At 72.5% G+C, this 43313-nt stretch carries 38 protein-coding genes and 4 pseudogenes; 20 read left to right on the top strand and 22 right to left on the bottom strand.

The genetic code is table 11. The features are described from left to right. Positions 1-239: pseudogene (locus AB0L89_RS40155) on the top strand (hypothetical protein); the annotation flags it as partial. An 86-nt stretch (positions 240-325) separates the two neighbouring features. Here AB0L89_RS40155 and AB0L89_RS40150 read toward each other — a convergent pair. Both AB0L89_RS40150 and AB0L89_RS40145 read right to left on the bottom strand, forming a co-directional pair. Then, positions 326-904 carry a restriction endonuclease gene (locus AB0L89_RS40150; RefSeq protein WP_365152775.1) on the bottom strand — a complete coding sequence of 193 codons (579 nt, stop codon included), beginning with the start codon at positions 902-904 and terminating at the stop codon, positions 326-328. Between the two features lie 144 nt (positions 905-1048). Beyond that, positions 1049-2194, bottom strand: coding sequence for an NAD(P)/FAD-dependent oxidoreductase (locus AB0L89_RS40145; protein WP_365152773.1), 1146 nt, complete (start codon positions 2192-2194; stop codon positions 1049-1051). 489 nt (positions 2195-2683) lie between these two features. On the opposite strand from AB0L89_RS40145, the gene AB0L89_RS40140 reads away from it, so the two are divergent. From AB0L89_RS40140 to AB0L89_RS40130, 3 genes are all read left to right on the top strand, one after another. After that, positions 2684-2986: a DUF664 domain-containing protein gene (locus tag AB0L89_RS40140; RefSeq protein ID WP_365152771.1), complete on the top strand. Its 303-nt coding sequence runs from the start codon at positions 2684-2686 to the stop codon at positions 2984-2986. Positions 2987-3303: 317 nt separating this feature from the next. Then, the gene (locus tag AB0L89_RS40135; protein ID WP_055701530.1) at positions 3304-3819 is read left to right on the top strand and encodes a lytic polysaccharide monooxygenase auxiliary activity family 9 protein; all 516 of its coding nucleotides are present in this window, start codon (positions 3304-3306) and stop codon (positions 3817-3819) included. 300 nt (positions 3820-4119) lie between these two features. Then, positions 4120-6198, top strand: a complete 2079-nt coding sequence (locus tag AB0L89_RS40130) for a M6 family metalloprotease domain-containing protein (RefSeq protein WP_365152769.1) — start codon at positions 4120-4122, stop codon at positions 6196-6198. On the opposite strand, the gene AB0L89_RS40125 is transcribed toward AB0L89_RS40130, so the two are convergent. Together AB0L89_RS40125 and AB0L89_RS40120 are read right to left on the bottom strand one after the other, a co-directional pair. Continuing rightward, positions 6173-6736 carry a MarR family winged helix-turn-helix transcriptional regulator gene (locus AB0L89_RS40125; RefSeq protein WP_365152767.1) on the bottom strand — a complete coding sequence of 188 codons (564 nt, stop codon included), beginning with the start codon at positions 6734-6736 and terminating at the stop codon, positions 6173-6175. The two genes, AB0L89_RS40130 and AB0L89_RS40125, sit on opposite strands and share 26 nt — an antisense overlap. Positions 6737-6836: 100 nt before the next feature. Then, positions 6837-7436 (bottom strand): TetR/AcrR family transcriptional regulator, encoded by a 600-nt coding sequence (locus tag AB0L89_RS40120; protein ID WP_365152765.1) that lies wholly within the window; start codon positions 7434-7436, stop codon positions 6837-6839. 67 nt (positions 7437-7503) lie between these two features. Between AB0L89_RS40120 and AB0L89_RS40115 the strand changes: the two genes are divergently transcribed. From AB0L89_RS40115 to AB0L89_RS40105, 3 genes are all read left to right on the top strand, one after another. Further along, the gene (locus AB0L89_RS40115) at positions 7504-7965 is read left to right on the top strand and encodes a DUF6463 family protein (RefSeq protein ID WP_365152763.1); all 462 of its coding nucleotides are present in this window, start codon (positions 7504-7506) and stop codon (positions 7963-7965) included. Between the two features lie 162 nt (positions 7966-8127). Next, positions 8128-8493 (top strand): VOC family protein, encoded by a 366-nt coding sequence (locus AB0L89_RS40110; protein WP_365152761.1) that lies wholly within the window; start codon positions 8128-8130, stop codon positions 8491-8493. Between the two features lie 31 nt (positions 8494-8524). Beyond that, on the top strand, positions 8525-8794 hold the full coding sequence (locus AB0L89_RS40105) for a DUF1905 domain-containing protein (protein ID WP_365152759.1): 270 nt from the start codon (positions 8525-8527) through the stop codon (positions 8792-8794). 40 nt (positions 8795-8834) lie between these two features. Here AB0L89_RS40105 and AB0L89_RS40100 read toward each other — a convergent pair whose 3' ends face one another. Continuing rightward, on the bottom strand, positions 8835-9941 hold the full coding sequence (locus AB0L89_RS40100) for a hypothetical protein (protein WP_365152757.1): 1107 nt from the start codon (positions 9939-9941) through the stop codon (positions 8835-8837). A 141-nt stretch (positions 9942-10082) separates the two neighbouring features. Here AB0L89_RS40100 and AB0L89_RS40095 point away from each other — a divergent pair, with 141 nt between their 5' ends. Beyond that, positions 10083-11141 carry a hypothetical protein gene (locus tag AB0L89_RS40095; protein WP_365152755.1) on the top strand — a complete coding sequence of 353 codons (1059 nt, stop codon included), beginning with the start codon at positions 10083-10085 and terminating at the stop codon, positions 11139-11141. Between the two features lie 106 nt (positions 11142-11247). Here AB0L89_RS40095 and AB0L89_RS40090 read toward each other — a convergent pair whose 3' ends face one another. Beyond that, positions 11248-12171: an NmrA family NAD(P)-binding protein gene (locus AB0L89_RS40090; protein ID WP_365152753.1), complete on the bottom strand. Its 924-nt coding sequence runs from the start codon at positions 12169-12171 to the stop codon at positions 11248-11250. Positions 12172-12317: 146 nt separating this feature from the next. On the opposite strand from AB0L89_RS40090, the gene AB0L89_RS40085 reads away from it, so the two are divergent. Together AB0L89_RS40085 and AB0L89_RS40080 are read left to right on the top strand one after the other, a co-directional pair. Beyond that, entirely contained in the window at positions 12318-12884 is a 567-nt protein-coding gene (locus AB0L89_RS40085) for a helix-turn-helix domain-containing protein (protein WP_365152751.1), read from the top strand. A gap of 277 nt (positions 12885-13161) precedes the next feature. Beyond that, positions 13162-13746, top strand: a complete 585-nt coding sequence (locus tag AB0L89_RS40080; protein WP_365152749.1) for an isochorismatase family protein — start codon at positions 13162-13164, stop codon at positions 13744-13746. Between the two features lie 108 nt (positions 13747-13854). On the opposite strand, the gene AB0L89_RS40075 is transcribed toward AB0L89_RS40080, so the two are convergent. The 3 genes and pseudogenes from AB0L89_RS40075 to AB0L89_RS40065 form a co-directional block, all read right to left on the bottom strand. Further along, the gene (locus tag AB0L89_RS40075) at positions 13855-14421 is read right to left on the bottom strand and encodes a TetR/AcrR family transcriptional regulator (RefSeq protein WP_365152747.1); all 567 of its coding nucleotides are present in this window, start codon (positions 14419-14421) and stop codon (positions 13855-13857) included. Between the two features lie 128 nt (positions 14422-14549). Beyond that, entirely contained in the window at positions 14550-15950 is a 1401-nt protein-coding gene (locus AB0L89_RS40070) for an amidase (protein WP_365152745.1), read from the bottom strand. Positions 15951-16089: 139 nt separating this feature from the next. Further along, positions 16090-16275 (bottom strand): annotated as a pseudogene (locus AB0L89_RS40065) (hypothetical protein); the annotation flags it as partial. A 261-nt stretch (positions 16276-16536) separates the two neighbouring features. Here AB0L89_RS40065 and AB0L89_RS40060 point away from each other — a divergent pair. Continuing rightward, positions 16537-17424 carry an MBL fold metallo-hydrolase gene (locus tag AB0L89_RS40060; protein ID WP_365152743.1) on the top strand — a complete coding sequence of 296 codons (888 nt, stop codon included), beginning with the start codon at positions 16537-16539 and terminating at the stop codon, positions 17422-17424. A gap of 12 nt (positions 17425-17436) precedes the next feature. Here AB0L89_RS40060 and AB0L89_RS40055 read toward each other — a convergent pair whose 3' ends face one another. Then, complete coding sequence (locus AB0L89_RS40055) at positions 17437-20514, bottom strand: DUF4132 domain-containing protein (protein ID WP_365152741.1); 3078 nt, start codon at positions 20512-20514, stop codon at positions 17437-17439. A 185-nt stretch (positions 20515-20699) separates the two neighbouring features. After that, positions 20700-20816, bottom strand: a pseudogene (locus tag AB0L89_RS40050) (DUF664 domain-containing protein); the annotation flags it as partial. Between AB0L89_RS40050 and AB0L89_RS40045 the strand changes: the two are divergent. Further along, positions 20784-21587: a methyltransferase domain-containing protein gene (locus tag AB0L89_RS40045; RefSeq protein WP_365152739.1), complete on the top strand. Its 804-nt coding sequence runs from the start codon at positions 20784-20786 to the stop codon at positions 21585-21587. The pseudogene AB0L89_RS40050 and the gene AB0L89_RS40045 sit on opposite strands and share 33 nt — an antisense overlap. Positions 21588-21605: 18 nt before the next feature. Here AB0L89_RS40045 and AB0L89_RS40040 read toward each other — a convergent pair whose 3' ends face one another. Then, the gene (locus tag AB0L89_RS40040) at positions 21606-22013 is read right to left on the bottom strand and encodes a MerR family transcriptional regulator (RefSeq protein ID WP_365152737.1); all 408 of its coding nucleotides are present in this window, start codon (positions 22011-22013) and stop codon (positions 21606-21608) included. A gap of 49 nt (positions 22014-22062) precedes the next feature. On the opposite strand from AB0L89_RS40040, the gene AB0L89_RS40035 reads away from it, so the two are divergent. Next, positions 22063-22959 (top strand): NAD(P)-binding domain-containing protein, encoded by an 897-nt coding sequence (locus tag AB0L89_RS40035; protein WP_365152735.1) that lies wholly within the window; start codon positions 22063-22065, stop codon positions 22957-22959. Between the two features lie 58 nt (positions 22960-23017). On the opposite strand, the gene AB0L89_RS40030 is transcribed toward AB0L89_RS40035, so the two are convergent. Then, the gene (locus AB0L89_RS40030; RefSeq protein WP_365152733.1) at positions 23018-23755 is read right to left on the bottom strand and encodes an alpha/beta hydrolase; all 738 of its coding nucleotides are present in this window, start codon (positions 23753-23755) and stop codon (positions 23018-23020) included. A 208-nt stretch (positions 23756-23963) separates the two neighbouring features. Further along, positions 23964-25457, bottom strand: coding sequence for a helix-turn-helix transcriptional regulator (locus AB0L89_RS40025; RefSeq protein ID WP_365152731.1), 1494 nt, complete (start codon positions 25455-25457; stop codon positions 23964-23966). 319 nt (positions 25458-25776) lie between these two features. Here AB0L89_RS40025 and AB0L89_RS40020 point away from each other — a divergent pair, with 319 nt between their 5' ends. Next, complete coding sequence (locus AB0L89_RS40020; protein ID WP_365152729.1) at positions 25777-26403, top strand: hypothetical protein; 627 nt, start codon at positions 25777-25779, stop codon at positions 26401-26403. A 20-nt stretch (positions 26404-26423) separates the two neighbouring features. After that, positions 26424-27029 carry a hypothetical protein gene (locus AB0L89_RS40015; protein WP_365152727.1) on the top strand — a complete coding sequence of 202 codons (606 nt, stop codon included), beginning with the start codon at positions 26424-26426 and terminating at the stop codon, positions 27027-27029. 69 nt (positions 27030-27098) lie between these two features. Here the strand turns inward: AB0L89_RS40015 and AB0L89_RS40010 are convergent, their stop codons facing one another. Then, positions 27099-30989 carry an ATP-binding cassette domain-containing protein gene (locus tag AB0L89_RS40010; RefSeq protein ID WP_365152725.1) on the bottom strand — a complete coding sequence of 1297 codons (3891 nt, stop codon included), beginning with the start codon at positions 30987-30989 and terminating at the stop codon, positions 27099-27101. A 184-nt stretch (positions 30990-31173) separates the two neighbouring features. Here AB0L89_RS40010 and AB0L89_RS40005 point away from each other — a divergent pair, with 184 nt between their 5' ends. Continuing rightward, positions 31174-31929 carry a 2-phosphosulfolactate phosphatase gene (locus AB0L89_RS40005; protein ID WP_365152723.1) on the top strand — a complete coding sequence of 252 codons (756 nt, stop codon included), beginning with the start codon at positions 31174-31176 and terminating at the stop codon, positions 31927-31929. Positions 31930-31995: 66 nt separating this feature from the next. Here AB0L89_RS40005 and AB0L89_RS40000 read toward each other — a convergent pair whose 3' ends face one another. Then, positions 31996-32265 carry a WhiB family transcriptional regulator gene (locus tag AB0L89_RS40000; protein ID WP_365152721.1) on the bottom strand — a complete coding sequence of 90 codons (270 nt, stop codon included), beginning with the start codon at positions 32263-32265 and terminating at the stop codon, positions 31996-31998. A gap of 131 nt (positions 32266-32396) precedes the next feature. Continuing rightward, complete coding sequence (locus tag AB0L89_RS39995; protein ID WP_365152719.1) at positions 32397-33314, bottom strand: ANTAR domain-containing protein; 918 nt, start codon at positions 33312-33314, stop codon at positions 32397-32399. Positions 33315-33654: 340 nt separating this feature from the next. Here AB0L89_RS39995 and AB0L89_RS39990 point away from each other — a divergent pair, with 340 nt between their 5' ends. Then, complete coding sequence (locus AB0L89_RS39990) at positions 33655-34587, top strand: helix-turn-helix transcriptional regulator (RefSeq protein WP_365152717.1); 933 nt, start codon at positions 33655-33657, stop codon at positions 34585-34587. On the opposite strand, the gene AB0L89_RS39985 is transcribed toward AB0L89_RS39990, so the two are convergent. Beyond that, positions 34584-35528 (bottom strand): helix-turn-helix transcriptional regulator, encoded by a 945-nt coding sequence (locus tag AB0L89_RS39985; RefSeq protein ID WP_365152715.1) that lies wholly within the window; start codon positions 35526-35528, stop codon positions 34584-34586. The two genes, AB0L89_RS39990 and AB0L89_RS39985, sit on opposite strands and share 4 nt — an antisense overlap. Positions 35529-35684: 156 nt before the next feature. Here AB0L89_RS39985 and AB0L89_RS39980 point away from each other — a divergent pair, with 156 nt between their 5' ends. Beyond that, the gene (locus tag AB0L89_RS39980; protein ID WP_365152713.1) at positions 35685-36599 is read left to right on the top strand and encodes a methyltransferase domain-containing protein; all 915 of its coding nucleotides are present in this window, start codon (positions 35685-35687) and stop codon (positions 36597-36599) included. A 34-nt stretch (positions 36600-36633) separates the two neighbouring features. Here AB0L89_RS39980 and AB0L89_RS39975 read toward each other — a convergent pair whose 3' ends face one another. The 3 genes from AB0L89_RS39975 to AB0L89_RS39965 all read right to left on the bottom strand — a co-directional run bounded on the left by AB0L89_RS39975 (position 36634) and on the right by AB0L89_RS39965 (position 41286). Beyond that, positions 36634-37500 (bottom strand): GNAT family N-acetyltransferase, encoded by an 867-nt coding sequence (locus tag AB0L89_RS39975; protein ID WP_365152711.1) that lies wholly within the window; start codon positions 37498-37500, stop codon positions 36634-36636. A gap of 60 nt (positions 37501-37560) precedes the next feature. After that, positions 37561-39699 (bottom strand): NB-ARC domain-containing protein, encoded by a 2139-nt coding sequence (locus tag AB0L89_RS39970; protein ID WP_365152709.1) that lies wholly within the window; start codon positions 39697-39699, stop codon positions 37561-37563. Positions 39700-39834: 135 nt separating this feature from the next. Then, on the bottom strand, positions 39835-41286 hold the full coding sequence (locus AB0L89_RS39965; protein WP_365152707.1) for an amidase: 1452 nt from the start codon (positions 41284-41286) through the stop codon (positions 39835-39837). 127 nt (positions 41287-41413) lie between these two features. On the opposite strand from AB0L89_RS39965, the gene AB0L89_RS39960 reads away from it, so the two are divergent. Further along, positions 41414-42031: a helix-turn-helix domain-containing protein gene (locus AB0L89_RS39960; RefSeq protein WP_365152705.1), complete on the top strand. Its 618-nt coding sequence runs from the start codon at positions 41414-41416 to the stop codon at positions 42029-42031. Between the two features lie 67 nt (positions 42032-42098). Here AB0L89_RS39960 and AB0L89_RS39955 read toward each other — a convergent pair whose 3' ends face one another. Further along, entirely contained in the window at positions 42099-43010 is a 912-nt protein-coding gene (locus tag AB0L89_RS39955) for a universal stress protein (protein ID WP_365152703.1), read from the bottom strand. A gap of 234 nt (positions 43011-43244) precedes the next feature. On the opposite strand from AB0L89_RS39955, the pseudogene AB0L89_RS39950 reads away from it, so the two are divergent. After that, positions 43245-43313, top strand: a pseudogene (locus AB0L89_RS39950) (deaminase); the annotation flags it as partial.

Below are 43313 nucleotides of genomic sequence, written 5' to 3'. Positions count from 1 at the left end.
CCGCCGTGAAGTTCGTGGACGACGACGTGGAACTGCCGCTTCCCGGGCCCGAGTTCATCGCGCGGATCCGGGCTCTGACCGCTGCCGGCTCCCTGCACCCCAGTGTCTCGCCACCGCCGGCCCCTGACCCGGATCCCCTCCCCACGCGCCATCGCGACGGTTCCGCCATCAGCTCCGCCCATCGGCACTCCGCGCACCGGCGCATCGTCCTGGACCTGAGGTTCTGCGTGCCGTCGTGAGGGAGGGCCTGCTCCCCGCCGAGGCAGGGAGCAGGCCCCTTCCGCTTCTCCCTCCCCCTTCGCCGCCGACCACATGACCACCCCCGTCAGTCCCGATCAGGGTCCAGCCTCCGGTTGTTCCCGGAACTGCCGATGTCCAGGTCGAGGAACGAGGCGAGCGGCGTGCCGCTGTTCCAGAAGCCGAGCAGGTTGACGTCGATGAGGCACAGGTCCTGCCGGGCGGCGAACGCGCGGGCCGGCCCGGTGAAGACGCAGGACGCGACGAAGACGGGGACGTCGGCGCCGTGTTCGGCGCGGGCCGTGCCGTTGAACGTCTGGATGTCCCGGCTGCCGACGGCACGGTGCTTGGCGTAGCGCTTGCACTGGATGACGAGGCGGCGGCCGTCGGGCAGGCGGCCGGTCACGTCGGCGCCTAGGTCACCGGCGCCGCCCACGCGCCGGACGTCGGTGCAGCCGTCGCGGCGGCACAGTTCGGCGACGTACTCCTCGAATGCGCGGTCGCCCATCGCCCACACCGCCTCCAGCGACCGTCGCGCCTGTCGCCTCGCGTCCTCGGCGAGCCGGGCCTTCTCCGCGCGGGCCTCGCGCCGCCCGGCCCGCACCAGGGCCGTGGCGAGGACCACGGCCACGACGCCGACCAATGCCACCACCAGCACTGTTCCCATGTGCACACCCCCACCGGTTCGGCTCTCGTCGATGGTCCCGCCGAAGGCGGGCCGGTGCCAGACGTCATGAGGACGGGCCAGTGCCAGTGGTCACTGACGGCCGGGAACGCCCACACGCCCGGTGGCTCAGGCGCAGGCACGGGCTCACGAGGCCTGCGCGCCCTCGCCGAACATCGCGAGCACGTTCGCGAGCTTGTCGCTGTCGGAGAGCGCGTCCAGGAACTCCATGCCCTCGGCCGCGGCTTCGCCGCTGCGGGGGAACATGGCCTGCTCGTACTCGGTGAGAGCCGCCTCGACGTCATCGAGGTGCGCCGCGATCGCCTTGCCGAGATCGGCGCCGTCGAGCATGGCCAGGTTGGCGCCTTCGCCGTTCGGGACCGCGAGGTGGGCGGCGTCGCCGATCAGGGTCACGCCCGGCACCCGCTCCCACTCGTGCCCGACCGGCAGGGCGTAGTGGGAGCGGAGGACCGGCGGGGTGTCGCCGTCGGTGATCAGCGCGGTGAGCTCCGGCGCCCAGCCCTCGAACTCCTCCGCGATCCGCGCGGCGGCCGCGGCGGAGTCGGTGAAGTCGATGGCGTCGAACCACTCCTGCGGCCTGGTCAGCCCGATGTAGCCGTGGAGGGTGTCGCCCCTTTCCCGGTGAGCGAAGATCTCCTGGCCCCGCGAGGGCGCGAGGAGCGATCCGCCGCCGACGGCCTTCGCGGTCGCCGGGTGCCGGGTGTCCGCGTCGAACAGATACGTCTCGACGACCGCCGTGCCGCTGTACTCGGGAATGACGGCGGTCAGCAGGGGCCGGACCCGCGACCACGCGCCGTCCGCACCGACCAGCAGGTCCGTGACGACGGTCCGGCCGTCGGCGAAGGTCACCTCGTGACGGCCCCCGCCGAGGGAACGCGTGGTGCTGACCTTGTGGTCCCATCGGACGGTGCCGGCCGGGAGCGAGTCGAGCAGCATCTGCCGCAGATCGGCTCGCTGCACCTCGGGGCGCCCGCCCGTGCCGTCGTCGGCCTTGTCGAGCAGGACGGTGCCCTTCCGGTCGAGGATCCGCAGCGCCTCGCGGCCCTCCAGGACGAGCGCACGGAACTCGTCCTTCAGGCCCGCCGCGTCGACGGCGAGCTGCCCGTTGTAGTCGTGTATATCGAGCATCCCGCCCTGCGAGCGCGCCATCGGCGAGGCCTCCGCCTCGTAGACCGTGGCCGGGATGCCGTGGACGTGCAGGACGCGAGCCAGGGTCAGCCCTCCGAGCCCGGCGCCGATGATCGTGACGTGAGTATCAGTGGCAGTGCTCATGGTGATTCCTTACGTTGCGCGTGCCTGCCGGATGGGACACCCGGCGGGATCACCACGAATCTGTCGGACGCCGCCGACAGGGCACCGATAGCGGGACTACGGCCTCCGATAGGCCTCCGACAGGGCCGGTACCGGTACCTGGCGGGCACGGGCCGGTTCAGTGGGCGGTGAACGACGGGCCGCGGCCGCGGGCCCCGGGCCGCAAGCGGCGGAAGGGAGCGCTCTCGGTATTTGGCCGGGATCAGGCCAGGTGAACTGGCCCCACAACGCACGAGTCCCACCCCGCGAGAACGGGGTGGGACTCGTATGTGGAGCGCCGGGCAGGCCTTGCACCTGCATTTCCCCGCAGGAAGCGGGGCGTCTTTCCTTGGACCACCAACGCGTGCTCGGCCGCCGGAATTTCGGCGAGAAGCTCAAGATCACTGTACCGCACGACGGACCCACCGCACGAACCAAGCGACACGGCCGCCACCTTGAGCCGAACTGCACATGCGCGTCCAGCTCCGGAACACGCGCGAGGCAGTGCTCTGGAAGCTCGACGGGCTCGGCGAGTACGACGCCCGCCGTCCCCTGACCTCGACGGGCACCAACCTGCTCGGGCTGGTCAAGCACCTGTCGATCTGGGAGTCCCGGTACCTCGGCGAGGTCTTCGACCGGCCGTTCCCCGAAGCCCTGTCCCGATGGGACGACGACAGCACTCGCGGCACCGGCCTGTGGGCGACCGAGCGCGAAACGCGCGAGGAGATCGTAGGCCTCTACCGTCGCGTCTCGACCACCACCCCATCCACGTAGACCAGCACTGCGCCCCGCGTGCCGCCAGGGCGCGATCGCCAGGGGCGGGCCCCTCGCGGAGTCCGACACCAAGCCATCGACGCCGTCACCCCCGAGACCCCTGAGGGCGACGCGCAGCGGTATGCGCAGGGGGCTGTTGAGGTCTGGCGTGAAATCGGCCTTGACCGTGGCTCGCCAAAGTCTATGGTCCAGACTAATCGGCCGGAAGTCGTGGGCTTCCGGCCGGGCCGTCCTGTTCCACCGCCCACGAAACCCCGCCCCCACGAGAGCACTTCACGTCGCACACCCCCATGAAGCAACGCCGTGAAGGAGTACGCATGGACAAGAAGCGGAAGATAGCCGCAGCGATCGGCGCCGGTCTGGCTCCGGTCCTCGCCCTGACACTGCCGACGGGCTCGGCCAGCGCGCACGGCTACGTGAACGCTCCGGCCAGCCGACAGGCGCAGTGCGCCGCGGGCACGGTCGCGTGCGGCGAGATCAAGTACGAGCCACAGAGCGTGGAGGGCCCCAAGGGCCTGCGCAGCTGCAGCGGCGGCAATTCGAGGTTCGCCGAGCTCGACAACGACAGCAAGGGCTGGAAGGTCAGCGACGTCAGCAGGACGCAGACCTTCACCTGGACGTTCACCGCACGGCACCGGACGGCGAACTACGAGTACTTCGTCGACGGCACGAAGGTCGCCACCATCGACGGCAACAACCAGCAGCCGCCGGCCACCGTCTCGCACCAGGTCAATCTCGGCAGCGCCACCGGCCGCCACAAGGTTCTCGCGGTCTGGAACATCGGCGACACGGCCAATGCCTTCTATGCCTGCATCGACGTCAACATCCGCTGAATCGAATCAGTGAGCTATGGATCCGCACCCCAAGCTCCCTTCCGCGAGGAGGGGCAGGAGTTGACGAGTACTCCTGCCCCTCCTCGCCCGTCCCCCGTCACCCGTCACCCGTCACCCGTCACCCGTCACCCGTCACCCACACACGTAACCCCACCCCCTCCCCTGCGGAGTGAAGCCCCGCAGGCCGCCCACAGCACAAGCGTCCCAAAAGTGCATTGACACCCCACCGGCTTCGGCGGAGGGTACGGCTCGAACGGCTTGTCATGTTCTTGTCCACACCCTTCAGGCAAGAGGTGAGCCTTGTTCCTCCGCCGCACCCCGGCCCGCACCCGGACCCGCACCCGCACCCGCACCCGCACCCGCCAACTGGCCCTCACCGCCGCGCTCCTCGGCCTTCTGGCCGGCGCGTTCACCGCCGCGCCCGCCCGGGCGAAGCCGCAGGACCCGGACCGGCCGCCGCTCGTCCGGCCGATCGACCCGCAACGCTGGCAGAACCCCGACGACATGACGTGGGCGGACTACCGCTCCATCCCCGGCACCGACTGGGCCGACCCCGGCCTCGAACCCACCAAGCGCACCTTCAAGGGCGCCCTGGTGCTCCTCGACTATCCCGACGAGGAGTTCACGGTCAGCAAGCCCGCCGGGTCGACCCTCTTCGGCAATCCGCAGCCCATCGCCTCGGACATTCCGCGCGCGCAACTGCCCACTTTCTACCGGGACTTCCTCAACAAGCCAGGCCCGCTCAACCGTGGCCACACCATCAACGAGTACTGGATGGAGGACTCCGGCGGCCGCATCGGCGTCGACCTGACCTCCTTCGGCGTCTACCGCATGCCGTTCAAGTCGTTCCAGTACGGTATCGAGCCCGGCATGAACCCCGACTCCTGCCCGAGCGGCATCACCTGCGGCAAGGACATCCGGGCCGACGGCAAGGCCGCCTGGACGGCGGACGTGGGCAGCGGTGAGACCGGGAAGTACGACTTCGTCTTCTTCCTCACCGCCGGACAGGACGAGTCCTCCGTCTGGCAGGAGTTCGGCCAGATGAAGTTCCCGGGCACGCAGGGCGTGCCCACCGCGTGGGGGCCGCCCGCCGCCACCCCCTTCGGCGGCAACGCCGCCCGCACCCGGTACGTGCCGTGGACCTCCTGGGCGGCCGCCGCCCGCATCTGGCCCAACGCCTCGAACGGCTCGTCCACCCAGGCCGAGAGCTCCGGCATGGCCGTGTACGCCCATGAGCTGAGCCACATCCTGGGGATCGCCGACAACTACAACAACCCGTACGGCACCCCGCTGCGCCGCGCCTACACCGGCATCTGGAGCATGCTCTCGCGCGGCTCGTTCAACGGGCCCGGCGGTCCGCACACGCGCTGGCAGATACCCGCGACCAACGGTGCCTCGATGGGCGCGCAGCACGTACTGCGCGACAAGCTCAAGCTCGGGATCGTCGACGAGAAGAACGTGCTGCGGCTGGACCGCGGCGCCCTCAAGGACTCCGGGACGGTCGTCGCCCGGGTCACCGCGCGCTCCGCGCCTCCCGGCGACAAGGGGATCAGCGGCGTGAACATCGCCATGAGCCGCGACCTGTCACCGGCCTGCGACACGGCGTCCGATCCGCTGTGCGACGGCGGCGGTTACGACAACTACACCGTCGAGGTCGTCGACCGCATGGGCATGGACTCCTTCACCCCGGACAACGGCGTACTGCTCTCCAAGACCAAGAACCAGGACCGCGCCCCGTTCGCCTGGGTGATCGACGCGCACCCCGAGGACATCGACATGGTGGACTTCAAGCGCTCCGACGGCACGCTCCAGAAGATCACCATGGGCGACTACCGTCAGCTCAGCGACGCCCTGTTGCACGCCGGAGCCGATTCCGGCAGCGAGTACGAGTACGTCGACGAGGCCAACCGGCTGCACTTCTACGTCCTCGACCTCCAGCGCAGCCGCTCAGGACTCCTCTCGTACACCATCGCCGTGAAGTCGCTGGACGGAGCCGGACCGCAGCGCCGGGGCGTCGACCTCGACCGCGGCAAGGCCAAGGGCGAGGCCATGCGCCGGGCCTCGTGCACCTTCGACCTCACCAACACCGGGCGCGCCGAGCCGACCCATCCGGGCCACCCCGAGGAACTGGACCGCTATCTGACCTCCGACGTCTACCGGCTGTCGGCCAAGTCCTTCGGAGACGGCTGGTCCGCCTGGCTCCCCAACCGGCTCGCCACCGCCAAGGCCGGGCATTCGGTGGCGGTCGACGTCGCCGTGCGCGCGAAGCCGGGTGCCGACCGGCACAACAGGGTCGTACTCACGGCCCGCTCGGAGAGCGATCCGAGCAAGACCGCGACGGCGGTCTGCTCGCTCAAGCGCTCCGGGAAGCACCTGTAACCGGACTCCGCCGGCCGGCCGGCCCGCCCGCGTTGCGGATCAGCCGCTGGAGCACCTTCACCGTGGTCACGTAGTCCGCGTCGTCGATGCCTTCATGGAGGGCGGCGCGGATCGCGGGAGCGTTGCGCGCGAGGTCGACGCGGGCCTGCTCGCCCCGCTCGGTGAGCCACAGCCGGCCGTCGGCGTCCCGCGTCAGCCAGCCGCGCTCCACGAGCACGGCGGCCTCCGCCGCCAGGTCGTCCTCGGGCCGGATGTAGGCGGCCATGGCCTCCTGCAACTCAGGCACGCTCATCCCCTCGCCGTCCGGCGAGATGTCGTTCTTCGACAGGTTCCGCAGCAGCCAGTACTGGGGCTGGGTGTGGCCCTTCTCGGCCTGCTTGGCCCTGGTGTACGCGATGAGGGCCTCGTAGGCGAGACCGGTCAAGTATGCGGCGGGCTGACCCGCGAGTGCGGTGTCACTGTCGCTGTCGCTGTTTGATTCGGTGTCGATGTCGGTGTCGGTGTCGCCTTTGCCGGACAGCTGCTGTCGGGTCGTCATGGCTCGTCCCCTCCCGATGGTTCGGTGGTGCGGAACCTGCACGCCGTGCAGGTCATGAGAGGACGGTAGGACCTCAAGTGCGCTTGAGGGCAAGCGCCGTTCAGGGGCTCGGTGATGCCTGGGGCGCGGTGAGGGCCGCCGCGACGAGCGGGCCCAAGCGCTCGGGCAGGCCGTGCGGCGGCGTGCGCTGGAGGTAGAGGAAGGAGAAGACCGGGCCGGTCACCAGGGCGTGGACGGTGGAGGGGTCCGGGCGTGACGGCGGGGGCGGCAGCTCACCGCGTCCCACCGCCCGGTCGAGCAGCGCCTCGATGTCGGCGAGTTCGCGCGTCACGAACCGTTCCCGGAAACGGGCCCCCAGAGCGCTGTCCGGCCCCAGGTCGGCCAGGAGGCCGAGCACCGCGGCAGAGGCGGCCGGACCGGTCAGATGGTCCACGATCTCCTGGACGAGCGCGGTGAGGTCCCCGGCGAGGCTTCCGGTGTCGGGCCTGACCGGCAGTTCCGATTCATGGATCGCCGCGGCGAAGACCATCTCCTGCTTGGTGGCGTAGCGCCGGTAGATCGCGGCCTTGCCGATGCCGGCCTGCTCGGCCACCGCGTCCATCGTCAGCCTGGCGTACCCGTCCCTGGCGAGGAGCTCGCGCGTGGCGTCGAGGATCGCCGCGTCCACGCGTGCGTCCCGTGGTCGTCCCGTGGTTGCCATGGCCTTCATATTACGGTACCCCTAGTTCCGGAACTCATAGTCTCGTAAAGCTGTATGGGGGTCTTCGATGGGGAACACAGCGGTACGCAGGGGGAACACGGGGAGTGCTCGGAGCGCGGATTCGGGGAACCCGGGTACGAACACAGCGGTACGCGCGGGGCGCATCCTGGTCGCCCTGGGCGCCCTCCATCTCCTCGTCCTCGGCGCGCAGAACGCGGGGCACTTCGGCGCCTGGTTCAGCGGTGACCTGTGGGGGCTGCCGCGCGAGGAGTTCGTGGAACCGAGCGGCGCGGGCGGCGCGTTCTGGATCTCGCTGGGCAGCTTCGCGGTACCGCTCCTGCTGCTCGGTCTGCTCGTCGCGCACCTCGGCCGGCTGGGGGTGCGGGTGCCGTCGTCCGTGGGGTGGGGCCTTGCCGTGTGGAGCGCCGTGGGCGCCGTGGTGATCGAGCCGACGCCGATGCTGCTGGTCCTGATCCCCGCCGTACTGCTCATCCGGCAGAAGGCACCGGGCACGAACGGCGACGCGTAGGACGGACCGCACGCCAACCAGAACTCCAGGCCCGGGGCCTCGGGGACCGCCGCCGCGACGACGGCATCGCGGCGGTGTTCACCTCCGGCTTCGTGGCCGGCGATGAGTTTCCCCGCCCGCCTCCGTCTTACCTTGCGCATACCAAAGGAACGGAGGCATGGGATGAGCAGGACCACCCACATCACGCAGGTGGCCACGGTCGCGATGCGCGTCACCGACCAGCAGAAGGCGATCGCGTTCTACGTCGATGAGCTCGGCTTCGAAGTACGCCGGGACGTACCTTTCGGCGACGGGCGCTGGATCGAGGTGGCGCCGCCCGGGGCGACGACGACTGTCGCGCTCGTTCTCGAAGGGATCCCGGCCGGCATCCGTCTGACGACGCGGGACGCCGACGCCGACCACGCGGACCTGCGCGCACGCGGTGTCGACGCGGATGCGGAGGTCCTGCGGATGGGGCCCGCAGTGCCGCCCATGTTCACCGTGCGTGACCCGGACGGCAACAACCTCATCCTCGTCGAAGGCTCCTGAGTCGAAGGCTCCTGAAAGGGCGGTATCCGTGATGGACGAGCAGTTCACCGCAACTCTGCGGAAGAGCCCGAACAAGGGCGGCTGGACCTACGTCGTATGGCCCGAGTCGGCCGAGTTCTTCGGCACCCGCGGCCTGGTGAAGGTCCGGGGCACGATCGACGGTCATCCGTTCCAAAGTTCGTTCATGGCCCTGGGGGACGGGACGCACAAGCTGCCGGTGAAGGCGGAGGTGCGCAAGGCGATCGGCAAGGAGGAAGGGGACACCGTGACCGTCCGTCTGCAGGAACGAGTCACCACCTGACGTCAGGTGGTCGACACGGCGAACGTTCCCCGATGCGGCACTAGAAAGGGCCAGAGGGCGTGTACCGCGCGTGCTTGGCGAGGATCTCGCGCAGCCACGGGCTGCGAGCCGCGGGCAGTCGGACCAAGGTCCGCCGGAACGTTTCCAGGTCGGACCGGAACAGGAAGCCGGGGCGCGGCGGGGGCGGGTCGTCGCGCAGGATGCCGTCGGGCATGGCGCCCGACGCGGGAACCGGCAGGTGGGGCTGGGGAAAGGCGAGCCACAGCCACACTCCCCAGGGAAGCGGCACCGCGTATGCCGACGCCGTCGGGCCCGCGGCGGTCCAGGGCTGTCCCGTCCGCGGATGGACCGGCACGAGGAGGACGTCGGCACCGGACCGGGGCGCGGGTCGTCCCGGTCCGGCCAGGGCGGCGTGCCGCTGCGGTGGCCCGGCGGGGAGCAGGATGTCGAGGGCTCGTTGGAACACGTCCGTGGTCAGACCGCCCGGGACCTTCACCGGCTGCCCTTCGGAGGCGACCAGCAAGTGGGCGAGCGCCCGGCCGGCCGCGGCCTCCCACTGAGGGCTCCATGACCAGTAGTGCCCCGACCCGAGCCGTCCTCCCCATGTGGCGATCGGCTCGAACGGGGGCGTGCGCTTCCCCTGCTCCGCCAGTTCCTCCCAGGAGAGGGGTGCGAGGTCGGCACCGTCGACGCGGAGGCGCCGGACGGTGTGCGGGGCGAACCACACTGCCTGCCAGAGCGAGCAGTCGTCGATCCTGGTGGCCACCGGCGCTCCACACGCCTCACAGGCCAGGTTGGGGCCGTCCCTGCCGTCGAGACCGCAGCAGGAGCCGCCGCACTTCCCGGGAATCGGCCGGGTGCCACGGGCGTCTCCGGGTGCGATCACGATCGCGCCGGGCGTGCCGTAGGACAGGGCGTGGACCGGCGCGTGGATACCGCGTGCCTCCGCCTCCTCCGGATCGATCTCGTCCCACCGCCGCCAGGGCGGCCCCCAGGGGTCCGGGTCCACTGCGAAGGTCCCGGACTCCATGAGCACCGGCAACTGGATCCCGTTCCCGTAGGTCTGATGGGCGTGGGCCGGGAGGCAGACCTGGGACAGCGGGGTGGTCAGTTCGGCTCCACACCCCGCACAGACGAAAACGAACAAAGGCCCTCCGGAACGCAAAGAGACCCATCGTCGCAGCTCGCCGACGGTCGGCCAACGTGTTTTCGGCGGGGGTCACAAGGTCGAGCCGGAGTGTCAGTGGTGCTCCGTACCGTAGATCCGAGACCAACGAAAGGGCCGCCCGTGAGTGTGCGCTTGTACCGGAGCCAGTTGGAGCGGAAGAGGAAGGCACGCGTCGACGCCGAGAAGAAGGCGGGCGCGCTGCGGACCAAGGAATCCGACAGACGTTCCGATGCCGCGAAGGCCCGGGTGGCCGCCGGGAAGTCGAAGAACGCGAGCACGGTCAAGAGCAAGCAGACTGCCGCCGCCCGCTACGAGGGCCAGGCCAACGCCGCGGCCCGGGACGCCAGTTCGCTGGAGAGCAAGGCCGCCCGGTTCGGCAAGGAGGTCGCCGAGCTGGAGCGGAAGCTGGCCAGAGCGGAGGCGGCCGAGCGGGACGCGGCCGAGAAGGTGCGCCTGCGCAGGCAGCGGGATGCCGAACGCCGTGCTGCCGCCCAGCAGGCACAGTTCGAGGACCGTCTGTCGGTCGCAGAGGACCAGGTGGGCGTCGCACTGAGGCAACTGCCCGCGCCCCGGCCCGAGAAGCTGCGCGTGCTGCTGCTCGGAGCCGCGTCCGACGGCGGTCTCCGGGTCGGCCGGGAGCAGGAACGGATTCGTGCCGCGGTGCGGAGCGCGACGCACCGGGACCTCGTGGACCTCGACGTACACCCCGCCGCGACGACGGGTGTGCTCCTGGACGGGCTCACCCGGTTCCGGCCGCACGTGGTGCACTTCTCCGGTCACAGCACGAACGAGTTGATCACGTTCGAGCGGGACATCGACGACCACCACGAGGGCGCCATCGTGTCCGCCGGAGCGTTCGCCCGGGCCATCGCCGCACTGGACGAGAAGCCGCTGCTCGTTCTGCTGAACTCCTGTCACTCCGCCGCACAGATCGAGAACTTGGTGGACACCGTGCCGTTCGCCATCGGCATGTCCGGCTCGGTCCTCGATGGTGATGCGATCGCGTACGCCGCGCGGTTCTACGCCGTCGTCACGGAGGGGAACTCGATCCGGTCCGCACATCTCGTCAGCCGGAGCGAGATGGAGTTCAACGGCCTTCGCGACCACGAGCTGCCGAAGCTGACGCATGCCGCCGACGTCGATCCGGCGGCGACACGGCTCGTCACGCCGCCCGAGTAAGGCCGTTGACGGGCACCGTCCGCCCCCTGCGCGGCCGCGCCAGCAGGCATTGGGGCGCCGGCCGTGACAGGGGTGGGGCGGAGCGCGACGAGGGCCCGGGACCGCGTCAGCCCCTGCCTCGCAGATGCGTCCGTGCCCATTCCTCGAAGCTGGTGAGGGGGATGCCGAGGTCCCTCGCGTACTGCGGACGGGCCGGCTGGCCGGCCACGTTCAGCCACTCGTGAGAGGCCGCGTACGCCGGCATTCCGGCGGCCAGGGCCTCCTCCTCGGTCATGTCCGGTGCGGAAAGCCTCGTGCCCAGTGCGCGGGAGAGGACCTCCGCGATCCCGGTCATCGACAGGTAGTCGCTCGCCAGCTCCAGTTCGACGCCGTCGAACCGCTCCGGCTCGGCGAAGGCCGCGGCGGCCGCCCTGCCGATGTCGTCCACCGCCACCAGGGACATCCGGGTCTCCGGGTTCAGGACGCTCACCAGTCCGCCCTCGACACCGCGCGGGAACAGGAACGCCGTCGACGGGAGGAAGTTCTCCATGAAGGTGCCCGGCTTGAGGAGCGTCCAGTGCGGGAAGCCCGCCGCGCGGAGCCGGTCCTGGATCGCGCTCTTGGCGGTCATCGTGGGTTCCATCGAGGCCCAGCGGCCTTCGGCCCAGCCGGGAGTCTCGGTGTGCCGGCCCGCGCCGGAGACGGACGTGTGCACGAACTGCGGTACTCCGGCGGCCTTTGCTCCCTCGATGAGATTGACGCCCTGGGTCACCTCCCCTTCGAAATCGAAGCCGTCGGCGGTCATGGCGGGCATCTGCACGGAGAAGACGGCGCGGGCGCCCTTGGCCGCCCGGATGACGGAGTCGCGGTCGTGAAGATCGCCGGTGACCAGTTCGGCGCCGAGCGCCTTGACGGCCTGGGCTCGCTCGGTGGCCGGGTCGCGCACCAGGGCGCGGACGGGCACACCTGCCGTGCGCAGGGCACGAGCGGTGGCACCACCTTGCTTTCCCGTGGCGCCGGTGACCAGGACGGGCGCGGAGTCTGCGGGCATGACGCTCCTCGGGTAGGCGACCAATAAACGGCGGGGTCCGCCGTTTCTGCTCCGGTACGATATGGCGGGGCCCGCCACTTGACAAGCTCCGCTCAGCACACCGCCCCGCTCAGCACGCTCCACCCAGCGATCCCGGAGAGGACGCCATGCAGGACCGACAGCGCGCCGACGCCCGGCGCAACTACGCACGCATCCTTTCCGTGGCCGAGGAGGAGGTCGCCGCCCAGGGCGCCGCCGCCTCGCTGGAACAGATCGCCCGCACCGCGGGCGTCGGCTCGGCGACCGTGCGCCGCCACTTCCCCACCCGCTACGCCCTGTTGGAGGCGGTCTCCCGGAAGCGGATCGAGGCCCTGTGCGCCCGCGCCCACGACCTGACAGGCAAGGACGACAGCCGGGCCGCGCTCCTGGAGTGGCTGGGTGACGTCGTCGCCTACTGCGTGCAGGCCCGAGGGCTGGCGGCCGCGCTCACCTTCGACGGCGCGGGGGCCGATCCGGTGCACGAGAACGCGTGCTCGGCGGCTTTGGAGGAGGCGGCGGGCCCGCTGCTGCGCCGTGCCGAGCAGGACGGCGCGGTGGCGGCGGACGTCACTGCCACGGACCTGATCACCCTGGCCGTCGGCATCGCCCTGGCCACCGAACATCACCCGGAGTCCGCCGCCCGAGCGGACCGGCTGTTCCGGCTGACCGTGGCGGGCCTGAGCCCGCGGAACTGAACCGCCGCCCACTGCCGAGCGTGGCGTGGTTCGACGGGCTTCGGGACGAGCCCGGCGCGATCACCGGCGCGATCATGGGTACGTTCCATCCGTTCGCCCGCACGGTCATCTCGCTCAGCGGACGGTGCGCCGGTAGCAGATGAAGGCGCCGGCGGCACCGTCCTGGTGGCCCTTCGCCGGGTTCCGGCGTATTTTGCCTGGCACGTTCGTCGCGTACTGCGCACCAGAGCCCCACCGCTCGAAACCAGTCACCGTCAACGAACAAGGCAGGACGGCCATGTCCGTGCAGATGCTCTCGCCCGCCGAGACCGCCGTGCTCCTGATCGACCATCAGGACGGCACCATGAACTGGGTCGGGTCGGGCGACCGTGAAGTGGTGAAGGCCAACGCCCTCGCGCTCGCCAAGGCGGCCAAGGCCCTCGGCATGCCTCTCGTCCTGACCTCGTCCATGGAGGACCAGGCGCAGGGCCCGCTGGCCGTGGAGTTCGAGCGGATCGCCCCCAAGGAGTTCGCCGCGCGCATACGACGGTCCGGCGTCGTGAACGCCATGGACGACCCCGCCTTCGCCGAGGCGGTCGCCGCGACCGGACGGCACCACCTGCTCGTCGCCGGCGTCACCAACGACGTGTGCACCGTCTACCCCACGCTCACCGCGCTGGAGCGGGGCCACACGGTGTACGTCGTCGCCGACGCCGGCGGATCCACCAACCGGACCGCCGACGACGCGGCCCTGCGCCAGATGGAGCGGGCCGGCGCCGAGATCACCTCGACGAACATGGTCCTCACCGGCCTGGCACGGGACTGGTCGTCACCGGCCGGGCGGGCCCTGAGCCCGATCGTCGGCGAGCTCATCTCTTCGTGAGGCCCCGCCCCGCAGTCTCACCCTCACGTCGAGCCTGAGACTTCACTCGATGCGCCCACGAGAGACGGTACAGAGGTCCTGCGGAGACGCGGCAAGCATTCGTTCCGCTCAGTGCCCGTCGCCGTCCAGGATCTCCGCCACCAGCCGACGCGCGTACGGGGCGTCGAGTCCGGTCGGGCGGAAGAGGATGCGGTACATGATCGGGGCGACCACGGCGTCCATGACCGCCTCCCTCTCCGGCGCCCGCTCACCCCGCTCGGCGGCCCGGGCGAGGATGACGGCGACCTGGTCGGCGGCGTAGGTGGAGCACTGGCCGGCGTTGCTGCCGTCCGGGTCCCCCAGCAGCGCGTCACGGATGTACTCCCGGCCGGCGGGCGAGCCCATCTCGTCGAGGAACTGTTCCGACCAGGCGGCCATGTCCGCGGCCAGGGAGCCGTGATCGTCCGGCGGCGTCTCGGGGCGCAGGTGCTCCACCGCGACGTCGGAGAGGAGTTCTTGCAGGTCTCCCCACCGCCGGTAGATCGTCGACGGCGTGACCCCTGCACGCGCGGCGACCAGGGGCACGGTGAGCGATTCCCGGCCGTTCTCGGCCAGCAGCTCGCGCACGGCTCCGTGCACCGACTCCTGGACCCGCGCGCTGCGGCCACCTGGGCGCGCCATCGGTTTGCGACTCATTCCACCACCTTAAAGCGAACCATTTGCGTCAAGCAGTGTCAGGGGAGGCCTGAGTGGGTGACGGATGAAGTCCGAGAAGGTGGCGAGGGGGGTCCGAGACGGTGGCCGAAAGGAGCCCCCATCGTGCGTCACGACGTCGGCGCGGGGGTCCGGGCGGGCTGCGACTGCTCGTAGGCATGGCCGACGCGCAGCAGGACGGACTCCTCGAAGGGGCGGCCGAGCAGCTGCATGCCGATCGGCATGCCGTCCCCGTCCCGGCCCACCGGTAGCGACAGGGCGGGGACCCCGGTGACGTTGGCGGGGGCCGACAGACGTACGTAGGCCTCGGGGACGCTCTCGACGGTGCCGTCGGACCAGGCGACGGTCTCCTGCTTGGCCGGTACCGCCGTCATGGGGACCGTCGGCGCGGCGATCACGTCGACCTCCTTGAAGAGGCCGGACCACGCCTGCCGCATGAGGTTCCGGGCGCGTTGGGCGCGTACGTAGTCCCCTGCCGTCACCAGTTCACCGGCCTCCAGGAGGACGCGGACCTCCGCGCCGTAGAGGTCGGGCACGGTCCGCAGGTCTCGCTCGTGGTACGCGGTGGCCTCCGGCACCATCAGTCCCCAGTGGACGGGCTGGACGTAACGGGCCATGGGGATGTCGATGTCCACGAGCCGGGCACCGAGGTCGGCCAGCCGGGCGATGGCGGTGCGGACCGAGGTCTCGACGTCCGGGTCGACGTGGTCGAAGTAGTAGGTGCGCGGCACCCCGACCCGCAGTCCCGTCAGATCGCTGCCGCCGCCCGGCCGGTAGCGCCGGACGTGGTCGGCGGGGACGGGGACCGATGCCGGGTCCCGTGGGTCGTGACCGGCCAGTTCGGCAAGGACGAGCGCGGCGTCCTCGACGGTCCGGGTCAGGGGGCCGACGTGGTCCAGCGACCAGGCGAGCGCGGTCACGCCGTGCCGGGGCACGAGGCCGTAGGTGGGCTTGAGGCCCACGACGCCGTTGAGCGAGGCGGGCACGCGGATCGATCCGCCGGTGTCGGTACCCAGCGCGAAGGTGGCCGCGCCGGCCGCCACGGCCACCGCGGAGCCCCCGCTGGAACCGCCCGCGACGCGTCCCTGGTCCCAGGCGTTGCGCGTCTGCGGGGTCGTCAGACCGTAGGCGAACTCGTGGGTGTGGGTCTTGCCGAGCAGGACGGCGCCCGCCGCAGCGAGCCGGGCGGCCACGGTGCTGTCGGAGGCGGCGCGGTGTCCGGTGCGCACCTCCGAGCCGGCCAGCGTCGGCTCGCCCGCGACGTCGATGAGGTCCTTCAGCCCCATGGGGATGCCGTGCAGCGGGCCGCGGTGGCGCCCTTCGGCCAGCTCGCGTTCGGCGTCGAGGGCCGCGCGGCGCGCCTGTTCCGCCCGCACGGTCACGTACGCGACCAGGTGGGGTGCGGTTCGTGTGGCGCGGCCCAGGACCGCGTCGACGAGTTCGACCGGGGAGACGCGGCGTTCCCGTATGGCCTCGGAGGCCTGGGTGAGCGTGAGGTCAGCGAGTTCCATCGGTGGTCGCCTTTCGTACGTTCTCGCCCGACGTGGCCTCGGGGATGACGGCGGACAAGCCGTCGGACAGGACGCCGGGATCGCCGTCGGACCGGACGCCGGATGCGCCGTCGGGCATCGCGTCGGGCCACGCGATGTGCTCCGCCGCGCGGTAGGCGACGGCCGGCGGTGTGTCGCCGAAGTCCAGCTCCCTCAGGGTGGATACGACGGAGTGGATGTGGTCGGCGATGGCGGCCACGCCCGCGTGGCGGGCGTCGGCGAGCGGCAGACCCGCCCGGGCGGCCAGACGGGCCGCTTCCTCGGGCGTGAGGTCGGCAGTGGACATGGGGTCGGTTCCCTTCTTTGTCGGCGCGGGGCACGACGGTTCCCGGGTGAGGCTCGGGGGCAGGGAGCACGGCACCTTGGTCGACGAGCACGCAAAAGCTAAGCGTTTGCGTTAAGTGACGCTACGGCCTACTGTCCACTAAAGCAAACCCATTGCTTTTATGGGTGGGGACGGGTGTCGCGCCCCCCGTGGATGTACAGACCCGTTCGACTTCCCCACCGCGTCCCGCCCGACGGAATTCCGCCCGACAGACGAGGAACCATGACCGAGCACTCCGCCACCTGGACCGTCGGCGACATCACCGTCCACCGCATCGACGAAACCCCGCTCCCCGCGGAGACAGGCCCCTGGCTGCTGCCCGACGCCACGGCGGACGTGGTGGCCCAAGAGCCCTGGCTGCGCCCCGACTTCGCCGACCGGGACGGAACGCTGCGCCTGCACAGCCACAGCTTCGCCTTCGAGATCGACGGGACGCGGATCCTCGTCGACACCGGCATCGGCAACGGCAAGACACGGGCGAACCCGGCCTGGGACCGTCTCGCCACGCCCTACCCTGCCCACCTCGAAGCCGCCGGTTTCGCCCCGGACTCCGTCGACCTCGTCCTGCTCACGCACCTCCACACCGACCACGTCGGCTGGAACACGCACGAGGTGGACGGCGCCTGGGTGCCGACCTTCCGCGACGCCCGCTACCTCACCTCGCGCACCGAGCGGGACTTCTGGGCCGGTCAGGACATGGATCCGGCCCGTCGGCAGATGTTCGACGACTCCGTGGTCCCGGTCGAGCGGGCCGGGCTCCTGGACGCCCTCGACGTCCCCGCCGAAGGCCGGGAGATCGCCCCGGGCCTGCGCCTGCTGCCCACGCCCGGCCACACCCCCGGCCATCTCGCCGTCGAGCTGACCAGCCGGGGGCAGTCGGCACTGATCACCGGCGACTGCGTCCACCACCCCGTCCAGTTCGCCCACCCGGCCATCGGCTCGTGCGTGGACATCGATCCCGCGCAGTCCGCGGCCACCCGGCGCCGGCTGCTGGCCTCGCTCGCCGACACCGGCACCCTCGTCCTGGGCACACACTTCCCGCCACCCACCGCGGGCCGAGTGGTCTCGCACGCGGGCGGGCACCGGATGGTGCCCGTCGACGCGGCGTGACGTCACGTCACGTCAGGAGCGTACGAGGCCCCGGAGCGTCGTCTGCCAGCTCTCGCACCACAGCACGCCCTGCACCACGCCCACCGCCCGCGTCCGGCAGGCGTCGTCGGTGATCTCCGGCAGCGCCTCCCCGATGCCGGGCAGCAGGTCCCGTGCGACGTCGGTCTCCGGGCCGTACCCCAGGTACTGGCTCCTGCGTTGCGCCGGGGCCACCGCGTACATCTGCGCGTGGCGGTGCCGGGTGGGCGCGTCCGTCGACTCCAGCAGATCCCGCGCGTGGTCGACGGTCACCTGCCGCAGCCCGCACCCGGCCGTCCGGTCGCCGTCGTGCCCGAGCTCCAGGCAGCGGGCGCGCAGCGATTCCGCCAGCAGGGCGGCCGGGTCGACGTCCAGTGCCTGCTCGACGTACGCGTGGAAGGGCTTCGTCGCGCCCGCGACGACGAACGGCTCCACATGGAGCAGCAGGTCCTGGAGGGCGAACAGGCCTTCCGCGCCGCCCTCCCCGGCGCGCCGGGCGCGCTCGTCGAGGATGTCGGTCATCAGTTCCCGGAGCGGTCCCGGCGCGGCCACCGCCTTGGTGACCTTGGGGAACGGCGTCAGGCGGTGCCGCGTGACGGTGTATCCCAGCTTTCCTCGTACGGCGTCGGTCAGTTCGGGACGGACACGATCGCGGAACGCGGGGTCGGCGAGGACCGGCTCGACTCCGCTCACGCCTCGCCGCTGTATCCACTGCAGGGCGAAGACGCGCTCGTCGTCCGCCAGGTCACCGAGCGGCATGCCCACGCTCTTCATCAGGGCGAGCAGGGCGAGGTCGACGCCGACTCGCCAGAAGTCGCCGCCGAGCGTGTCGCTGCTCAGCCCGAGCAGGGGCTCACGGATCTCTCCCGCCTCGCGCAGGCGTGCCGCAACCGATGCCACCAGCGGCTCCAGGCCCACGACCGGCTGCCGCAGCCCGGCGTACCGCTTGAAGAACAGCGTCAGCCAGGCGTTCGCACTCCGCGCCGCAGCGGCGGGGTCCGGTTCCGCTCCGCCGATGAACCGGTCGAGGACGCCCACGCGTGCCGTCAGCGCGAGCCACGCCTCGGCGGCCCTGGTCCTCGCCGCGGCCGAGGATCCCGTGGGTTCCGGCAGATGGATCCTCAGGTGGGCGGCCGTGTCCGGGTGCTCCGCCAGGTCCCGCACCAGCGGCGCCTCCCATGCCTCCCACAGGGGCACGGGCGCCTTCTCCAACCCTCCGTTGCGCAGCAGCAGATGGAAGATCTCGGTGTGGGTGTCGTCGGCGGCCAGCGGGCCTTCGCTGCCCTCGGCCAGTTCCACGGCGAAGGACGCGGGGATCTCCCGACGCCGGAAGTGGGTGACCCCGTCCCGCACGGTGGAGGTGGGGATTCCGCTCTCCCTGCGGCACCAGTCGAGGACGAGCCGACGATACGTCTCGTACGCCTCGCTCTCCGACGAGCGCGCGGCGAGGCCGTCCCGGTACTGCCTGAGCAGCTTGTCGTCGACGACGCCGAGCACGCGGAACTCCCACACGAGGTCCCGCAGCGCGTCCTCGTCGATGCCGCCCAGACGCGCCTCGGCGGCCCGCGCCTCGGCGTAGAGCGGCCCGGCCATCGCGACGCTGCCCGCCGCGGCCACGATCCGCGCGCCCTCGTCCAGGGCGTACGGCAGGAGCTCGGGGTGCGGTGCCGTCAGTTTCTTCAGGCTCGTCAGAAGCTGAGTGGCGGCCCGGCCCGGCTTCGCGCCCGCCGTCTTCTCGCAGCCGCGGAGGGGTGTGAGCAGGCCCATCGCCTGCCGTGCGAGGCCCGGGTGCACCCGGCAGACCCGGGACAGGAAGTCCAGTGGCGCGGCCGGCGCCCTGCCGACCGGCTCGGCCCCGCCCTCCTGCGGCGCCAGGCCGAGCGCCCGCGCCACCGCGTCCTGTGCCTCGACCGCCCGCGCCACGACGAGCCGTACGAAACAGTCGCCGTCCTCAAGGAACGGTGATCCATAGCGGCGCGCGGTCAGCGATTCCTCGTCCGGGCCGGCCGGAACGCCCGCCAACACCGCACCCGCCGCGAAGAGTTCGGACGCGTCCGCGGGCTGTCGCGGGTTCGGGGGTTCGGCCCGGGGTGCGTCCGCCTCGGCGTAGCGCGCGCACTCCACCAGGAAGGACTGGTACGCGGAGGAGGAGTCGGCCGGCACGGGTCCGGTGCAGCGCTCCTCGGCCGATTCCCGCGCGTCGAAGACGGTCGCCATGGCCCTGATGCCCTCGGACCACACCGCCCGGGGCACCGCGTCGTAGGTCCCTCTCCCCTTGCGTCCCCGGGCGTCGGTGAACCAGACGTCGTGGAGACGCACCGGCGCGGCGGGGCCCTGGTACCGCAGATCGGCCACCATTCCATACGTACGGCCCCGATGGCCGAAGGAGAATCCCGCGCGCTCGCCGCCGATGCGGCCGCAGAAACCCGTCACCAAGCGCTCGAAGTGAGCGCCCGATGCGTACGTGGCGCCCTGGAAGGCCGTGATGCCCTCCCGGATCTTCCGCTCTTCCGGCTCCGGTGAGCAGTCCGGCCGTACGTAGACCGCGCGGTGCAGCTGCTCGATCCTCTGCTCACCGCCGAACCGGTCGAGAAGCTCGCGCCAGCGCTCCAGCAGGCCGGTGCCGCGCGGGTCGAGGAGCACCGGGTGCGGGATCACGACGACGGCGTCGGCCAGCTCCCGCTCGCCGTCGAGCCCCGTCACCACCAGCGCGCCGCCCGGGTGCGGCGCAACACCCGTGAGGATCCCGGCGCGTCGCAGGTCCGGCTCGCCCGCGCCGTCCGCCGGCCCGTCGCACGGCGCGATCACCGCGTACCGCAGGGCACGCTGCCAGTACGGGTCGGGCCAGACGTGCCGGATCAGCGCTGCCGGTACCGGCAGCGATTGCGTCATCCAGCGCTCGACGCTCGTCAGCGCCTGGTCGGCGTGGGCACCGATCCACTCCGCAAGGGCGGTCAGCTCCCGTACGAGGGGATCGTCCTTGAGCGCGGGCGGCAGCTTCTTCAGCTCGCGGCCCGCCGCGGTGCGGCAGCGCAGCAGCGGCTTCGGCTCGGCCCAGGGATCGAGTGTCACCTCATGATCCCCGGCAGCCCTCCAAGCAGTGGTCGAACTCATCGCGTGTACCCCCGTGGTGCGGTGCCGCCCGCTCTTCCCCGAGCGGGCGATGACAACCTATCCAGGGGAGTTCGGCGCCCGCCTCGGGGCGGGCGAGGAGACCTGGCGTTCGTGGGGCACCTGGGACCGGGCGCGGCGGTGCGTCACCTGCCGATGGAACCGTCGACCTGCTCACGGAGGATGTCGGCGTGCCCCGCGTGGCGGGCCGTCTCTGCCAGAATCGCGGTATGGCCGAGCACACCACGGATCACGGTTACCTCCTGGACAACCGGCAGTCGGAGGCGGGGATCCGGTTCGGCGCCCTCAGCGAGTTGTTCGACCCGGTGACGTTCCGGCATGTCGACCGGCTCGGGCTCACCACCGGCATGCGGTGCTGGGAGGTCGGTGCCGGAGGGCCGTCCGTGCCGCTCGGGCTCGCCGAACGGGTCGGGCCCACGGGCACGGTCGTCGCCACCGACATCGACGTCTCCTGGACCCGGGACATCGCCACGGACGGGATCGAGGTGCTGCGCCACGACGTGGCGGCCGACCCGCCGCCGCCCGGGGGTTTCGACCTCGTCCACGCCCGGCTCGTCCTCGTCCACGTCACCGACCGGGCCGAGGCGCTGCGCCGCATGGTCCAGGCGCTGCGGCCCGGCGGCCGGCTGCTCCTGGAGGACGCCGACCCGGGGCTCCAGCCGCTGTTGTGCCCGGACGAGTCGGGTCCCGCGCAGCAGCTGGCGAACCGGCTGCGGGCCGGCTTCCGCAGTCTGATGGCGGGGCGCGGCGCGGACCTCTCGTACGGACGGACGCTGCCGCGGCTGCTGCGCGAGGCGGGACTCCAGGACGTGCGGGCCGACGCGTACTTCCCGATCACCTCGCCCGCCTGTGCCGTGCTGGAGGCCGCGACCGTACGGCAGATCCGCGACCGGCTGGTGGCAGCGGGGCTCGCCACCGACGAGGAGATCGACCGTCACCTGGCGAACATCGCGTCCGGGGACCTCGACCTGGCCACCGCGCCGATGATCTCCGCGTGGGGGCGCCGCGCCTAGGCCGGTCCGGGGCCCCACTCAGGCGGGGACGGGCTCGCGGTCGGCGCCGTCGAAGGGCGGGTAGTCCTCGCCGCCCCTGCGCTCGGCCGCGTCGATGTAGACGGTCAGCGCGTCGCGGGACTGCGCGAGCCGGTCCATCTGGTCCTGGAGGCGGTCCAGCCGTGACCGCATCGCGGCCAACAGCTCGGGACAGCCGGGCAGTTCCGGCACCTCGCCGACCGCGCAGGGCAGGACGTACGCGATGTCCTCGGAGGAGAGACCGGCACCGAGCAGGTGCCGGATCTGCTTGACCCGCAGGACGGCGCTCTCGTCGTACGCGCGATAGCCGTTCGCGCGGCGCTCCGCGTCGAGCAGGCCCTGGGCCTCGTAATAGCGCAACTGGTGGGCGTTCACGCCCGTCCGACGACTCAGTTCCCCGATCAGCATCGGTATCCCCCTTGACCTTCACACCGGCATGAACGTTGACGATCCTGCCATGGACCTCGAAACCCCTGTACCTGTCACTGTCATCGGACTCGGCCTCATGGGCCGGGCGCTCGCCGGCGCGTTCCTCAAGGCCGGCCACCCCACCACCGTGTGGAACCGCACGTCCGCCAAGGCCGACGGGCTGGTGGCCGAGGGCGCGCGGCTCGCCCCCACGGTCGGCGACGCGCTCACGGCCGGCCCGCTCACCGTCATCTGCGTCACCGACTACCCCGCGCTGTACGACCTGCTCGACGCGGCGGACGCCGCCGGGGAAGTCGGTCTCGACGGCGTCACGCTGGTCAATCTGACCTCGGGCGACTCGGCCCAGGCGCGGGAAGCCGCGCGGTGGGCCGAGCGGCGCGGCGCGCGCTATCTGGACGGCGCCGTCATGGCCGTCCCGCAGTCGATCGGCACCGCCGATGCGGTGATCCTCCACAGCGGCCCGCAGGCCGACTTCGAGGCGCACGAACCCGCGCTCGCGGCGCTCGGCACCGTCTCCTACCTCGGCCCGGACCATGGTCTCGCGTCCCTGTACGACGTCGCCGGTCTGGCCATGATGTGGAGCGTCCTGAACGCCTGGCTCCAGGGCACGGCCCTGCTGAGAACGGCCGGTGTCGACGCGGGGACGTACGCGCCGTTCGCACGGCAGATCGCCGCCGGGGTCGCCGAGTGGCTGCCCGGGTACGCCGAACAGATCGACAAGGGCTCCTTCCCGGCCGAGGTGTCGTCGCTGGAGACCGACGTGCGGTCGATGGAGCACCTGATCGAGGAGAGCGAGGCCTTGGGCGTCAACGCCGAACTGCCCAGACTCCTCAAGGCGATGGCCGACCGGGCGATCGCCGCCGGGCACGGCGGGGAGCAGTACCCGGTGCTGATCGAGGAGTTCGGCAAGCCGCACGAGGGGTGAGGGGCAGCGGCCCGGCCGACAGCGTCTCGGCGTCTGCTGTCGGCCGCGCCGCCCGGACCTACTTCAGGTGCCGGCCGAAGAAGCGGTCTCCGTCCTCCACCTCGAACCACGGGGTGCCGGTGTGCCCGCCCAGGTTGGCGTGCAGTGTCTTCTCCTTGGTGCCGAAGGCGTCGAACAGGTCAAGGGCGCGCTGCCGGGGGTTCCCTTCGTCGTCCCATTGCAGGAGGACCAGCAGCGGAATGGTGACCTGCCGGGCCTCCTCGCGCTGGGCCCGCGGCACGTAACCCCCGGCGAAGAAGCCGGCGGCCCCGATGCGCGGCTCGATCGCCGCGAGGCGGATGCCCAGGGCCATCCATCCCGAGTACCCGACCCGGCTGCCGATCCCGGGCAGCGTGAGGAGGGCGTCCAGGGTGGTCCGCCATTCCGGGGCCGCGTTGTCGACCAGCGGGCCGATGAGGGACTCGAAGATCTCGTCGACCGGCTCGCCCGCCCGCATCGCCCGGCGGAGGTCGGCGCGGATCTGCTCGTCGGCGGCGGAACGGGGGCGGTCGCCGCACCCGGCGGCGTCGATGGTGGCCACCGCGTAGCCGGAGGCCGCGGTGTGCCGGGCCCGGGCCACCAGCCGGGGTTCGCCCTTGGGCAGGCCGTTGTTGTGGGCCATCAGGATCAGCGGGACCGGTGTGGCCCCGGGGGACCCGGCGGATCCGGGCGTCCAGAGGGTGCCGGGGATCTCGCCGAGGGTGAATTCGCGTTCGAGTACGCCGTCGTCCAGGCGCTGCTCGGAAGTGACATGCATGGTCGTGCCTTTCGGGAGTGCTCGTGAGCGGCGCTCCCGGACGACCTGCCTATCGTCCGACCGTGACCCCGGAGGGGAGCACCCATGTCGATTCTGCGTTCACGGGTACCACCTCCTCGTTCTCTCGCACGGCCTCCGGAAAAGTAGCAGTGGGCGTCGTGGCCCGCCAACCGAATTTCCGTGGGGCTCCGCGGCCCCGGATGCCGCCTCACCCTCGGTCGTACGCCTCCTCACGGGCGTCACCGCTGTCTCCCGTGTCTCCCATGTCTTCCGTTTCTTCCGTGTCTCCCGTCGCCGATCGCAGCGCGAACAGCCGGGTGAGGGGGTGGAAGCGGTAGCGGCCCGGGGCGCGGGACTCCAGGAGTTGCACGTCGACCAGTTCCTCCAGGAGCGTCTCCGTCGCCTCGGGCGCGCCGCCGGTGGTCGCCGCCGCCTCCGGGACCGTCAACTCACCCTGCCCGGCGGCCAGTAGCGGGAGTACACGTGCCGCCGCGCGCCCCGTGGGGCCACGGGCCAGGAGTGCGCGGTGGCCCGCCGCCAGGGCCGCGTGCAGGTCCAGGTCCGCGAAGGAGAGTTCCGCCAGGCGACGCGCCGGATCGGTGAGGCGGGCGGCGAGCTCCCGCACCGGCCACCGGGGGCGTGCCGCCAGCCGGGCGCCCGCGATGCGCAGGGCCAGGGGCAGGTGACCGCAGTGGTGGGTGATCGCCACCGCGGCGTCGCGTTCGGCGCTCAGGCGGCCGGGACCCGCCCAGAGGCCGAGCACCGCGAGGGACGCCGGGGCCTGGAGCGGCGCGAGGTGCAGATGCGCGGCCCCGTTCAGCGTGGCGAGGACGCCGAGGCTGGTGACGAGAACCGCGCAGCCGTACGCCGCGGGCAGCAGCGGGCGTACCTGCGCGGCGTCCTGGGCGTTGTCGAGGACGATCAGGACCCGGCGCTCGGTGAGCACCGTGCGGTAGGCCGCCGCCGCGTCCGCCGCGCCGCACGGATGCGGCCTCGGCGCGCCCAGGGCGCACAGGAACCGCCTGAGGACGACGGCGGGCGGGACGGGGCGCGCGTCGCGGTGGGGGCCGCGCAGGTCGGCGTAGAGCTGGCCGTCGGGGAAGCGTGCGCCGAGTCGGTGGGCCGCGTGCACGGCGAGCGCCGACTTGCCGACGCCGCCGGGCCCGTCGAGCGCGACCACGACGGGGCCGGTGCCGCACACGCCCGGGCGGAGCACGTCGAGCGCGGCCAGTTCGCTCTCCCTGCCCGGGAGTTCGGGGATGCCCTGGGGAAGCTGGTGCGGGGCCGGTGGGGGTGGTGCGGGGCCGCCGTCGTCCGTGCCGGGCGGGTCGGCGCGGCCGTTCGCGGACTGGCGGGAGCGGCGCGCCTCCTCCACGCGGTCGCGGGCCGTCGCCAGCAGTCGCATCTCCCGGCCGGTGGCGCCGAGCAATTGGACCAGCGCGTCGAAGCGGTCCGTCGGCGGCAGGGTCTTGCCCGAGAAGTAGTCGCCGATGACGCCGTGCGCCCAGCCGGTGCGCGCCGACAGCTGGCGGTAGGTGAGCTGCGCACCGCCGTCTCTGCGCGCCGCGCGCCTGCGCAGCTGCCGCAGCAGCGCGGCCAGCGCGTCGGTCGTGTCCACCGAGTCGACCGGGCCGATGCCCGCGCCCGTCGCCCGTACTCCCCCGTCCGGCGGGTGTCCCGCCGCCCCCGTTCCCCCTGGCACCGTTCCCCGTCCTCCGCTCTCGCACGTGCGCTCTGCCGCGCCGGCTCGCGCCGGTCGGCCGCCTGTCTCCCTCGGCCGACCGAGGCCATCCGGATCTGTCCGGTGACGCCCGATATCGGTCACGGCCCCCGGGGCCGCGCGCCAGCATCCCTCTACCGCTCGGATCCCGCCGTGCCGACCGGGCAACCGCACCGACCGTCGCCAAGGCATTCGTGAACGGCCCGCCCGCCGGTTTGGTCGCGGATTCCCGTCGCACCCCGGGCCCCGGGCGTCACACAGCACACCACTGGCATCGGACGAAGAAGGAGACACGACCTACATGAGCAGGGTCTGCAACAAAGCACCCAATCTTCCCGACGGCAGCATCGCCGAACAGTCCCTCTACGAGCGGGTGGACGGCCCCATCGCCACCGGCTCGGCCCACTTCATGCGGGCGGGCAGTGAGCTGCACCTGATGCACTCCGACCTGGAACTGAGCGACCAGCGTCAGGCCGCCCTGCGGGTACGCTGCGCGGCCGCCGCCGTCCGGGCCGCCCTGGTGGAGTACCGCACCTCGCACCGCGTCGCCCAGGAGCTGGGCTTCTACCCGGTGCACGACGAGCGCCTGCGGGTCGCGGGCGGCGGCACCGCCCCGGTGCGCGAGACGCTCGGCGCGGCGCGCGACGACGACCTGGTCCAGCTGGACCAGGCGGACATCGAGACCGTCGCGCGCCGCTACGAAGAGGGCGGCGACGAGGCGGCGTACGGCCACTTCGTGACCGAGCTGACCAGGTTCTCCGTGGCGCTCGACAGCTTTGCCGAGCGGGCCGCCGAGGCCCGTCCGGCCGACTGGCAGCGGCTGGCCTGGCAGTTCCTCACCGCGTTCGACCGCATACGCATCTACGGCCAGGCACTGGCCGTGATCAACATTCTCGGCATGACCCCCAGCGCCGTCGCCGGCGCCTGACACGGAAGGAGGAACAGGACATGAGCGCAGTCTGCAACAAGGCCCTCAGCCTCAGCGAGGAGGACCTGCGCGACAAGAAGCAGCTCGCGCAGGCGGCAGGCACCGAACTGACCGCGGCCACCAGCGAGTTGTGCCGGGCGCTGGAGCTCGCCGAGCACGGCGACGGCCTCGCCGGTGCCTCGGTGTACGCGGGAGCGGCGCAGGACCGGCTCGGCGGTGCCGCCCGGATGCTGACCGATGTCGCCGACATCCTCGCCTCGAGCAGCCTCGACGAGGAGACGGCCTCGTGGTACCGCAGGTTGGACTACGACCGGCTCTACCGGTCGGGGCTCAGCCTGGGCGCGGTGCCGCACGCGGCCGAGCTGTGGCAGGCGTTCGCCCGGCAGGCCGCGACGGGCGGTCCGCTGACGATCTGCCACGACATGCGCGAGCGCACCGTGGCCGTGGCCGCGCTGATCGGTGACTGGCTGAAGCGGACGGACGACCCGGAGGCGGGCTCGGGCCTGCTGCGGATCCAGTCCGCGATGGCCGACCTGGCCGCGTACGCCCAGCTCGTGGCGTTCGCCAACAAGGTGGAGCCCCGCGACCCGGCGTGGCTGACACCGCGGGGTGCGGCCGCCGCGTAGCGGTTCGTACGCGCAAGGGAGCGCCGGCGGAGGCCGGCGCTCCTTTCGTGCCCGCTCAACGGATGCCGCTCATTGGTAGGCGCGGGCCTGGAGCCCGTACATCCGGGCGTAGAGGCCGCGGCGCGCGAGGAGTTCCTCGTGGCTTCCCGTCTCTGCGACCCGGCCGCGGTCGAGTACGACGATGAGGTCGGCGCCCCGCACGGTCGAGAAGCGGTGGGAGACCAGCAGGGTCACCGTGCCGGGGCCGCCGCCGTTCGGACGACCGCCGTTCGCATGGACACCGTTCGGTGCGGGGCGGCGCGCGGCCTCGATGTACCGCTCGAACATGACGTGCTCGGTCTCCGCGTCCAGCGACGCGGTCGGCTCGTCCAGGATGCGCAGCAGCGGCGCCGGGCGCATGAGGGCCCGCGCCAGGGCCAGCTTCTGCCACTGTCCCGTCGACAGGTCGACACCGCGTTCCCAGCGGCTGCCCAGTTGTGTGCCCAGGCCGTCCGGCAGGGTGCCGGGCAGGTCGGCGGCGCCCGCACGGCCGAGGGCGCCGAGCACGGCCCGCGGGTCGCCGATCCGCCGCAGGTCCCCGACGCCGACCGTTTCGCGGACCTCGAACTCGAAGCGGACGAAGTCCTCGAACGCGGCACCGAGCCGTTCACGCCACCGTTCCGGGGCGAGGGCGTCGAGGCGAGTTCCGTCGACCGTGATCCGCCCCAGCGTCGGCTCGTACATCCGGCACAGCAGTTTGACCAGGGTGGACTTTCCGGAGCCGTTCTCGCCGACCAGGGCCACCACGCCCCCGGCGGGCAGCCACAGGTCGACGTCCTGGAGGGTGGCCGCCGCCGTGCCCGGGTAGCGAAAGGTGAGCCCCTCGACGGCGATGCCCTGCCGCAGGCTCGACGGCACGGCCGGGCGGCCACTCCGGGCGACACCCGTGGGGGTCGCGGCGGTCTCCACCGGTGTACGGCTCGTGCGTTCCGCGTACGTACGCAGCCACCGCAACCGCTCGGCGCTCTGGAGGAGTTCGACGACGGCTCCGGTCGCCTGCACCAGACCGCCGACATGTCCCGTGAACCGTCCGGCCAGCACGACGGCGAGCAGCACGGCGCCGAGCGTGGTGCGGCCGGTCACCGCGAGATGCACGACGAAGGCGACGGCGCCGATCAGACCGAGCGAGTTGAGCAGCCCCGCGACGCAGCCGATCGCCGCCACCCGCCACTGCGCCCGGCCGGCAACGGAGTCCGCACGCCGCCGTAACTTCCCGGTCCTGGAACGGAGTTCGGGACCGGCGTCGAAGACACGCAGCTCTTTGCCCGCCGTCGGCGAGGTGGCGAGGCGGGCCAGTCGCACGGCGAGCCGGTAGTCGGCCGCCGTGGCGTCCTGGGACCGGGCCAGGACGCCACGGGCCGAGATCTGCAGGCGCAGGGCGAGCGCCCCGATGACGGGCAGCACCAGCAGGGCGGGGTGGACGGCGGCCAGGAGCACGGCCGTCACCAGGAAACCGCCGAACTGTTCGAGCAGATTGAGCAGCCAGTTGAGCAGGGCGCCCATGGCCAGCGTGCGGTCGCGCAGCAGGTGCAGCCGGTCCTGGAACGCGGGCGACTCCTGGTGGTGCAGCCCGGGAATGCCCGCGGCGAGCCGGGCCAGCAGCCGGTCGAAGGCGAAGCCCACCCGTTCACTGAGCCCGATCCTGGCGCCGACGGCCGCCAGTTCGACCGTCTCCCACACGCCGAGGCTCACCACCAGCAGGAGCGCCGCCGTCAACGTCGGTTCCAGGTGCCGCAGTTCGGCGCCCTCGGCCATGGACCTCAGCCACAGGGCCTGAAGGGCCGCGAGTCCGGCCGCCGCGGGCACGAGCAGGAGCCCGAGCAGGGCGAGCTTCCAGGACTCGCGGAAGGACTCGGCCACGAGGGCCCGCAGCGCGGCGAGCGCACCGCGCCGGGTGTCTTCGGGCGCCTCAGGTGCCTCGGATGCCTCGGGCGGCTGAGGGACTTCGGTCCCGGCGCGTCCGTGCGGCGGCGCCTCGCCCGCACTCCCGGATGCGTCGAGATCGGCGACCGTGTCCGTCCCGAGGAACTGCGCGTCGGCGAACTCCCCCTCGCCGAACTCGCCGTCACCGAACTCCGCGTCACCGAACTCCGCATCGACAAGCTCCCCTTCGGCGAATCGGTCCGCCTGCAACCCATACATCCGCGCGTATTGGCCGCCGAGCGCCATCAGCGCGTCATGCGTCCCGCTCTCCACGATCCGGCCGCCGTCCAGGACATGGATGAGGTCGGCCTTGCGCACGCCCGAGAAGCGGTGCGAGACCAGGATCGTGGTGGTGCCGCGGCTCGCCGTCAGGAACCTGTCGAAGAAGACGGCCTCCGCCCGCGCGTCGAGGTGCGCGGTGGGCTCGTCCAGGACGAGCACGGCCCCCGACCGTGCGGCCAGCAGGGCGCGGGCCAGCGCGACCCGCTGCCATTGGCCTGCGGACAGGTCGGCGCCACCGGCGAACTGCCGGGAGAGCACGGTGTCCCAGCCGGCCGGGAGCGTGCGGGGCAGTTCGGCGCCGCCGGCCTGGTCGAGGGCATGGCGCAGTTCGTCCGGGTCGGCTCCGGGGCCGGGGTCTCCGATCGCCACGTTGTCGCGCAACGTCAGCGGGTACTTCACGAAGTCCTGGAAGACGGCGGAGATGCCCTGGCGCCACTGCCGCGCGTCACAGGCCCGCGCGTCCGTTCCGTCGGCCGTGATGCGCCCGGCGTCCGGTTCGTACAGCCGCGCGAGGAGTTTGATCAGTGTGGTCTTTCCGGAGCCGTTCGCGCCGACGAGTGCCACGGAGGCGCCGGCGGGGACGGTCAGGTCGAGCCCCCGCAGGACGGGTCGGTCCGTGCCGGGATAGGTGAAGTCCACGGATTCGAAGGCGATGCCGTGGTGGGGACGGGCCGGGGCCGGGGCTCGGCCACCGGTTCGGGTGTCGGCCGGAGGACCGTCGTCCGCCGCGCTCCCGCGCCGCTCCAGCGCGGCGAGCGACCGCAGTCCGAGAAGCGCGTCGCGCACCATGAGGTCCTCGTCGCCGACCCAGCCGAGCGCGGGCAGGGCGAGCGCCGCCTGCGCGCTGATGACGAGTCGGGTGAGGTCCAGGTCGCCGCGCGCGGCGGCGAAGGCCGCGTATCCGAGGACCGCGCCCTCGGCGAGCATCACGAACCCCACGGCGCCGCAGGCGCGCCGGGCGGCCGTGCGGCGGGTCGTCCAGACCCTGGCCATGCCCGACCGCCACGCGGCGGTCATCCGGTCCGCGAGCCAGTCGACGAGCCCGAAGACTCGTATCTCCTTGGCGGGTTCGGGATCCACGGCCAGTGACCGCAGGTAGCCGGAGCCGCGGATCACCGCGCTCGCCTCCTCCATGCTGCCGTGCACGTGGCGCGAGAGGCGCAGATAGGAGCGGTACGTCAGCACCGCCGCGAGTCCGAGCAGCGGGGGCGCCCACCAGGCGAGCGGTGCCAGCAGGACGAGGAGGCCGAGGCCTTCGAGCCGGGGACGCACGATCTCGGGGAGCAGCAAGGCGAGTTGGTCGGGCCGGGTGCCGGGCTCGGTGACCAGGCGCAACGTATCCGCGTAGCCCGGTTCTTCGAGGTGGCCGATGCCGGGGGGCCCGATTCCGGCGGCGACGGCCCGGTCCTCCACGACGCCTGCCGCCCGCAGCCGCAGCACCGCGGCGAGGCCGCTCTCCAGGGACCGCAGTGCCGTGCGTACGAGCGTCAGCGCGCCGAACGCGGTGAGAGCGGCCAGGGCGTGCCGGGCCTCGGCCGATCCGGCGCCCGCCTCGACGGCCGGGGGCAGCACGCCCACGAGCCGTCCCGTCGCGACGACGATGAGCGGTCCTGTGGCCGCCCCGCAGGCCACGGCCAGGGCGAGGGCGACGGTGTGCCGGGGCCCTGCCCGCCACAACAGCCGTATCGCAGACGTCCATTCCTGCCACGTACGCATACCGGTCTCCTGAGCCGCGCGCCGTCATTGGGGGCACCGATGCTCACAGAGGAGCCGGGCGGCCCGGTGAGGGTCCCGGTCGCGGCCGGACGCCGCCGGTCGCTCGCCGGACGCCACGTCGAGGACGTCCCGGTCGTCGGCGGACGCCTGGTGGCCGCCTGAGCTCCTGACATGATGTCGCGCCATGGACGACTGGAGCGGGCAGGCAGGTCATGGGGTGTGCTTCGAGTGGGGTCCTGTCGGTGCGGAGCGTCTCGCGGCGGGCGCGGCCTGCCTGGTGGTGGTCGACGTGCTCTCGTTCACCACGTCCGTGACGGTCGCGGTGGAGGCGGGGACGCGGGTCCACCCGTATCGCTGGCGCGACGAGAGCGCCTCGGCCTTCGCCGAGCAGGTGGGCGCCGCTCTGGCCGTCGGGCGCCGCGCGGCCACCGACGCCGCGCCGTGGTCGCTCTCCCCCGCCGCGCTGCGGCGCGCTCCCTTCACGCCGCGCCTGGTGCTGCCGTCGCCCAACGGGTCGGCCATCGCCGCCGCGGCGGCCGACGCCACCGTCGTCGCGGCCTCCCTGCGCAACGCGACCGCCGTGGGCGGGTGGCTCGTCGCCCACGGCTACGGCACCGTCGACCGCCCCGTCGCCGTGATCGCGTCGGGCGAGCGCTGGCCCGACGGCAGTCTCCGCCCCTCATTGGAGGATCTGTTGGGCGCGGGAGCCGTGATCGCCGTGCTGAGGGAGCAGGGCCGCACCGGGCTCTCACCGGAGGCGGAGGGCGCGGCGGCGGTCTTCACCTCGGCCCCCGATGTCGGTGCCGCCGTCGCCGCCAGTGCGTCCGGGCGGGAGCTGGCCGCCGGAGGGTTCGCCGCGGACGTGGCCGTCGCGACGGAACTGGACGCCTCCGCCGTGGTCCCCGTCCTGACCGACGGGGCCTTCGCCGCGGCTCCGTGACCACGCGTCAGCAGGGCACCGGCGTCTGTTCCCGTACCGTGGCGGTCTCACCGGGCCAGGTGGTCCTCACCGGGACGGGCGGGACTCCCCCGCCACCGCCGCGCGCCTCAGCCTCGCTCGGCGCGGCGCCTTCCGCTCCTCCTCGCAGGTGCCGCCCCACACACCGGACGTCTGGCCGGTGGTGAGCGCGTAGTCGAGACACTCCTCGATCACCGGGCAGCGCGCACAGATGCGCTTGGCCTCCCGTACGTCCCGCACCGCGGGTCCCGTGGAGCCGATCGGGAAGAACAGCTCGGGGTCCGCGTTCCTGCACGCCGCGTCTCGCAACCACTCCATGGTGTCTCCTCCACGGCCCATGTCGCCGCATCGTCGTCCTCAGGTGCCACGCGGGTGCCCCCGCACCTCTCACGAAAACATCCGCGGTGGGGATCCGGCCGATCATGCGATGCGGGCCGCGCGGAAACCCGTCAGCGGGTCCTGGGGGCGCGGTCGGTCGCCATGTGGTGCAGGTCCTCCAGCGCGTCCATGAGCACGGTGCGCCGGTGCCAGGCCAGCCACGCCCCGGCCTGGGCCCCGAGAGTGTCCAGGTCCCTCGCCCGACCGTCGTCCGGGCCTGCCCTCAGCGGATGGTCGTAGTGTGCCCAGACCACGCCCATCAGCCGGTGCTCCTCGTCCAGGAGCGGCACGGTGAGCGAGGCCCGGCAACCGCTCGCCAGCAGGACCCTGTGCGATTCGGCCTCCAGGAAGCTCGCGGCCTTCCAGAGGTCGTGGACGACGACCTGGCACGTGGACGCCAGGTGCCAGTACGCGAGGGACTCGCTGTCCTCGACGAAGGCGAAGCGGTCGCTGTACGGACCGTCCAGGTTGCGCTGGTGCTCCAGCCGGACCAGGTCGGACTCGACGACGTGCATCGAGCCGCGCGGTGCGCCGACGAGGCCCAGTGTCTGGGACAGGACCTCCTTGGTGAGGTCGCTGTACTGCCACTCGCGGGCCCGGCCCCTGTCCCGGCTCCGGTGGAGTGCCGACGTGGCGGGCGGCGCGGTGCGGGCGCGGCCGGGGAACCACACCGCCGTGTCCGACGGCGGCCGAACGTGCTTGATCGCGTCGGCGACGCTGTGGAGTTTCACGTTGTGCCGTTGCGACGCCTGGCGCAGCAGCGAGAACGCCGCCTCGACGCCGGGCAGCCGGTAGCGGTCGGCGAGCAGTTCACTGGCGTCCTGGATGCCGTGACGCGCGATCTCCCGGTTGCGCACCGCCTGTTCCGCCCGCCATGCCGCGTCGAGGGCCGGTCCCGCGTCGCCGGCCAAGGGGTGCGGCGCACGCGTCGGCGAGGGGCCGTCGGCCTCCTCGTTCGCGTCCGAACAGGCGGGGGCGGTGCGCGGCAAACGGGCCTCCGAGCGGTCGTCGGCCTGGACGGGGCCGGTCGGCGCGGGCCGGCCGACGGGGCATCGGCGCCGTACCCGCTTCCCGGACCGGCCCCCGTCAGCATGACCGCGTTCGCCGATGCCTCGCAGCGCGCGGAACGAACATCCGAACCTCCAGGTCAGGGCCCTGCCCATCCGCATAACGAAGCGCGGTAGGGCGCCGGGCCCGGGCCGGTGCCGGCGGCAACGCGACGCGTTCCCCCCGCATGAAGCGCGCGCCCATGGGAAGCCGTCCAGTCCGCGCAGGCATCTGTGTCCCTCCGACCGAGGAAGAGCCCGTGCTTCGTCTCAGGAAGAGCCCGTGAACGCGCCGCGGGACGCCCACTTGTTCGCCCACCTCTACCGTCGCATCGCGCTCCAGGGCGCCGGCCGGGACCACGACTCCCTGGCGCACGTCGCGGTCGGCGCCGTCAGCGTCGACGAGATCGTCCTCGCCCACCCCCTCGACGACGACGCGCCGCCGTTCGGCGCCCTGTGCATGCGTTTCACCCCAGCCGACACGACGGTGGGGCCGGCAGGCGTACGACAGCCGGGGCGCCGTCCGCCCACCGCCGGCGACATCGCCGTGGTCTGCCACGGCGACCTGCCCCATCCCCATGGCCCGGCCGATGTGCCGGGCGACGGGCGGGAGACGCGGCTCGACGCCGCCGTCGTGGACACGGCCCGGCCCTACGCCCCTCCTCCCCCTGACCGGTTCCGCGACGTCGAGCACCTCCCGGTGGCCCGGGACGCGGCAGAGCACCTGGACGCCACGGTGGCCTGTCTGCACCACGTGCTGGAGCTCGCGTCCTGGGAGCAGGGCCGGCCCTCGCTCCTGCTCGACTCGTCCGCCCGGCTGCTGTCCGCCAGTCTGCTCGGCTGCATGCCACGCCGCCCCGACGGCTGCGCCTTCGGGCACGCCACCACCCTGCAACGGGCCATCGGCTTCATCCACGCCCACACCCAGCAGCCCCTGACGCTGGCCGACATCGCCGCCGCCGCGCACGTCACCTCCCGCGCCCTGCAGTACGCCTTCGCCCACATCGACACGACCCCCATGACGTATCTGCGCGACGTCCGTCTCACCCGCGCGCACACCGACCTCCAGCACGCGAGCCCGGGCACCGACACCGTCACCGACATCGCCCTGCGCTGGGGTTTCGCCCACCCCGGCCGCTTCGCCGGCTACTACCGCGCCGCCTACGGCGTCAGCCCCTCCACCACTCTCGTCCGCTCCGCGCCGCCGGCCTCCTAGGGAAGCCGCCGCAGGGTCTCGGCGGGCGTGCTGCCGTACGCCTCGCGGTAGTGCGAGGCGAAGCGCCCTTGGTGGGCGAAGCCCCACCGCAGCGCGATGGCCGTGACCGAACCCCTGCCCGGCTCGGCGGCCAGGAGGTCGGCGTGGGCACGGGCCAGCCTCACCCCGCGCAGGTGACGCAGAGGCGTGGTGTCCGCGTGCCGGGCGAACGCGTACTGGAGCGCTCGCGGGGTGACGCACGCCGCCGCGGCGATGTCGGCGAGTCCGATGTCGCGTTCGGCGTTGTCCTCGATGAAGGCGAACGCCCGGCGCAGCGTGTCCGGACGGCCGTCGCGGCTGTCGGTGCGGGCCTGCTGCCCGGCGTCCGGGAGCGCGACATGCGGCAGGCAGGAGAGCGTGACCGCCGCGAGGTGCCGCAGCGCCGTGCCCAGCACGAGCGGGTGCTCCGATGCGGCGCTCGCGTGGGCCGGCAGAACCGTGTCCCGCAGGTACGCGACGGTCGCGTGGAGCGTCCTGTTCGCCTCCGCGTCGACGGGCAGGGTGCCCGTCAGCCGGAGGGGCCCGGCCCCGTCCGCGGCGGCCTGCCGCAAGTGGGAGGGGTCGAACGAGATGATGGTGTAAGCGGCTTCGCGTACCTCGCCCCGGTAGGGACGGCCGGGCTGGGCGACCAGGAACGTCTCACCCGGCCCGCACACCTCCTCCCCGCTGGTGTGCACGCCCTTGTTCACGGACACCAGGCAGAGCCGGTCCAACGGGCCGGCGTCATAGGCCATGGTGTAGCCGAACGACAGCTCGTCCACGGTCAGTCCGCCCTCGACGCGGCGGTGGACGCGGGCGCGGGCGTTGTCCGGCCGACCGCTGATCGTCATCGGTGTGAAGGCCAGGGAGAGGTATTCCTCGGTGGCCTGCAGGTCGTCGCTGTCGAAGACCGTCGTCTCCATCGACCTCACCTCCGTCCTCGCACGCTAACAACACGCTGCCGCCGGGCCAACGGTTCGGCCCGGCCCGGCACCCTCCCAGTCGGACACCCGATCGAATTTCCGCCGTTCCCCTGCGGTACGGACGGGGGCCCTGTGCCCTCGTCCTACGATGCCGACATGACCCATGCCGAGTCACAGAAGGACGCCATCACGGCACCGTCTCCGCGGGAAGTCGGCGCCACCTACGACGAGTTCGGCCCCTTGTTCAGCCTGATTCTCGGTGATTCCGCGATCCATGTGGGGAGTTGGTCCGACCCGGTCGACCATGTCGACGGCGTCGGTCACGACCGACCGGCCGAGCACACGCCCGTGACCACGCTCATCGGCCTCGCGAACCGGGCCATGGACCGGCAGACCGACCGCTTCATCGATCTCCTGCGCCCCCGGCCAGGACGACGGGTCCTGGACATCGGCTGCGGCACGGGCGGCCCGGCCGTGCGCCTGGCGCGCAGCAGCGGCGCGCACGTCACCGGAGTCACCGTCAGCCGTCGCCAGGTCTCCGAGGCCACCGAACTGGCGCTGGCCGCCGGACTGATCGGAAAGGTGTCGTTCGACCACGCCGACGCCATGCGCCTCCCGTACCCCGACGACTCGTTCGACGCGGCCCTGGCCGTCGACTCGCTGTGCCACATGAACGACCGGCCGCGGGCCCTGCGCGAGGCCTTCCGGGTGCTGCGGCCCGGCGCGCGGCTGCTGCTCACCGAGTTCACGACGGCCGGCGCGCCGACCCGGGAGCAGCTGGACGTCTACCACGCGGTGTGGGCGACCGGGCCGCTGGTGTCGCCCGGTGAGGTGCTGGAGATGGCCCAAGAGGCGGGCTTCGTCGCGGAGCGGGTGGAGAACGACACCCACAACGTGGCGATGACGGGCGAGTTGATGCGGCTGCTCTACAACGACCGTCACGACGAGGTCCTGGCCCGCTTCGGCAGCGAGACCACGGCCCGGCTGGACATCCTGATGCCGGACCTGTGCGCCTTCTCCAGCGGCAACCTCGGCCATCACATCTTCTTGCTGAGCAAGCCCGCCGCCTGAGAAGGGCTCGTCCGGTTCCTCCGGACACCGCCCCTCAGGCGTCCCTGCGCCGGTCCCGCACCTCGGGGAGGGCCTGGAACCCGGCCGACCTGTACGTGGCGACGGCGCCGACGTTGGCACTCGGCGCGGCAACGAACGCGCTCGACGAGCCGAGCCCCTGGAGCGTGGCCGCCGCGGCGAGGGTGATCGCCCTGCCGTAGCCGTGCCCGCGGTGGTCGGGGTGCACGCCCATCGGCTCCAGCAGGCCTGGCCTGCCCGGCCCGGCCGACCAGACCGTCGCCGTCGCCACCGCGTCGCCCCGGTCGTCGTACGCGACCAGACACCGCGCGTCGGCGTAGGGCGATCCGGCCGCCATCGCGTGCCAACGGTCGTCCGTGAACGTCGGCCTGCCGAACGCCGCGCGTTGCACGGCGGTCCGCACGTGCGCCCGCTCCGGTCCGATCACCTCGATCCGCACGCCCGGGTCCTCGACCGGCCGCGTGAGGTCGCGGGTCAGCGGGGTCCACGCTTCGTCGGTGTCCCAGCCGTGTTCGGCCAACAGCTCCTGGAGCAGTGCGTCCCTGGGCGCCTCGACGTACACCTTGCCCTCCGGCAGGACGCCGCGCTCCGGGTCGATCAGGTCCGCGGCGATGCGGCGCGCGAGCTCCTCGTCCCGCCGGGCGTCCGGCGCGGTCGTCACGCGCAGCAGATCGGCGCCGTCCAGCAGCCCGACGGCGAGAATCCGGCCGTCGCGGCTCCAGGTCCGCACCGCCGCCGCCGTCGCGTCCGTTCCGAACCGCCAGAACCAGCCCAGGTCGCCCGGATGCAGCTGCATCGGCGCCCCGTCGTACTGCCAGTCCCTAAGCGCGCTCTCGGCCGCACCGAGTCCGTCAACTCCCGGCTCCGTCATCATCATCGACATGGTGCCGATCACACACCAAGGTGCCGCCGGTCCGCACCTGATTATCTGCCGGGCGGTTCTTCACCCGTCGCCCGTGGACCACTCCCCCAACGCCGCTTCCAGGCTCGACTCGATGTCCCGCGCGCCGCGCTGTCTGGCCAGGGCGTACGACTCGGCGCCGAGCACCGTGCGCGCCCTGCGCTCCGCCTCCTCGCGTACGGGACCCAGCTCGGGAGTGCCGCGCTGGGCGTGGCCGACGGTCCGCCAGAAACCCTGTCCCGCGCCGAACATGAACGCGGCCTGCTCGCCCTGCCCCTGGGCGGCGCAGGCCGCCGCGAGCAGATCGAGCCCCAGGGCGATCCCGAACCGGTCCCCCAGTAGCCGCTTGCCCGCGAGCATCGCGCGGGCGTGCCGTGCCGCTTCGAAGGCGCGGTCCCGGGAGAGCGCGATGAGTGCGAGTTGGTAGTCGAGGTACGAGCGGGTCCAGGTCTCGCCGATCTCCTCGCACACCTCCCGCATCTCCACGGCCAGTTCCTCGGCGTCACCCAGGGCGCCCAGCGCCGTCAGGGCGAAGACCCGCACGAGATGGCACCGCATCCCGGACGGCGAGCGGGCGACCGCACCGGCGGGAGTCAGGGCGATGGCCCGTTCCGCCTTGTGCAGGGCCACCAGGGGGCGGCCCGACATCAGATACGTGAGACCGGTGAGATAGGCGGCCGCGAGCCGCCCCTCGGGGGCGATGTCGTGCGCGCTCGCCTGCTCGCAGTCCGACGCCACCTGCGCCGCGGCCTCTTGCTCGCCCTGGAGCAGCAGCACCACGCCGAGCGCCCACAGCGCCTTCGTGCGCGCGGGACCCGCGACGGCATGTTCCAGGAGCCCGCGCTCCAGATAGTCGCGGGCCTCGTGCAGATGGCCGCAGCAGCTCCAGTAGAAGCCGACGTACCCGGCCAGTTCGAGCGCGCGGCCGGGGGCGGTCACCAGGAGATGGTCGAGGGCGGCGCACAGATCCGCGTGGGCCGAGGAGACCCGGCCGTACCAGGACAGCTGCTCGTGGCTCAGCCAGGTCGCGTCCGCCCGGCGTGCCAGCTCCAGGAAGTGCGCGGCGTGGCGGTCGGCGCCCGGCCGCTCCTCCCCCAGCTTCCGCAGCCACTCACGTCCGTACTCACGGACCGTGTCCAGCATGGTCCAGTGGCCGCGCCGTCGTGTGATGACCGACTGCTCGGCCAGCTCGGCGAGGGCGTCGATGACACCGCTCTCCGTCAACGGGCCGCCGACGCACACTTTCTGGACGGTCGCGGTGTCGCTCGCGCCGCGGAGCACGGACATCCGCGCCCACAGGAGCCGGGCGAGCGGCGTGCACAGTTCGTGGCTCCAGCCGATGGTGGTGCGCAGAGCCCGGTGCCGGGCGGGCTCGACCGGCACGTCCTGCTCCCGCCGCAGGGACGTGCGCCGGTGCCGCAGGTGCTCGGCGAGCTCTTCCACGGTGTGCCGCCGCAGCTGCGCGGCGGCCAGCTCCAAGGCGAGGGGAACGCCGTCCAGACGGTGGCAGATGCGTACGGCGGCGTCCGTCCAGTCGGTCGCGGCGGCGTACGCTCCCGGGGCGCACTCCACGGCACGGGCGGTGAACAGGTCCAGCGCGTCGGGGTCTTCCGCTTCCCCGCCCGGCCCCGGGCCGGAGGCCCAGCCGCCGTCGGCCGCGACGTCGCCAGCGGCGGCGGCGACCGCCAGTCGCAGCGGTTCGACCGCGAGCACACACTCCCCTCGTACGCCGAGGCTCCGCCTGCTCGTGGCCAGCACGCTGACGCCCGGCGCCGCCGCCAGCAGCCGCGCCACGACCTCACGGCAGGACGGCACCACGTGCTCGCACGAGTCGAGGACGAGGAGTCCCCGCCGGTCGGCCAGCCAGTCGCACAGGGCATCGACCGGCATCCGCAGGGTGTGGTCGGCCAGGCCCACCGCGTCGGCGATGCGGGACACCAGCAGCCGGTCCCGCATGAGCGTCGACAGCTCCACCCACCAGACATCCGCGCCCGTGCCGCGCTCGGGGGACCGTGCGGTCGAGGCCCCCCGGGCGGCCCTGAGGGCGAGCCTCGTCTTGCCGACTCCGCCGACGCCGGTCAGGGTCACCAGCCGGTGCTCCGCCAGGGCCTGGCCGAGGCGGGCCAGATCGGCACGGCGGCCCACGAAACTCGTCTGTTCTTCGGGAAGTGAGGCGACCACTCCACCAGTCTGGTCGTCGGGGCCGCCGACGCGGGTCGGTTGCGTGTTCCTGCCTCGAATTGCTGATGGCTACACGCCGGTTGACGTGCCGGTCCTCGGGCGCGGGGGTCAGCGGCACAGGTGCGCCACGGCCGTTCAGCGCACCGGCTGGCTGCCCGCCCACACCGCGGGGGTCCGGCCCGACCACGGGCCGGCCTGTTCGAGTTGCCCGGCGAGGCGGAAGAGGCGGTCCTCGCGCCCGTACCCCGCGGCGAACTGCATGCCGATGGGCAGCCCCGTGCCGGCGTCGGCCGTCAACGGCACGGACATGGCGGGCGTGCCCGCCACGTTGAACGCCGCGCTGAACGGCGAGACGTCGAAGAGACGGCGCAGCCAGCCGAGGCCGTCCAGCTCCTCCGCGCCCTCACCGTGCGTACCCAGAGGCACGGGAAGGTCCGGCACGGTCGGGGTGAGCAGCACGTCGTGGGTGTCGAAGCAGCGCGCCAGGCTCCGGGAGACGCGGTTGCGGACCGCGAGCGAGGCGGCGAACCGGGTGCCGCTGACCCGCTGCCCGTAGTGGTAGCTGGCGAGGATGGGCGGTTCGAGGGTCGACGAGTCGACGGGCCGGCCGAGGGCGGCGGCCAGCTCGTCGACCTGGGCCGTGAGATTCACCGTCCACTGACGGGCGTTGGCCAGGAGGAACTCCTCCCAGTCGACCCCGAGGTCGACCTCGGCCTCCGCCACGCGGTGGCCGAGGTGTTCGAGGAGCCGCACGGTGCGCGCGAGGGCGTCGGCCACGGGTGCGGTGGTGCGGTGTCCGCCCCACGCCTGGGCGAGGACCCCGATCCGCAGCGCGCCCGGGGCGCGGGTGACCTCCTCGGCGTACGGCCGGGAGGGCCGCGGCGCGGAGTACGGGTCGCCCGGCTCCGGACCGCTGATCAGGTCGAGCAGCACCGCGCTGTCGCGCACCGTGCGGCTGACGCTGCCGTGCCCCGCCAGACCGTTGAACATCTCGTCGAAGTCGGGGCCCCAGGAGACCCGGCCGCGCGTGGGTTTCAGCCCGAACAGGCCGTTGTAGGAGGCGGGGATGCGGATCGAGCCCGCGGCGTCGGTGGCGTGCGCGATCGGCACCACCCCCGCGGCGACGGCCGCGCCCGCGCCTCCGCTGGATCCGCCCGCGCTCCGCTCCAGGCACCACGGGTTGAGGGTCGCGCCGTACAGCACCGGTTCGGTCGTGGTGCTGTACGCCATCTCCGGTGTCGTGGTGCGCCCGAACGTGACGAGCCCGGCGCGGCGGAAGCGCCGCATCAGGGCGGAGTCGGCGCCGGCGACGTGACCGGCCGCGAGCCTGCTGCCGAGCTCCGTGCGCCTGCCGGCCATGGTGACCCCGATGTCCTTGATCAGGAAGGGGACACCGGCCAGTGGTCCGCTGCCGGGCCGGGGTTCGTCGTCGGTCGGCCATGTCTCGACGACGGCGTTGATCCACGGATCGACCGCCTCCCTGGCCTCGCGTGCGGCCGCTTCCACTTCGGCGGGGGTCACCTCGCCTTCGGCCACCAGCTCCGCGAGCCCGACCGCGTCGAAACGCACGTACTCGGAAATCCTCACAGCCCCTCCCGGCACAGAGACAGATACTCAACGGTCCCTCCCGATACCGATCGGTATCGCATGGGACGGACTGGTACCGTAACAGAGCCCGCGGGCCCCTCAACCGACCGGACGTCACGGAGAAGTCATGGCATCGACCGCCAGAAGGCCGACCAGGGTGGCGAAACTGCCGCCGCGCGAGCGCATCCTCGACGCGGCGGAGGAGCTCTTCCAGAGCGAGGGCATCCGGCGGGTGGGCGTCCAGGCGATCGCCGAGAAGGCCGAGACCACCAAGATGGCGATCTACCGCCACTTCGAGACGAAGGACGCGCTGGTCGCGGAGTGGCTGCGGATCGTCGCCGCCGACTATCAGGCGGCCTTCGACCGGGTCGAGGCCGAGTCCCCCGGCCGGCCCGGGGAGCAGATCCTGGGTCTGGCCCGTTTCATCGCCGAGGGGCTGCCGAGGATCTCCTACCGGGGCTGCCCGTTCATCAACTCCCTCGCCGAGCTGCCCGACCGCGCCCACCCCGCACGGCAGGTGATCGAGCAGCACAAGGCCCGTCAGACCCGCAGGCTGGTGGCCATGTGCGCCGAGGCCGGCCTGCCCGACCCCGAGCAGGCCGCCGCGGAGATCACCTTCGCGCTCGAAGGCGCGCAGGTCAGCACCCAGAACGGGAGCATCGACCGGACGGGCGACCGGCTCATGAGGATCGTCGAGGCAATCGTGGACCGCCACGGCGCACCGGCGGGGCGTCCGCACGCGTAAAGCCGTGCGCGCGTGCCCGTACGCGTAGAGCCGCGTACGTGTGTCCGTACGCGTCAGCCTCCGCGTGTCAGGCGGTGGCCTCGGGCGCGGGCCGCGTCGGCACCACGGCGACCGGGCAGTGGGCGTGCAGGAGCACCGCGTTGGCCGCCGAGCCGACCAGGAACGAGTCGGCATTGAGGCGGCGCCTGTGCCGGCCGACCACCAGCAGGCCCGCGGACTGCGAGGCGACGACGAGGCGGCCCGCCGCGTCGGCCGCGGTGACCACCTGCTCGACGGCGACGTCCGCGTGGCGCTCGACGAAGGGGCGCAGCCGTTCGTCCTGGGCCTTCCGCAGGTCTTCCTCCACGCTGGGGCTGCCGTCCCCCGCCGCCCCGTCGATGTACCCGCCCATGAGCGTCAGGGTGGAGAGCGGCACGGTGTAGGTGGTGATCACCTGGAGCGGGACGTCGTGGCGGCGGGCCTGCGCGAAGGCGAACTCCACGACGGCGTCGGCGGTCTCGTCCGGTGAGAGCCCCAGGACGACCGGCCCGTGTCCGCCGTCCGCGCCCGCGGTCCGTGCCGCGTGGGGCACGACGACCACGGGGCAGGCCGCCCGCGCGGCGCACGCGCGGCTGACGGAGCCGAGGAGCAGGCTCGCGAAGCCACCCCTACCGCGCGACCCGAGGACCAGGAGCTGGGCCTGCTCGCTGAGTTCGACGAGGGAGGAGGCGGGGCTCCCGTCGAGGGTGGTGAAGCGCACGGGCGGCAGGTCGTCGCGCCCCTCCAGCAGGTCGCGCACCGCGGCGAGCGCGGGCACCTGGTCCGCGGGAGGCATCACGACAGGGGTGCCGGGCACCGGGAGCGCCTTCACGTAGTCGCTCCTGACATGGACGACGAGCAGTTCCGCGTCCCTGCCGCGGGCGGCGGCCAGCGCCCATTCCAGGGCCCTGAGGCTGTGGTCGGATCCGTCGACGGCGGTGATGACTGGAAGGCTGTTCATGATCCCATCCTGTGCCCGGTGACGGCCGGACGGCAGGGGCGAAGGGCCCGGATGGGCGGCCGGCACGGCCCGCTCCTCGAAAACCGATGCGATCCGCGGCGAGATCACCGATGAGTTTCCGCGCGGCCCCCGGTCGTAAGGGGCGGTTGGTGCGCACCGGACGTGAGACCGGGACACGCGAGCACCGGCCGGACGAGCGGACAGACAGTCCCATGGACATCAGGAGATCTTGAGATGCGTACGTTGATCAGCTCTGCTTTCGTCTCCCTCGACGGCGTCGTCGAGGCCCCCGGCGGCGAAGCC

Origin of the sequence: Streptomyces sp. NPDC052114 (assembly GCF_040680155.1) — a bacterium.
Classification (GTDB): Bacteria; Actinomycetota; Actinomycetes; order Streptomycetales; family Streptomycetaceae; genus Streptomyces.
Note: the sequence above shows the minus strand (reverse complement) of the source record. Positions and strands in the feature narration are given on the sequence as shown.

Excerpts from the sequence above, each read along its gene's own strand:
- AB0L89_RS40035 (WP_365152735.1), top strand. The coding sequence starts at position 22,063 with ATGGACCTCGAAACCCCTGTACCTGTCACTGTCATCGGACTCGGCCTC.
- AB0L89_RS40125 (WP_365152767.1), bottom strand. The coding sequence starts at position 6,736 with ATGACGACCCGACAGCAGCTGTCCGGCAAAGGCGACACCGACACCGAC.
- AB0L89_RS40045 (WP_365152739.1), top strand. The coding sequence starts at position 20,784 with ATGGCCGAGCACACCACGGATCACGGTTACCTCCTGGACAACCGGCAG.
- AB0L89_RS39960 (WP_365152705.1), top strand. The coding sequence starts at position 41,414 with ATGGCATCGACCGCCAGAAGGCCGACCAGGGTGGCGAAACTGCCGCCG.
- AB0L89_RS40090 (WP_365152753.1), bottom strand. The coding sequence starts at position 12,171 with ATGCCCGCAGACTCCGCGCCCGTCCTGGTCACCGGCGCCACGGGAAAG.
- AB0L89_RS40010 (WP_365152725.1), bottom strand. The coding sequence starts at position 30,989 with ATGCGTACGTGGCAGGAATGGACGTCTGCGATACGGCTGTTGTGGCGG.
- AB0L89_RS40070 (WP_365152745.1), bottom strand. The coding sequence starts at position 15,950 with ATGGAACTCGCTGACCTCACGCTCACCCAGGCCTCCGAGGCCATACGG.
- AB0L89_RS39955 (WP_365152703.1), bottom strand. The coding sequence starts at position 43,010 with ATGAACAGCCTTCCAGTCATCACCGCCGTCGACGGATCCGACCACAGC.
- AB0L89_RS40030 (WP_365152733.1), bottom strand. The coding sequence starts at position 23,755 with ATGCATGTCACTTCCGAGCAGCGCCTGGACGACGGCGTACTCGAACGC.
- AB0L89_RS40080 (WP_365152749.1), top strand. The coding sequence starts at position 13,162 with ATGTCCGTGCAGATGCTCTCGCCCGCCGAGACCGCCGTGCTCCTGATC.
- AB0L89_RS40015 (WP_365152727.1), top strand. The coding sequence starts at position 26,424 with ATGAGCGCAGTCTGCAACAAGGCCCTCAGCCTCAGCGAGGAGGACCTG.
- AB0L89_RS40140 (WP_365152771.1), top strand. The coding sequence starts at position 2,684 with ATGCGCGTCCAGCTCCGGAACACGCGCGAGGCAGTGCTCTGGAAGCTC.
- AB0L89_RS40110 (WP_365152761.1), top strand. The coding sequence starts at position 8,128 with ATGAGCAGGACCACCCACATCACGCAGGTGGCCACGGTCGCGATGCGC.
- AB0L89_RS40120 (WP_365152765.1), bottom strand. The coding sequence starts at position 7,436 with ATGGCAACCACGGGACGACCACGGGACGCACGCGTGGACGCGGCGATC.
- AB0L89_RS40005 (WP_365152723.1), top strand. The coding sequence starts at position 31,174 with ATGGACGACTGGAGCGGGCAGGCAGGTCATGGGGTGTGCTTCGAGTGG.
- AB0L89_RS40060 (WP_365152743.1), top strand. The coding sequence starts at position 16,537 with ATGACCGAGCACTCCGCCACCTGGACCGTCGGCGACATCACCGTCCAC.
- AB0L89_RS40115 (WP_365152763.1), top strand. The coding sequence starts at position 7,504 with ATGGGGAACACAGCGGTACGCAGGGGGAACACGGGGAGTGCTCGGAGC.
- AB0L89_RS40135 (WP_055701530.1), top strand. The coding sequence starts at position 3,304 with ATGGACAAGAAGCGGAAGATAGCCGCAGCGATCGGCGCCGGTCTGGCT.
- AB0L89_RS40145 (WP_365152773.1), bottom strand. The coding sequence starts at position 2,194 with ATGAGCACTGCCACTGATACTCACGTCACGATCATCGGCGCCGGGCTC.
- AB0L89_RS39980 (WP_365152713.1), top strand. The coding sequence starts at position 35,685 with ATGACCCATGCCGAGTCACAGAAGGACGCCATCACGGCACCGTCTCCG.
- AB0L89_RS39985 (WP_365152715.1), bottom strand. The coding sequence starts at position 35,528 with ATGGAGACGACGGTCTTCGACAGCGACGACCTGCAGGCCACCGAGGAA.
- AB0L89_RS40040 (WP_365152737.1), bottom strand. The coding sequence starts at position 22,013 with ATGCTGATCGGGGAACTGAGTCGTCGGACGGGCGTGAACGCCCACCAG.
- AB0L89_RS39975 (WP_365152711.1), bottom strand. The coding sequence starts at position 37,500 with ATGTCGATGATGATGACGGAGCCGGGAGTTGACGGACTCGGTGCGGCC.
- AB0L89_RS40000 (WP_365152721.1), bottom strand. The coding sequence starts at position 32,265 with ATGGAGTGGTTGCGAGACGCGGCGTGCAGGAACGCGGACCCCGAGCTG.
- AB0L89_RS40105 (WP_365152759.1), top strand. The coding sequence starts at position 8,525 with ATGGACGAGCAGTTCACCGCAACTCTGCGGAAGAGCCCGAACAAGGGC.
- AB0L89_RS40150 (WP_365152775.1), bottom strand. The coding sequence starts at position 904 with ATGGGAACAGTGCTGGTGGTGGCATTGGTCGGCGTCGTGGCCGTGGTC.
- AB0L89_RS40020 (WP_365152729.1), top strand. The coding sequence starts at position 25,777 with ATGAGCAGGGTCTGCAACAAAGCACCCAATCTTCCCGACGGCAGCATC.
- AB0L89_RS40075 (WP_365152747.1), bottom strand. The coding sequence starts at position 14,421 with ATGAGTCGCAAACCGATGGCGCGCCCAGGTGGCCGCAGCGCGCGGGTC.
- AB0L89_RS40085 (WP_365152751.1), top strand. The coding sequence starts at position 12,318 with ATGCAGGACCGACAGCGCGCCGACGCCCGGCGCAACTACGCACGCATC.